This window comes from Phytopseudomonas daroniae (assembly GCF_004327275.1).
Lineage (GTDB): Bacteria > Pseudomonadota > Gammaproteobacteria > Pseudomonadales > Pseudomonadaceae > Aquipseudomonas > Aquipseudomonas daroniae.
The window spans coordinates 113,660-169,523 of sequence record NZ_QJUJ01000002.1; the positions used below are offsets into that span (position 1 = coordinate 113,660).

General features: G+C 62.9%; 51 protein-coding genes and 2 tRNA genes (2 of these 53 cut by a window edge). 22 read left to right on the plus strand and 31 right to left on the minus strand.

Annotated elements, in window-relative coordinates; all coding sequences use genetic code 11:
* From DNK10_RS05590 to DNK10_RS05615, 6 genes are all read right to left on the minus strand, one after another.
* Window positions 1-7 carry the 5' end (the start) of a hypothetical protein gene (locus tag DNK10_RS05590; RefSeq protein ID WP_131190870.1) on the minus strand. Its footprint begins 1,217 nt before the window's first position, so only the first 7 of its 1,224 coding nucleotides appear in the window; the start codon lies at window positions 5-7; its stop codon lies off the left edge, out of view.
* 19 nt (window positions 8-26) lie between these two features.
* Window positions 27-2,552 carry a CS1-pili formation C-terminal domain-containing protein gene (locus tag DNK10_RS05595; protein ID WP_244216207.1) on the minus strand — a complete coding sequence of 842 codons (2,526 nt, stop codon included), beginning with the start codon at window positions 2,550-2,552 and terminating at the stop codon, window positions 27-29.
* Between the two features lie 112 nt (window positions 2,553-2,664).
* On the minus strand, window positions 2,665-3,150 hold the full coding sequence (locus DNK10_RS05600) for a CS1 type fimbrial major subunit (protein ID WP_131190871.1): 486 nt from the start codon (window positions 3,148-3,150) through the stop codon (window positions 2,665-2,667).
* Window positions 3,151-3,194: 44 nt separating this feature from the next.
* A complete protein-coding gene (locus DNK10_RS05605) occupies window positions 3,195-3,932 on the minus strand; it encodes a molecular chaperone (protein ID WP_131190872.1) in 738 nt (245 codons plus the stop codon).
* Between the two features lie 206 nt (window positions 3,933-4,138).
* Window positions 4,139-4,426 (minus strand): hypothetical protein, encoded by a 288-nt coding sequence (locus DNK10_RS05610; protein WP_131190873.1) that lies wholly within the window; start codon window positions 4,424-4,426, stop codon window positions 4,139-4,141.
* Window positions 4,427-4,499: 73 nt separating this feature from the next.
* Window positions 4,500-5,696 (minus strand): EAL domain-containing response regulator, encoded by a 1,197-nt coding sequence (locus DNK10_RS05615; RefSeq protein ID WP_131190874.1) that lies wholly within the window; start codon window positions 5,694-5,696, stop codon window positions 4,500-4,502.
* 220 nt (window positions 5,697-5,916) lie between these two features.
* On the opposite strand from DNK10_RS05615, the gene DNK10_RS05620 reads away from it, so the two are divergent.
* Both DNK10_RS05620 and DNK10_RS05625 read left to right on the plus strand, forming a co-directional pair.
* Complete coding sequence (locus tag DNK10_RS05620) at window positions 5,917-6,543, plus strand: response regulator transcription factor (protein ID WP_131190875.1); 627 nt, start codon at window positions 5,917-5,919, stop codon at window positions 6,541-6,543.
* Entirely contained in the window at window positions 6,540-10,205 is a 3,666-nt protein-coding gene (locus DNK10_RS05625) for a transporter substrate-binding domain-containing protein (protein WP_131190876.1), read from the plus strand. Before DNK10_RS05620 ends, DNK10_RS05625 begins: the two co-directional genes overlap by 4 nt.
* Window positions 10,206-10,554: 349 nt before the next feature.
* Here DNK10_RS05625 and yghU read toward each other — a convergent pair whose 3' ends face one another.
* Entirely contained in the window at window positions 10,555-11,400 is an 846-nt protein-coding gene (yghU, locus tag DNK10_RS05630; RefSeq protein WP_131191171.1) for a glutathione-dependent disulfide-bond oxidoreductase, read from the minus strand.
* Window positions 11,401-11,818: 418 nt separating this feature from the next.
* On the opposite strand from yghU, the gene DNK10_RS05635 reads away from it, so the two are divergent.
* Window positions 11,819-12,214 carry a RidA family protein gene (locus DNK10_RS05635; RefSeq protein ID WP_131190877.1) on the plus strand — a complete coding sequence of 132 codons (396 nt, stop codon included), beginning with the start codon at window positions 11,819-11,821 and terminating at the stop codon, window positions 12,212-12,214.
* 330 nt (window positions 12,215-12,544) lie between these two features.
* Here the strand turns inward: DNK10_RS05635 and DNK10_RS05640 are convergent, their stop codons facing one another.
* Window positions 12,545-13,036, minus strand: a complete 492-nt coding sequence (locus DNK10_RS05640; protein WP_131191172.1) for a hypothetical protein — start codon at window positions 13,034-13,036, stop codon at window positions 12,545-12,547.
* A 306-nt stretch (window positions 13,037-13,342) separates the two neighbouring features.
* On the opposite strand from DNK10_RS05640, the gene DNK10_RS05645 reads away from it, so the two are divergent.
* The 4 genes from DNK10_RS05645 to DNK10_RS05660 all read left to right on the plus strand — a co-directional run bounded on the left by DNK10_RS05645 (window position 13,343) and on the right by DNK10_RS05660 (window position 16,550).
* Complete coding sequence (locus DNK10_RS05645; RefSeq protein WP_131190878.1) at window positions 13,343-13,606, plus strand: type II toxin-antitoxin system RelB/DinJ family antitoxin; 264 nt, start codon at window positions 13,343-13,345, stop codon at window positions 13,604-13,606.
* Entirely contained in the window at window positions 13,606-13,878 is a 273-nt protein-coding gene (locus DNK10_RS05650; RefSeq protein ID WP_131191173.1) for a type II toxin-antitoxin system YafQ family toxin, read from the plus strand. The genes DNK10_RS05645 and DNK10_RS05650 overlap by 1 nt, the downstream gene beginning before the upstream one ends.
* 246 nt (window positions 13,879-14,124) lie before the next feature.
* Window positions 14,125-14,676, plus strand: a complete 552-nt coding sequence (locus DNK10_RS05655) for a DUF4124 domain-containing protein (protein ID WP_131190879.1) — start codon at window positions 14,125-14,127, stop codon at window positions 14,674-14,676.
* Between the two features lie 251 nt (window positions 14,677-14,927).
* On the plus strand, window positions 14,928-16,550 hold the full coding sequence (locus tag DNK10_RS05660; protein ID WP_131190880.1) for a methyl-accepting chemotaxis protein: 1,623 nt from the start codon (window positions 14,928-14,930) through the stop codon (window positions 16,548-16,550).
* An 11-nt stretch (window positions 16,551-16,561) separates the two neighbouring features.
* Here the strand turns inward: DNK10_RS05660 and DNK10_RS05665 are convergent, their stop codons facing one another.
* Both DNK10_RS05665 and DNK10_RS05670 read right to left on the minus strand, forming a co-directional pair.
* Complete coding sequence (locus tag DNK10_RS05665) at window positions 16,562-17,188, minus strand: LysE family translocator (RefSeq protein WP_131190881.1); 627 nt, start codon at window positions 17,186-17,188, stop codon at window positions 16,562-16,564.
* A gap of 179 nt (window positions 17,189-17,367) precedes the next feature.
* A complete protein-coding gene (locus tag DNK10_RS05670) occupies window positions 17,368-18,570 on the minus strand; it encodes an NAD(P)/FAD-dependent oxidoreductase (protein WP_131190882.1) in 1,203 nt (400 codons plus the stop codon).
* A 163-nt stretch (window positions 18,571-18,733) separates the two neighbouring features.
* Between DNK10_RS05670 and pdxR the strand changes: the two genes are divergently transcribed.
* Window positions 18,734-20,236, plus strand: a complete 1,503-nt coding sequence (gene pdxR / locus DNK10_RS05675; RefSeq protein WP_131190883.1) for a MocR-like pyridoxine biosynthesis transcription factor PdxR — start codon at window positions 18,734-18,736, stop codon at window positions 20,234-20,236.
* Window positions 20,237-20,245: 9 nt separating this feature from the next.
* Here the strand turns inward: pdxR and DNK10_RS05680 are convergent, their stop codons facing one another.
* From DNK10_RS05680 to DNK10_RS05700, 5 genes are all read right to left on the minus strand, one after another.
* On the minus strand, window positions 20,246-22,288 hold the full coding sequence (locus tag DNK10_RS05680; protein WP_244216208.1) for a protein-disulfide reductase DsbD family protein: 2,043 nt from the start codon (window positions 22,286-22,288) through the stop codon (window positions 20,246-20,248).
* 24 nt (window positions 22,289-22,312) lie between these two features.
* Window positions 22,313-23,353 (minus strand): TlpA family protein disulfide reductase, encoded by a 1,041-nt coding sequence (locus DNK10_RS05685; protein ID WP_244216209.1) that lies wholly within the window; start codon window positions 23,351-23,353, stop codon window positions 22,313-22,315.
* Between the two features lie 588 nt (window positions 23,354-23,941).
* On the minus strand, window positions 23,942-24,286 hold the full coding sequence (locus DNK10_RS05690; protein WP_131190886.1) for a YdbL family probable chaperone protein: 345 nt from the start codon (window positions 24,284-24,286) through the stop codon (window positions 23,942-23,944).
* Between the two features lie 11 nt (window positions 24,287-24,297).
* Entirely contained in the window at window positions 24,298-24,489 is a 192-nt protein-coding gene (locus DNK10_RS05695) for a YnbE family lipoprotein (RefSeq protein ID WP_042553186.1), read from the minus strand.
* A 14-nt stretch (window positions 24,490-24,503) separates the two neighbouring features.
* Window positions 24,504-27,104 (minus strand): intermembrane phospholipid transport YdbH family protein, encoded by a 2,601-nt coding sequence (locus DNK10_RS05700; RefSeq protein ID WP_165495951.1) that lies wholly within the window; start codon window positions 27,102-27,104, stop codon window positions 24,504-24,506.
* Window positions 27,105-27,661: 557 nt separating this feature from the next.
* On the opposite strand from DNK10_RS05700, the gene DNK10_RS05705 reads away from it, so the two are divergent.
* Window positions 27,662-28,036 carry a tetratricopeptide repeat protein gene (locus DNK10_RS05705; protein ID WP_242674633.1) on the plus strand — a complete coding sequence of 125 codons (375 nt, stop codon included), beginning with the start codon at window positions 27,662-27,664 and terminating at the stop codon, window positions 28,034-28,036.
* Between the two features lie 57 nt (window positions 28,037-28,093).
* Window positions 28,094-29,581: a DNA recombination protein RmuC gene (locus tag DNK10_RS05710; protein ID WP_131190889.1), complete on the plus strand. Its 1,488-nt coding sequence runs from the start codon at window positions 28,094-28,096 to the stop codon at window positions 29,579-29,581.
* Between the two features lie 113 nt (window positions 29,582-29,694).
* On the opposite strand, the gene DNK10_RS05715 is transcribed toward DNK10_RS05710, so the two are convergent.
* Complete coding sequence (locus DNK10_RS05715; protein ID WP_131190890.1) at window positions 29,695-30,036, minus strand: FKBP-type peptidyl-prolyl cis-trans isomerase; 342 nt, start codon at window positions 30,034-30,036, stop codon at window positions 29,695-29,697.
* Window positions 30,037-30,108: 72 nt separating this feature from the next.
* On the minus strand, window positions 30,109-33,585 hold the full coding sequence (locus DNK10_RS05720) for a hybrid sensor histidine kinase/response regulator (protein ID WP_131190891.1): 3,477 nt from the start codon (window positions 33,583-33,585) through the stop codon (window positions 30,109-30,111).
* Window positions 33,586-33,829: 244 nt separating this feature from the next.
* Here DNK10_RS05720 and DNK10_RS05725 point away from each other — a divergent pair, with 244 nt between their 5' ends.
* The 5 genes from DNK10_RS05725 to DNK10_RS05745 all read left to right on the plus strand — a co-directional run bounded on the left by DNK10_RS05725 (window position 33,830) and on the right by DNK10_RS05745 (window position 38,380).
* The gene (locus DNK10_RS05725; RefSeq protein WP_131178586.1) at window positions 33,830-34,399 is read left to right on the plus strand and encodes a GNAT family N-acetyltransferase; all 570 of its coding nucleotides are present in this window, start codon (window positions 33,830-33,832) and stop codon (window positions 34,397-34,399) included.
* Between the two features lie 6 nt (window positions 34,400-34,405).
* A complete protein-coding gene (locus DNK10_RS05730; protein WP_131190892.1) occupies window positions 34,406-35,260 on the plus strand; it encodes a helix-turn-helix transcriptional regulator in 855 nt (284 codons plus the stop codon).
* 73 nt (window positions 35,261-35,333) lie between these two features.
* A complete protein-coding gene (locus DNK10_RS05735; protein WP_131190893.1) occupies window positions 35,334-36,044 on the plus strand; it encodes an AzlC family ABC transporter permease in 711 nt (236 codons plus the stop codon).
* A complete protein-coding gene (locus DNK10_RS05740) occupies window positions 36,044-36,367 on the plus strand; it encodes an AzlD domain-containing protein (RefSeq protein WP_131190894.1) in 324 nt (107 codons plus the stop codon). The genes DNK10_RS05735 and DNK10_RS05740 overlap by 1 nt, the downstream gene beginning before the upstream one ends.
* Before the next feature lie 138 nt (window positions 36,368-36,505).
* The gene (locus DNK10_RS05745; protein ID WP_131190895.1) at window positions 36,506-38,380 is read left to right on the plus strand and encodes an MFS transporter; all 1,875 of its coding nucleotides are present in this window, start codon (window positions 36,506-36,508) and stop codon (window positions 38,378-38,380) included.
* 82 nt (window positions 38,381-38,462) lie between these two features.
* Here the strand turns inward: DNK10_RS05745 and sugE are convergent, their stop codons facing one another.
* The 3 genes from sugE to rdgC form a co-directional block, all read right to left on the minus strand.
* The gene (gene sugE, locus DNK10_RS05750; protein ID WP_131190896.1) at window positions 38,463-38,780 is read right to left on the minus strand and encodes a quaternary ammonium compound efflux SMR transporter SugE; all 318 of its coding nucleotides are present in this window, start codon (window positions 38,778-38,780) and stop codon (window positions 38,463-38,465) included.
* Between the two features lie 296 nt (window positions 38,781-39,076).
* Window positions 39,077-40,018, minus strand: coding sequence for a bile acid:sodium symporter family protein (locus DNK10_RS05755; RefSeq protein WP_131178579.1), 942 nt, complete (start codon window positions 40,016-40,018; stop codon window positions 39,077-39,079).
* A gap of 142 nt (window positions 40,019-40,160) precedes the next feature.
* A complete protein-coding gene (rdgC, locus tag DNK10_RS05760) occupies window positions 40,161-41,081 on the minus strand; it encodes a recombination-associated protein RdgC (RefSeq protein WP_131178578.1) in 921 nt (306 codons plus the stop codon).
* 311 nt (window positions 41,082-41,392) lie between these two features.
* Here rdgC and DNK10_RS05765 point away from each other — a divergent pair.
* Together DNK10_RS05765 and DNK10_RS05770 are read left to right on the plus strand one after the other, a co-directional pair.
* Window positions 41,393-41,468: transfer RNA gene (locus DNK10_RS05765), tRNA-Val, on the plus strand.
* Window positions 41,469-41,481: 13 nt separating this feature from the next.
* A tRNA-Asp gene (locus tag DNK10_RS05770) sits at window positions 41,482-41,558 on the plus strand.
* Between the two features lie 137 nt (window positions 41,559-41,695).
* On the opposite strand, the gene DNK10_RS05775 is transcribed toward DNK10_RS05770, so the two are convergent.
* Genes DNK10_RS05775 through DNK10_RS05790 form a run of 4 tightly spaced genes read right to left on the minus strand, consistent with a single transcriptional unit; the run spans window position 41,696 to window position 43,626 of the window.
* On the minus strand, window positions 41,696-42,349 hold the full coding sequence (locus DNK10_RS05775; RefSeq protein ID WP_131190897.1) for a DUF3618 domain-containing protein: 654 nt from the start codon (window positions 42,347-42,349) through the stop codon (window positions 41,696-41,698).
* Window positions 42,346-42,750, minus strand: coding sequence for a phage holin family protein (locus DNK10_RS05780; protein ID WP_131190898.1), 405 nt, complete (start codon window positions 42,748-42,750; stop codon window positions 42,346-42,348). Before DNK10_RS05780 ends, DNK10_RS05775 begins: the two co-directional genes overlap by 4 nt.
* The gene (locus DNK10_RS05785; protein WP_131190899.1) at window positions 42,747-43,160 is read right to left on the minus strand and encodes a hypothetical protein; all 414 of its coding nucleotides are present in this window, start codon (window positions 43,158-43,160) and stop codon (window positions 42,747-42,749) included. Before DNK10_RS05785 ends, DNK10_RS05780 begins: the two co-directional genes overlap by 4 nt.
* A gap of 49 nt (window positions 43,161-43,209) precedes the next feature.
* Window positions 43,210-43,626: a YgaP-like transmembrane domain gene (locus DNK10_RS05790; RefSeq protein WP_165495952.1), complete on the minus strand. Its 417-nt coding sequence runs from the start codon at window positions 43,624-43,626 to the stop codon at window positions 43,210-43,212.
* 474 nt (window positions 43,627-44,100) lie between these two features.
* Between DNK10_RS05790 and DNK10_RS05795 the strand changes: the two genes are divergently transcribed.
* Entirely contained in the window at window positions 44,101-45,894 is a 1,794-nt protein-coding gene (locus DNK10_RS05795; RefSeq protein WP_131190901.1) for a thiamine pyrophosphate-requiring protein, read from the plus strand.
* A 356-nt stretch (window positions 45,895-46,250) separates the two neighbouring features.
* Here DNK10_RS05795 and DNK10_RS05800 read toward each other — a convergent pair whose 3' ends face one another.
* A complete protein-coding gene (locus DNK10_RS05800) occupies window positions 46,251-46,748 on the minus strand; it encodes a CinA family protein (RefSeq protein ID WP_131190902.1) in 498 nt (165 codons plus the stop codon).
* 156 nt (window positions 46,749-46,904) lie between these two features.
* Between DNK10_RS05800 and DNK10_RS05805 the strand changes: the two genes are divergently transcribed.
* Both DNK10_RS05805 and DNK10_RS05810 read left to right on the plus strand, forming a co-directional pair.
* The gene (locus DNK10_RS05805; RefSeq protein ID WP_131178571.1) at window positions 46,905-47,705 is read left to right on the plus strand and encodes a glucose 1-dehydrogenase; all 801 of its coding nucleotides are present in this window, start codon (window positions 46,905-46,907) and stop codon (window positions 47,703-47,705) included.
* Window positions 47,698-49,509, plus strand: coding sequence for a glycoside hydrolase family 15 protein (locus DNK10_RS05810; protein ID WP_131190903.1), 1,812 nt, complete (start codon window positions 47,698-47,700; stop codon window positions 49,507-49,509). The genes DNK10_RS05805 and DNK10_RS05810 overlap by 8 nt, the downstream gene beginning before the upstream one ends.
* A gap of 4 nt (window positions 49,510-49,513) precedes the next feature.
* Here DNK10_RS05810 and DNK10_RS05815 read toward each other — a convergent pair whose 3' ends face one another.
* A complete protein-coding gene (locus DNK10_RS05815) occupies window positions 49,514-49,858 on the minus strand; it encodes a hypothetical protein (RefSeq protein WP_131190904.1) in 345 nt (114 codons plus the stop codon).
* Between the two features lie 259 nt (window positions 49,859-50,117).
* Window positions 50,118-50,972, minus strand: a complete 855-nt coding sequence (locus DNK10_RS05820; protein WP_131190905.1) for a DMT family transporter — start codon at window positions 50,970-50,972, stop codon at window positions 50,118-50,120.
* A gap of 101 nt (window positions 50,973-51,073) precedes the next feature.
* Between DNK10_RS05820 and DNK10_RS05825 the strand changes: the two genes are divergently transcribed.
* Complete coding sequence (locus DNK10_RS05825) at window positions 51,074-51,940, plus strand: LysR family transcriptional regulator (protein ID WP_131190906.1); 867 nt, start codon at window positions 51,074-51,076, stop codon at window positions 51,938-51,940.
* 48 nt (window positions 51,941-51,988) lie between these two features.
* The gene (locus DNK10_RS05830; RefSeq protein ID WP_131190907.1) at window positions 51,989-53,044 is read left to right on the plus strand and encodes an NAD(P)H-dependent flavin oxidoreductase; all 1,056 of its coding nucleotides are present in this window, start codon (window positions 51,989-51,991) and stop codon (window positions 53,042-53,044) included.
* An 18-nt stretch (window positions 53,045-53,062) separates the two neighbouring features.
* Here DNK10_RS05830 and DNK10_RS05835 read toward each other — a convergent pair whose 3' ends face one another.
* The 4 genes from DNK10_RS05835 to DNK10_RS05850 form a co-directional block, all read right to left on the minus strand.
* Window positions 53,063-53,428, minus strand: a complete 366-nt coding sequence (locus DNK10_RS05835) for a VOC family protein (RefSeq protein ID WP_131190908.1) — start codon at window positions 53,426-53,428, stop codon at window positions 53,063-53,065.
* Between the two features lie 46 nt (window positions 53,429-53,474).
* Window positions 53,475-53,831, minus strand: coding sequence for a DUF5064 family protein (locus tag DNK10_RS05840; RefSeq protein WP_131190909.1), 357 nt, complete (start codon window positions 53,829-53,831; stop codon window positions 53,475-53,477).
* 36 nt (window positions 53,832-53,867) lie between these two features.
* Window positions 53,868-54,797 (minus strand): carbamate kinase, encoded by a 930-nt coding sequence (arcC, locus tag DNK10_RS05845; protein ID WP_131190910.1) that lies wholly within the window; start codon window positions 54,795-54,797, stop codon window positions 53,868-53,870.
* Window positions 54,798-54,997: 200 nt separating this feature from the next.
* On the minus strand, window positions 54,998-55,864 hold the 3' portion of the coding sequence (locus DNK10_RS05850; protein ID WP_131173960.1) for an ornithine carbamoyltransferase. The gene runs 144 nt beyond the window's last position; only the last 867 of its 1,011 coding nucleotides appear in the window; its start codon lies off the right edge, out of view — the gene reads right to left on this strand; its stop codon occupies window positions 54,998-55,000.

Consider the following 55,864-nt stretch of genomic DNA (forward strand, 5'->3'; position numbering starts at 1 on the left):
ATTTCATCTGTATATACGCCTTCCGGTTAACTGTCTGAATTCAGCAGGGCGGGTTTTCTGGCTGCCAGGTCGCTGCCGGCACATACCAGGTTGCCGACCAGCAGGCTGTCCTGCTCGCGGCGATAGTCGCCTTTCTCCAGACGGATCTGGCACAGCGCATTGCCTTGCCATTGCACGTTCAGGGTCGGGCTGGACTCGCTCATTTCCACGGCGAAGAAACCGTCTGCCTCGCTCACGCTGCGGCTGGCATGATTGCTGATCAACGCGCCCTTGAGCGGCTGGCCCTGAGCATCCAGCAGGCGGCCCATGACGGTGACGGTGTTCATCACGCGGATCTTCTGGTAACTCACTCCGCCCTGGTTGAGGTGGTAGCTCACCGCTTGCGGTTGAATGACCGCGGCGGGTGCGTCTCTACCGGCAAAGTCGAACTGCACCGTGCCGCTTTTGTAGGCGGTGAGCGGGATCACGTTGCGCCCTGGCTTGAGTACGGTGCTGTGGCCGTTGAGGTCGTCGGCGCGCAGGGCGATGGCGTCGTTGTCCGACTCGACATCGACGATCATCCCGGCGGCATACAACTGGCTGTCGCCGCTGGCCGCCAGAGTGCCGGCGCCAAGGGCAACGGTGCTGGTGAGGTTGAGGCCACCACTCAGGGCGTCGTCGTAGGACGAACGCTGCAGGTAGAGGTCGCCGCTGGCCAGGTCGCCCTGGTAGTAGGCGCTGCCGGACAGGCCGGTGCCGTAGCTGTCGGCGGTCACGGTGCCGGAGACGCTGCGCAGCGCACCGTCGGCGAAGCTCTGCTGGTAGGTCACGGCGGCGTTCTGGTCGCGCCCGCCGTCCCGCGAGGCGCGGCTGCCGAAGCTGCCGGTGAGGCGCTTGCCCGGCGCGCCCAGCGCCAGGCTGAGCGTCACATCGAAGCCGCGGTTGCGTTCGTTGCCGGAGCTGAGTGTGCCGGGGCGGTCGAATACCGAGAGCCGCCAGTTGGCATCGCTGCTCAATAGCGTGCCGTTGTACAGCCAGCCGAGGTCGACGCCGGTGCCCTGGCTGGCACCGCTACTATGGGCCAGGCGCAAGGTGGCGCTGCTCTTGTAGGTAACGCGGTGCTGCATGGACAAGGCGCTTTGCTGAACCTCGCCGGACGCGCTACGCGCAGTGCGTGAGCTATCGCCACGATCCATCGCGGTACGGCTGTGGCTGACAACCAGGCTGCCGCTGGCGTAGCTGTAGATGCCTTGCAGATCGAAGCCGTGGCCCTGGTTTCGGCTGTGGTACAGGTTGCCGTACAGGCTCAGGTTGTCCAGCACGCTCCAGTCCAGGGAGGTGCCAAACTGCGTGGTCTCGTCCACCCGCTGGGTCGAGAGGCCGAGCACGGCACGCGGGTGCAACAGGTAGTTGACGATGGCGCCGGCCGTCAGGGCGTCATTGTCGCGCGCCTCCCAGTTGCTCAGCAGGTTGCTCTGGCGGCCCAGGTAGAGGTTGTAACGCCAGGGTTGATCCGGGTCGTGCCAGTTGTTCGGTTTGTAGATGAATGCCGCCTCGCTGGAGGTGACCTGGCCATCCTCGACCAGGCGCACTTCCACCTCATAGATACCGCCTGGCAGGTTGCGTGTGTCGATGGCCTGCAGCCCCGGTTGCACCGGCTGGCTGTTGAGCAGCACGCCATTGCGATAGAGCTCGACCACTCCGGGGCGATTGGGTGTGACGTAGATCGGCGTGGCGCTGGGGCTACTGCTGTCGACGGCCAGGCTGTCGCTGCTGCCGTACATCAGACCGAGGGTGGTTTGCGGGCTGCTGCCGAGCGTCTGCGGTTGACGCATGACGCCGTGGGCGTCCGGGGTGAAGTAGCCCAGGCGCCAGAAGTTTCCGGCGTCTTGGCGTTCGGCATAGAGGTTTTGTGCGTAGTAGCGTAGCGGCTCCTCTCCGTTGCCGGTGGCGCTGCGATGCACCTGCGCGCCGGCGACGGTGGTCCAGTTGCCGAGGCTGCCTTGCGCTTCGAGGGCATAACGACCGGCGGTCTCCTGCTGCTGGCCGCCGGTGAGGTTCAGTTGATTGTAGAGCATCAAACCCTGGCTGCCACCCTCCGGCAACTGGTAGTAACGCGCCCGTTGCGGGTCGGCTTCGGCCTTTGCGGTGAGGATCGACAGTTGCGAGGTCGCCAGGCTGTAGTGCAGGGCCATCAGCTCCGAGGGGCAGCTCGAATGGCACGCGCCCAAGGGCCAGCCATCACCGAGCAGCTCGATCCACGGTTGCCGTTCGGCCGGGCTGAAGGGGCTGTCCGTGGTGTCGGTGAATTCGATCAGGCGCACGCTGTCGTCACGCCCGAGCATCACCATGGCTTCGCCGAGTGGGCGGCCATCGAGGTCGACGCGCACGGCCAGCGGTACGTCGAAGAAGTGTTCGGCGAAATCCGCCGGCAGTCCTTGGGCCTGGGTCAGGGTGCTTAGCTCTGCCGTTGGCACTGAGGTAGCCGCGATGGCTTTCGCTGGCAGCAACGTGATCACGCTGCTGCCTAGCGGCAGCAGGATGGATCGCATCAGGAAAGACATCGAAAACATGACTCACCCCAGGTTCGGAAAAGGCCGCCCCTCCCAGGCCAGTGCACGGGAATCGGGGCGGTAACGGAGCGGCGCGTGAGTACGCACCTAGCATTAGCCAGTTGGCGAGGCGTCAGGGGGCGGCAGTCTCGAAGATCATGCCGACCACGCCCTGGTAACGGCCCGGGGCATAGTCGCCGGAGGCCAGCGGCTTGGCGGAAATCTCCACATCCATGCGCGTGCCGGTGAGCGCCAGGGCCGCCGGTACCACTTCGGTGGTGGTGGTACTCAGGTCGATGCCGCGCAGCTTCACGTTCAGGTCGATGTTATTGGCACCGCTGGCCATCACCGCCGGTGCGCTCAGGTAGGCGTTTATCGGGCCAACTGTGCTCTTTGCTTCAAGCTGCTTGCGCACGCTGCTCAGGCCATTGTTCTGTGGGTTCCAGAACAGCTCCTGGGGGTCGTTCAGCCAGCTGTCGCCTGCTGGCGGTACGACATAGAAGTTTTCGGTTGGTACGGTGGCGACGACGGTGACCTGGTGCTGCACCGCGTCCTCGGCGAGTACTGCGGCACTTGCGCCGAGCAGGGCCAGGGGGGCGATCATCAGGGATTTCTTCATGGGGTTTAGCCTCGTGGTGTGGGTAGGTGAAAACCAGAGCGAGCTCAGGGTTTGAGTTCGATCTTCTGGGTCTTGTCGCCTTCGATCAGGTCGAAGTGATACAGGCGGCCAGGCTGGCGTTCGAACGCGCGAGCGCTATTGGGCAGGACGTGATACTTGCTCGGCACTTCGCACTGTTTTCCGTCGGCGGAGCAGTCGTTGAAGTTGTCCAGCACCACGCTGCTGTTGCCGTCGTTCCTGACCTGGAAGCGCCCGGGCTGGCTCTGGATCTGCGTGGCGTAGTGCGGTTTTTCCGGACGTACGAAAAGCAGGCCGCCATAACCGGCGAGGATGTTGACGCCGGCGGAAAGGCTCTCGCGGTATTGCTCGCTTTCTGCCAGGGAGAGGCCGAAGCCGTCGTCCTGCTGCGGCAGCACCGGCTCGAAACGCAGGCGGAAATAGCGTTCCTTGTTGCGCTCACCCATATAGAGGACGCGCAGTGCCTGCATGCCGCCGGCCGGGACGATCAGCCGCGCCGGGCTGGCGACCAGAGCGCGGGTTTCCACGCTGGAGCCGTTGGGTATGCTGACGGGAATTTCCCTGGCCTTGCCGGAGGCGTCGTAGACCAACTCGGCCACGCTCACCTTGACGAATGCGGTGGCATCGCCGCCGTTGCGCACGCGCTTGAGCAGGGTGCTCTTGTCGCCGTCCAGGTAGTCGTACATGGCACCGATGCTGATATCGGCACCGGCCTGGGCAAGCGGGGGCAGTGTGAGCAGCGCTGCGAGTAGAAGTCTTTTCATAGCCTGTGCCAGTGAATAAGGGGGGGAACCTGCCGTGTTGCCAGCGAGGCGCGGCGACAGGTTGCGAAGTGGGGCCATTATTCGGTTTGGCAGGTCATGCGAATGTCGGGCGCGGCCTGGCGGCCTGTAGGAAATTTCCTGCGTGGTCGGACTTGTGACGGGGCGGTTGGGCAAGCCTGGGGGGTGGCGGTATGTTCAGGGCGGGTCTAGAAAACCAGCCGCCCGGAGCTGGCGGTACGCGGCGTGAGCGGCCCATTGCCGATGATTTCGACAGGCTGGCGGTGTGTCGCTTCTGGCGCGGGCTGAGACCTGTGCATATCCTCCATGTGGGTGGTTTCGAATTCGTTATCCGCGGCGGGAAAACCGTCGATTCGTTCGGCGAAGCGGGTCTCCCGAACCGGTCGATCGATGGCGCTGGAGCTGGCCTGCTGCTCGCAGGCCATCAGTAGTAAACAGGCAGTCAGTGTGCAAAGACGTGGGTAGGGCTGACGCATAAACGCTCCTGCAGTTCCTGTTACGTGATTTGTCCTACGCGGGTTGGCTGCGTGCGGCCAGCCCGGCGTTCGATCAGGTGAGCAGGTGCCCGGAGATGCTCAGCCAGTGCTGAAAATCTGCGCCATCCATTGGGCCGGCGAACCAGTAGCCCTGGCCGATGCTGCAACCAAGATCGATCAGGTGGCGACGCTGCTCGGCCGTTTCCACTCCTTCGATCACCAGGTTCATACCCAGGCAGTCCGCCAACTCCTGGGTGCTGCCGATGATCGCGGCGCTATATGGATCCGTACCGAGGCCACCAATGAAGTGGCCGGGCAATTTGATCTGGTCGAACGGTAGGTCATGGAGCCGTTGCAGCGAGGAAAAACCGCTGCCGAAACCGTCGATGGTCAGGCCGCAGCCCATCAGCCTCAAACGCAATAGATTTTCCAGACTGCTGGCGGGGGACTTGATCAAACCATGTTCATTGATCTCGAAATGCACGCCGTTGGCGCTCGGGCCATAGCGGTTTACCGCTTGTTCGATCCGCTCGCACAGTCGCGGCGAGTCCAGTTGCGAGGGGTTCAGGTTGAAGGCCAGCGCCAAGGTCAGCTTCCGCTGCGCCAACTCTCGGCGCAGCCGCAGGCCTTGTTCGAACAGCTGGATGAACAGTTCGTCGAGCAGGCCACAGCCCTCGACCATGGGCAAAAAGCTGTCCGGCGTCAGCAAACCTCGTTCGGGATGGGCCCAACGTACCAGCACTTCGACACTCACCAGCATCCCGCTGTCGAGCATGAACATGGGCTGGTAATGGGCCCGGAACTCGCCGTTGCGCAGGCCGTGTTCAATCTCGCGCAGGCTCGGTAGCTCGCGTACTTCGGGCAGCCCAGGAGACGCTTGTGTCTGGCTGGCGCGGTAGCGTTCGAGCAAAGCCTGCAGGGTATCGATGGGCAGCGGCTTGCCCAGGTCGCCGAGCGCCTTGAGGCCGAGCAACTCGACCATCCGCAAGGTGGTGCGACGTACATGCTCCTCGCTTTCGCTATACAGCATGACCGCGTTGACCAGGCCCGTCTGGCTGGCATGGCGGAGGAAGGCCAGACCGTCCATACCGGGCATGCGCAAGTCGCACAACACGATATCGGCCGGGCCATGCTGGCTAAGCAGCTTCAGTCCTGCTCGGCCGTCGGCGGCCTCCAGTATGCGGCCGACGCCCAGCAGCGTCATGGCACTGACGGCGACTGCGCGCTGGAACGGGTGGTCTTCCAGAATGAGTACGCACAGGTCTCGCATCTGCCGATCTCCAGAGTTGATGAGGCGTGGCAGTCTGGCGCCAGGAACTCGTGTGAGCAGCGGGACAACGCTGGCCGATGTGTAGGACGTTTCCTTATCTCGTATGCTGCGCTCATCGGCCATTGTGCAAAGAGCAGCTATCTTTCAGCATGGGTCGACGGAATCGTTGTCACGTGAAGTAGGACGCTTCCCCAGGCCATAGCGGAAAATGAGAGGTCGCATGAAAACAGTGCTTATCGTCGACGACCACCCGGTGATCCGCCTGGCCGTACGCCTGCTGCTGGAGCGGGATGGTTTCCGCATCGTCGGCGAAACCGACAATGGTGTGGATGCGCTGCAGTTGGCCCGTGAATTCGCCCCTGATCTGGTGGTACTGGATATCGGCATTCCCAGGCTGGATGGCCTGGAGGTCATCGCCCGGCTCGATACGCTCGGCCTGCCGCTGCGCGTATTGGTGCTCAGCGCCCAGCCCGGCCACTTGTTCGCGCTGCGTTGCCTGCAGGCTGGCGCGGCGGGTTTCGTCTGCAAACAGGAAGACCTGGGCGAACTGCTCGGTGCTGCGAAGGCCGTGTTGGCCGGTTACAGCTACTTTCCCAGGGACACGCTGACGACGGTTCGCCGCGGTGATGCCCTGGTCAATGATCGAGAGCGGGTCAACGGCCTGTCGGATCGCGAGGTGATGGTGTTGCAGCAATTGGCCAACGGCCTGAGCAACAAGCAGATCGGCGACAGCATGCTACTGAGCAACAAAACCATCAGTACCTACAAGACACGCCTGATGCAGAAGCTGAACGCCACGTCGCTGGTGGAGCTCATCGAGTTCGCCAAGCGCAATGGGCTGACATGACGCGACGGGGGCCGCGTTTGTGCTTTGGTCGTGCACTGTGCGGCCTCTGCCTGTGGCTATTCGGCGTTCTGGCGATCGCTGCCGAGGTACAGCCCGAAGCTTTGCAATTGCTCGGGCGCTCCGAAGCCGAAGCACAGAACATCCAGCTCGACGAGGCCGACTGGCGATGGCTGCGGCTCAGACATGAGCTGCGCCTGGGCACCTCGGCACCGGACTACCCGCCCTTCGACATCAGCACCAGCGGTCGCGATTACGAAGGGCTGACGGCTGACTACGCGGACTTGATCGCGCAATTGCTGGACACCCGTATCAGCGTGCGGCGCTACCCTGATCGGGCCACCGCTCTGGACGCCCTGAGCAAGGGAGAGATCGATCTACTGGGCAGTTCCAACCAGTTCGAGATGGAAACCGCTGGTATCGTTCTCAGTAGCACCTATGCTGCCGACCAGTCGGTGCTGATCAGCCGAATTGGCGAGCCGCTGCCCACGGCGCAGACACTCAGCGGTCGCAAGCTGGCGGTGGGCTACGACTACATGCCGCTGGAACGGATCAAGGCGCGTTATCCGGGCGCTGTCATCGAGTCCTACACCGTCGAGGAGCATGCCATGGCCGCCGTGGCGTTCGGCCAGGCCGATGCCATGTTCAGCAATGCCAGCGTGGCGCAGTACCTGATCCAGCAGAACTACTCCAACAGCGTACGCATCGCCCACCTGGCGCAGCCGGAAGCCGTCGGCTATGGCTTCGCGCTACGTCGCGAGGACGCAGTACTCAGGCGGATCATCGATACCGCCCTGGCAGCCATCCCGCAGGAGCAGCGCCAGGGTATCCAGAAACGCTGGAGCGGCGGGCTGTCGCTGAACACCGGGAGTCTGCGGCTCAGCGCCGCCGAGCAGCGCTGGTTGGCACGCAACCCGGTGGTGCGGGTGGCGGTGAGCAGCGGGCTGGCACCACTGTCCTATGTCGATATCGATGGTCACTACCGGGGTAGCACCGCCGACCTGCTGGCCTTGATCGAGTTGCGTAGCGGGTTGAAATTCGATATCCAGCGCAAGAGCGGCATCGGCGAACTGCTGGAGGCGGTGCGCAGCGGCGAGGCGGATATGCTGGCGGACTCCGTGCCCGATACCGAACGCGAGGAGTACCTGCGTTTCAGCCGTCCCTACCTGGTCAATCCTTTCGTCTTGGTTACCCGTAAGCAGGCAGAGAGGCTCGACGGTCTGGCCGCGCTGAACGGCAGGACGTTGGCGATTCCGGCGGGGCATACCCTGCTCGGCGAGTTGCGCCGGGCCTACCCGCAGATCGAACTGCTGCAGACCGGCAGTGCGCTGGAGGGCTTCACCCTGGTTCGCGACGGCCTGGCGGATGCCACGGTGCATGCCATGAGTAGCGCGAACTACTACATCCGGCGCATGTACGACGAACAATTACGTATCGCCGCCACTATCGACCTGAAACCCTCCCAGGCAGCCTTCGGCGTGCGCAGGAGCGAAAGCGAGCTGCAAGGCATTCTCGACAAGGTGCTGATCGACATCCCGCCGGACGAGCTCAGTGCCCTCAACAACCGCTGGCGCACCAATGCCGTGATATCCACTCAGTCCTGGCGTGACTACCGCGAGCTGATCTATCAGATAGTCGCCGTCGCTGCGCTGTTGCTGCTGGTCTCGCTGGTGTGGAATTTCTACCTGCGCCGGCAAATCAAGCAGCGCCTGCTGGCCAAACAACGCCTGGCCGATCAGCTGCGCTTCATGGAGGTGCTGATCAACGGCACACCACATCCCATTTATGTGCGCGACCGCGCCGGACGCATGCTGATCTGCAATGACAGCTACCTGCAAGCCTTCGCCGTCGAGCGCGAGACGGTGATTGGCAAGACGCTCGCCGACAGCTTGCCGGCTGGTCTGGACACGGACAAGGCCGACACTTATCTGGATGATTACCGCTGGGTCATGGATAACGGGCAGGCGTTGATCCAGGATCGTGAGTTGCGCATCGGTGCACGCACGCTGACGATCTACCATTGGCTGTTGCCCTACCAGGACAGCCATGGCGAGGTGCAGGGCATCATCGGCGGCTGGCTGGATATCAGCGAGCGCCAGGCCCTGGTGGAAGAGCTGCAAAGCGCCAGGGAACGGGCCGATGAAGCCAGCCGGATCAAGAGCACGTTCCTCGCCACCATGAGCCACGAAATCCGCACGCCGATGAGTGCGGTGCTCGGCATGCTGGAGCTGGCACTCAAGCATGCCGAGCAGGGGCAGCTCGACCGCCAGGCCATCGAGGTCGCCTATGAGTCGGCGAAGGGCCTGCTGGCACTGATTGGCGATATCCTCGACATCGCCCGGATCGAGTCCGGACGCCTCGGCCTGGCCCCCGAACGGGCCAACCTGCGGGTGCTGGTGGAGTCGGTCGCTCGGGTGTTCGATGGCCTGGCGCGGCAAAAGAACCTCAGCCTGCTACTGGATATCGATGCCCGCGTGAGCCGCGAGGTGCTGATCGACCCGCTGCGCTTCAAGCAGGTGCTGTCCAACCTGATCAGCAATGCCATCAAGTTCACCGATGCCGGCCAGGTAAGCGTCCGCATCCAGAGCCAGGCGGTCGACGAGGAGCGCATCGCGGTGCAATTGCTGGTTGAAGACACGGGTATCGGTATTTCGGACGCCGATCAGGCCCGCCTGTTCCAGCCTTTCGCACAGGCCCGGCAGAATGGCCTGAGTAGCCGCAATGGAGCCGGCCTGGGCCTGGTCATCTGCCGCTCGCTGTGCGAGATGATGGGCGGCAGACTGACATTGAGCAGTGCGCTGGGCCAGGGCACCAGGGTTGAGGTCGAGTTGAGCCTGGCTATCCTGGAGCCAGCCACGCCGGATTCGCAACCTGGCCAGGAGGAGGTGCCGAGCACTACCAGCCACCTGCGGGTATTGGTGGTGGATGATCATGCGGCCAACCGCCTGCTGCTCTGCCAGCAATTGGCGTTCTACGGACACCAGGTCAGCGAGGCCTGTGATGGGACATCGGGGTTCGCGGCTTGGTGCAACGGGCATTTCGATCTGCTCATCAGCGACTGCAACATGCCGGTGATGAGCGGTTATGCGTTGGCCCGCGCCATCCGCCGCGAAGAGCAGGCACGAGGCCTGCCGCCCTGCAGCATTCTCGGTTACACCGCCAATGCCCAGCCGGACGAACGCCAGCGTTGCCTGGACAGTGGCATGGACGACTGCCTGTTCAAGCCGATCAGCCTGGCCGCACTGGGCGAGCGCCTAGCGGCCATCCGCGCTATCGACAACCTTGTCGACGCAGGGAAGGCATCCGCCGATGTCTTCGACCCGGCCACTCTGGATGCGCTGACTGGCGGCGACCCGGCGCTTGCTCGCCGCCTGCTCGATGAGTTGTTGTCGAGCACCGCCGAGGATCTGCAGACGCTACAGGCACTGGCAGCCTCCGAGGAGCGCAGCGCCCTGGCCGAGCTGGCGCACCGGATCAAGGGGGCTGCACGTATCGTCAAGGCCGAGCGCCTGGTGCAATGCTGCGAAACATTGGAAAGCGCTTGCCGACTGGAGCCTTCCGGAGTCCCTTTGGACGCTGCCATCCAGGCGCTGGCTTCCGAGATGCAGTCTCTGCATCGGGCGCTTGAGCGGCAGGGCTCGACGGGGATCAGCGGCACTGTGTGATTACCCTAAGGTTCCAGTCGCGAGCCGGATAGGCCCAGGCCACTGCTGGCCTGGGAATCCTAAGGGGCTGTTCACGATATTCTGAGCAGGCGTACGAGAAGACCAGATGGAAGAACTGCAAGCCGATGTTGAATTGACGCTCGCGGTTCTTCCATAGCCTCCTGCTTTATCCAGTCAGGCGAAGCTGCGTTCAACGACCCAGTGCTTGAGCGTGACCTTCAGTCTTGATTTGCAGCGGTTGCAAGGCCTTCTTTCGCTCTATCACTTCAGTTGTCGTGTGAATGGATCCCAGGCAGCAACGGCAGCCCACCGCTGTTGTGTTCCGGCCTTTGCCGAAAACTGTCCCGGCTCAGACCGTATCCAGATCGGAGGCCTGGTGCCGCTCGGGCACTTGCTCCGATGCGTCGCCCCAAGTGCGATTGACCCGCCGGCCACGCTTGACCGCTTCGCGATTGGCTATCTCATCGGCCCAGCGCAGTACGTGGGGGTATTCATGAACGGCGAGGAACTCCGCGGCCGAATACACGTTGCCCCTCACTAGTTCGCCATACCAGGGCCACACGGCGATATCAGCGATGGTGTAGGTGTCGCCTGCCAGGTAGCGATGCTCGGCGAGCCGCTGATTCAGCACATCCAGCTGACGCTTGGCTTCCATGGTGAACCGATTGATTGGGTATTCGAGCTTTTCCGGCGCATAGGCGTAGAAATGCCCGAAGCCGCCGCCCAGATAGGGCGCCGCTCCCATTTGCCAGAACAGCCAGTTGAGGGTTTCGGTACGGCCTGCCGGATCTGCAGGCAGGAACGCGCCGAATTTTTCCGCCAGATAAAGCAGGATCGATCCGGATTCGAACACGCGGATGGGCGTACCCGCACTCTGGTCGATCAGTGCCGGAATCTTCGAGTTCGGATTGACCCCGACGAAGCCGCTGGAGAATTGATCCCCCTCGGAAATCCGGATAAGCCAGGCATCGTATTCGGCATCGCCATGCCCCAGTGCGAGCAGTTCCTCCAGCAGGATGGTCACCTTCACGCCGTTGGGCGTGGCAAGCGAATAGAGCTGCAACGGATGCTTGCCGACCGGCAGTGCCTTCTCGTGGGTTGCGCCTGCGACAGGCCGGTTGATCTTGGAGAACTGGCCACCGGAAGTCTCAAGGTGTTGCCAAACCTTCGGCGGTACATAGGTAGATTGGGTCATCGATTCCTCGCTATCGGCTTCATGAGCAATGCATTCGAGAGCAAGGCTATCTGGATTTAGCCCGGGGTTCGAATGCGTATTGCGCATGCCTATCATCGATTCGGCTGATACTGCCAACTGCGATGCCTGGTTCATCCGTCTAGGCGAGCGTTTGTTTCGGCCGAAAACGGACATATCCATTTGGCAGCTCCTTGGCGACCCTTATTGATGGCTATACGGCAGTTCGTACGCGGGGCAGGGCGAGCACTACAAACCATTTCGAGTGCACGCGTGCAGGGTAGCGAGACGGCGCATAAGCACCTCCTGCACCATTTGATTGTTTGGGAATCGAGAACAGTGATGAGCAGACTCGCGAGTTTATCCGTCGCGGAGGTACCTCTACAGTCTCCTTTCCAAGTAAACAGATAAGGAGACGGCCATGGCCACGCGTGACGTTATTTTCCCAGCAGGGCGGCAGGCGATCTATGAGCGAGACCGCTACTCCCCTGCCATTCGTTCGAACGGCTTTCTCTTCGTGTCGGGTCAGGTGGGAAGCCGTGAAGACGGATCACCCGAGCCGAACCTGGAGAAGCAGGTCAGATTGGCGTTCGAAAACCTCAACGCAGTGCTGAAGGCAGCAGGCTGCACCTTCGATGACGTCGTCGATGCCACCGTGTTTCTGGTGAATCCCGAAGCGATATTCGAGACCGCCTGGAGCGTCGTGCCTGAATTCTGGGGCAATGCTCCGCATCCGACGCTGACGTGCATTGGCGTAACCTGGCTGAATGGTTTCCAGTTCGAGATCAAGGTCATCGCCAAGCTGCCGGATGCCTGAACTGCAATGCGCCGCGCTCGCCTGTTCTGACCCTCACTAAGCTGCCGTAGCCATTTACTGATGGTCACCGAGGCCAATAGGGGGGGGCAGATCTAAGAGCCTGTTCACGATCTTTGTGCACTTGGCAAACAGGAACCCGTATCCCTATAGATCGGCGGCAATGTGGCGATAGCGGCCTTTCGTAGGGTGGACGACGCTTCACCTACGCGGCCCGACCCGTCCACCGCTCTGCGATCGCAATGGTGGATGAAAAGAGCGTCATCCACCCTACGGAGTGAGCGTCCGCTCCCGCCTTTCTGCTGTCATTGCTCGAAAGATCGTGAACAGGTTCTAAGCGCGGGCACTGCCGCGGGCGTTCTTCTTCTGCAGGATCATCGACGCTTCGTTGTAGGCCTTCTGGAAGGCGTCGCTGCCGATCCAATGCACTGCCGCGTCTTCGTCTTCATCGTGGAAGATCCCGCGATAGGTGATCAGCAGGCCCATCATGAAGTCGGTCGCCGGGTCTTCCGCTTCCTCTGCGACCACCAGCTCCAGCACCGGGTATTGCAGGAACACCAGGCACATCGCCAGCAGGCTGATGCCTTCACCCACTTTCATGGCCTGGAACAGATCGTCGAAATGTGCCGGGTCGAAACCGTTCTCCTCGATGTCTTTGAAATCGAAGGTGCTCAGGTCGATTTCGACATCATCGAACGGTTCGTTGATCAGCGGATTGGCCAACACCGGATGTACGACATTGGCCTTGGGCTTGCCCATACGGTTCTGCTTGGCCTTGGCTTTGGCCCGCTGGGCGCGTTTTTGCTGTTTATCAGGGGAGGCCATGGAGGCGAGTTCCTTGTCCAGTGCAGCCATATTCATGGCTCGGGATATCTGGCGCACATTGTATTCAGTCTTGCCAGGTTCGTCGGCCAAACGGGACAGATTTATTTTTGCTGCTCTGAATTTCCGCATCCGGCCAGAAGCGGGGTGTTCAGAACGATGAAAATAAATCAGTTTCCTTTCCGCCTTAAGGGGAATGTTGAGCATAGGAACTGCAAGGTGCGGATCAACCTGGGTACGAGGAATCGATAGCGGCGCTGATGGTTTGTAGCTACACTTGTAGCTACATCACACAGGAGGGCCATGATCATGGCAACCACCGCCGATACCGTTGTCCGTGCGCGGATCGATACCGCCACCAAAGAAGCCGCAGCCCGGCGCTTGTCAGAATCCGGCATGAGCATTTCCGAGGCCATCCGGTTGATGATGACGCAGATCGCCGCTGGCCAGGAGCTACCCTATGACCGCACCCCGAACAAAGCCACCGCCAGCGCCATGGCTGAGTTGATCGCGGGCAAGGGCAAGAAAAAGGTCAAGACCGTTGATGCTCTATTCGATGAGCTGGGTGATTGATGCTGACGCTTGTACCGTCCAGCACCTTCAGGAAAGACTTCAAGCTAGCGCAGAAACGTGGCAAGGACATGGGCAAGCTGAAAGCGCTACTGAATCTGCTGGCGAACCGGCAGCCGTTGCCAAGCAGCTACCTTGATCACCCGTTGAAAAGCAACTGGAAGGGCTTTCGCGATGCCCACATCGAGCCGGACTGGTTACTGATTTACCGAGTCGAAGGCGACGAGCTGCAACTGGCCAGGACAGGGACGCACGCCGACATTTTTAACAAGTAGTGTCGAAAACACTGTGCCGCATAGCTTCGAATCGGCACGCTAAACTCCAGAAAAATCACACACTGGCATGCACTGCGACGTAACGAAACCGCTTAAAAACGGCTTTAAATCCCTATCGCCCGGCACACTCCAAAGGCCCGATCTTAAAACCTCGGGGCTTTTCTCATTCTGTGACTTGGCAAACCTACCGCCCAGCTCTAGATTGCCCGCTGCGTAGTCCGCGCTTCGTAAAGGGATTTATCAACCATGCTCGGTTGCAAGACGCTTCCATTGTTCGTCCTGTGCAGCATCCTCTCCACTCATGCGCAGAGCCAGGTGTACACCTGGGTGGACGAGAAGGGGCAGAAGCATTTCGGCAGCCAGCCGCCGCCCTCTCAGCAGCATGCCGAACCGGTGAGCATCAACCAGGGGTATGTGGGGGGTGGCCGAGTGTCTACCCCTTCATTGCCTACGCAGAACGCAGCCGCTGGCGCGACCTCAGGCAAGGTCTCGAAGCGAGAGATGTGCCAGAGCGCCATGCGCTGGACGGCCGTGGATATGAAGAACCTGAAGGCGGTGGCGGCGGAGCGTATGGAGGCCGGTCGAATCACGGCTGTCGAGTATGCGCAAGGGCAGAAGAACTTCGCGGGCATCGAGGAGCGGATCACTCTGCAGGGCTGCGTCACCAGTTCCGGCGAGGATCGGCAGCGCTACGAATGTCTCTCCCAGGGCTCTGGCGTGCTGGTCTGCTCCGGCCTGGCAGCCGCGGCGATGGAGGAGGCTGCGGAAGAGGCCAGGAAACGGGCGCAAAAGCGTTAACCCGGATCATTGTTGAGACAAATCGCGCGCCAGCATCCTTCGGTCGCTCCCTTGCCAAGGTGGTGCTCGGCGCAGTATCGAGCTTCGGTAGGGCGTCACCTTGGGGTCTGCATATACTGATGCCTCGGGCTTTCTGGCATCTTTCCCTTGGCGCGGCCCTGCATGCCAGACAGCCGGCTACTGCGTTGCAACATATCCGTAACACAGCTTTCATAAAATCATCGTACTTCTCCCTTCCGTTCGAGTTTTTCATGAGCTTTGGTCGTTCGCTGCGTGCCCAATTGGTGTTGCTGATTGGCGGTGCTCTGGTGTTGATGTTGCTGATTGCGCTGGCGGGTTTTGCGCTGCTGTCGCGGCAGTTGGATGGTTATCAGGCGTTGCTCGGCGATCCTCTCGAAGAGGCGCGGCAGGTGGATGCGACCAACCTGGCGTTCAAGATCCAGGTGCAGGAATGGAAGAACGTGTTGCTGCGCGGCGCCGACGAGACGCAGCGCAATCGTTACTGGCAGCAATTTCAGGAAGAAGAAGGGCGGGTGCAGACGCAGATTGGGCACTTGATCGAAACGGCGGGCAGTGCCGAGCTTCGCCAGCGCCTGAGCGAATTGCGCCGTGCACATGCCGAGATGGGCCAGGCCTATCGCCGTGGTTACGAGGCCTTTGTCGCGGCCGGGTTTTCCGCTCAGGCCGGCGATGCGGCGGTGAAGGGCATCGACCGGGCGACCACCGAGCAGTTGTCGGCACTGGTCAACGAGTTGCACGAACGCAGCCAAGCGAGTGCCATGCAACTGAGCGAAATCGCCCAGCGCAGCGTGCTGTTCGGTAGCCTGGCGATGCTCGGGCTTGGCGTACTGTTGGCGCTGTTCAGCGCCTGGCTGGTCAATCGGCGCATCACCACGCCACTGTTGCAGGCAACCGGCCAGCTCGATCTGCTCAGCCGCGGACAATTCGGTGAACGTCTGAGCGAAGGCCGCGAGGACGAAGTGGGCCGCCTGGCTCAGGCGGCCAATCGCCTGCGCGAGTTCATGCAGACGCTGTCGCAGCAACTGCGCCGTGGTACGGGCGAACTCGATGCCGCGACCAACGACCTGAGCAGCGTGGCCGGGCATATCGGCCACGGCATTCGCGAGCAGTTTTCCCGTACCGATCAGGTGGCCACGGCCATGCATGAGATGAGTGCGACGGCCGAGGAGGTCGCGCGGCATTCCGCTGCGGCGGCGCGAGCGGCGGATGAAGCCGATCAGGCGGCGCAGGAAGGCGAGGCGACCATGGCCCGTACCATCGCCACCATCGAGCAGATGCACGGCGAGATCACTCGCACCTCGGAAGTGATCACGCGCCTGGAAAGTGACAGCGAGCGCATCGGCAGCGTGCTGGAAGTGATCCGTGGCATAGCCGACCAGACCAACTTGCTGGCTCTCAACGCCGCTATCGAAGCGGCGCGGGCGGGCGATGCGGGCAGGGGCTTCGCGGTGGTCGCTGACGAGGTGCGCAATCTGTCGTTCCGTACCGCCAGTTCGATCAGCGAAATCCATCAGTTGATCGCCAATGTGCAGAGCGCTTCGAAGGAGGCGACTGCGGCCATCAACGCCGGCGCTCAACAGAGTGCTGCGGGCCGTGCCCAGGTCGGTGTGGCCGGCGAGCGCTTGCACAGCATCACCCTGGCGGTGGAAGCGATCCGCGACATGAACCGCCAGATCGCCACTGCGGCCGAGGAACAAACCTCGGTCGCCGAAGACATCGCCCGCAACCTGGTCGAGATCGTTTCCATCGCCCAGAGCAACGAGACCGACCTGCAGCGCAGCGAGTCGGCGAGCCGTGCCATGCAGGGGCTGTCCGGCGATCTGTCGACGCTGGCGGCGCGCTTGAAGGATTGATCGGAGTACCGTCAGCCCATCAGCAACATGCCCAGCATTCCCAATGCCAGGACGATCAGTACCAATCCCGAGAGCCGTTCCAGAGTTGGGAGAACTCTCTGAAAGCGCTGCAACAGGCGCCTGTTGCCGATTGCCAGCGCCACCAGCAGATCCCAACCGAGCACCACGGCAAACATCCATAGCCCGTAGAACAGCTTCCAGCCGGCACTGCTGTGCGAGCTGCCGAGCATGCTCGCCAGGCTGACGTAGAACAGCGCGTTCTTGGGGTTGAGGATGCCGGACAGAAAACCCATGCCGGTGGCCTGTAGCCAGGTGAGTTGCCTGGCTGGCACGACCCCGCCCGAGGCCTGCAGCACGCTGCTGCCGGCGTGGCGGATGAACAACGCTCCGAGGTAGAGCAGATACAGGCAGCCGATCAGTTGCAGGGCGATGAAGGGCACGCTGCCCGGCTGCAGGATCGACACGCCGGTAAACGCCGCGACGATGAACAGGCCATTGGCCAACGCGATACCCAGGCAGGCGCCGCTGGCGACTCGCCAGCCAACGGACAGCGAGGTGCGGGCGATCAGAAAGAAATCCGGGCCGGGGGAAAGCAGCGCCAGGAAGTGGGCGGCGGCAATGATCAGGAACTGCTGCATGACGGGCATCGCTTCTCGAGAAAAGATGCCCGGCAGTCTGTCGATGCGCGGTGGTGGCTGTATTGAAGAAAATCGTCGGCCGTGCATCCTGTTCGGATGACGGCCGAGGTGGTTTATCTCACCAGCGGAAGTTCACCGATGTCACCCGTTGGCGCTCGTCGCCATGGGCGTGACAGGGCTCAGGCCACCACCGGGATCAGCGGGTCGGCCGCGGCCAGTGCGGTTTCGCGGACGGCTGCCGGTGGGTAGATCCATTGCGTGTTGATCTGGGTCTTGAGCTGTTTGCCCTCGGCACCGGTCAGCAGCACCTTGCGCTCCCAGCCTTCAGTGAACAGCGCGCCCCATTCGCCGAGATCCAGGCAGGTGACGTACTTGGGCTGGCTGTAGGCGATGGGGTCGATACCGAGCAGGTCGGCCGCGGCGTTATTGCCTGCCGAGCGGCCCAGGGCGATGGCATGCTGGCAGGTCATCAGGGCGTGGTTGCCTTTGTCGTCGGTTGCCGCGAAAGCGGTATCACCGGCGGCATACAGGTTTTGCAGCCCTGTGATCCTCAGGTGTCGATCGACATGCAGGCGGCCTTGGGTATCACGCTTGGCGGGCAACTGTCCGGTCAGCGGCGAGGCTTGTACGCCGACCGTCCAGATGACCGTGAGGGCGTCGATGCGCTCGCCGCTCGCAAGGGTGATGCCGCCTGCGTCCACCGCGCTGACCGAGCTGCCCAGGCGCCAGGTGACGCCCTGCTGGGCGCAGGCTTCGGCGACTATCGGGGCGACCTGCTCTCCCAGGCTGGCACCGATCTGCGCGCCGCGGTCGACCACGATGACGCGAATATTGGCCTCGTTGCCGAGGATTGCCCGCAGGCGTGCCGGCAGCTCGGTCGCGGTTTCGATCCCGGTGAAACCACCGCCCGCGATCACCACTGTATTGCGTGCCGGGCTGTCTGGCAGGTCACGCAAACCGTGGAGGTGACGTTCCAGAGTCACGGCCTGCTCCAGGCTGTCGACATCGAAGGCGTGTTCGACGCCACTCAAGGCCGGACGGATCACCTGGCTGCCGCTAGCCAGGATCAGACGGCTGTAGCTCAGCTCGCTTTCGGTTTGCCGTTCATCTCGATAGGTCAGGGTTTGCGCGGAGCTGTCGATCCCGGTGACCCAGCCCTGTACGAAGCGGATTCCGACCACGGCGAACAGCTCATCCAGCGTAGTGCTCATCCGCGCCACATCCGCCTCGTAGAAGCGAGGGCGTACGTGCAACTGTGCCTTGGGAGCAATCACGCAGACTTCGATATCGTCACGTGCCTGCAGGTCGAGCAGGCGCGCCGCGCTCAGGGCGCTCCACAGACCGGCGAAGCCGGTGCCGACGACCAGAATTCGTTGTTTCATCAGTGGTTCCTCGAAAACGGTGACCTGGCCGCGAACTGCGGCGCAGGAGGGGCGATACGCCATGGGGCGTGATCGGTAGCGGTTGACGAGGTGATTCTCTGCTTGAATTGGATCAGCGTATTGATCCATAAAGCAGCAAGTGAATTGATCCAAGTGAGGGTGTATGGCTGGCAAGAATCAGGGGCCGTTGGTGGTATCTCTCCCGCTCGGTGCACCGCAGCCGGGCGAGAGCCTGCAGCGCTGGCTGTATGCATCGCTGCGTGAGGCGATTCTCAGCAACCGCCTGCCATCGGGCAGCCTGCTGCCCAGTACGCGTTCGCTGGCCGAGCGCTACGGCTTGGCCCGCGGCACGGTGCAGGCGGCTTACCAGCAACTGCAGTCCGAGGGCTATCTGGATACCGACAGCGGCTATGGCACGCGGGTCTGCGCCGTGCTGCCGGATGCCACCCTGAACGCCGGCTATGTAAGGCGGCGCATCACCCCGCCGGCAGAGCAGCAGCGCGAGGCACCGGATACCCTATGGGTGAAGCGTCTGGCGGCTGAGAAACCGATCTTCATGACGGGTGGTGTACAGCCTGGCTTGCGGCCGTTCTTTCCCCATCGTGGCGACGTGCTGGCGTTCCCCATCGACCTGTGGCGCAAACTGCATGCCGGACACCTGCGCTCGTCCCGGCTACTCGACATGCTGGATGCCGACCCGGCGGGCTTGCCGGCGCTGCGTAGCGCCATCTCCCAGTATCTGTCGATTGCCCGCGGCGTGCAGGTCGGCGCCGAGCGCATCGTCATTCTCGGCAGCGTTCAGCAGGCGCTGGATCTGACCCTTCGGCTGGTGGTCGCGCCCGGCGAGAAGGTATGGATGGAAGATCCAGGCTATCCCGGCGCGCGGCAGTTGATGAAGGCCAGCGGCGTGGAGCTGGTCGATGTACCGGTCGACCGCGAAGGCATGCAGGTCGAGCAGGCCGTGCGCCTGGCGCCGAATGCACGCATGGCGTATGTCACCCCATCGCATCAGGCGCCACTCGGCGGTGAATTGTCACCGGCGCGGCGTCTGGCGTTGCTGCGCTGGGCCAGCGAGAACGGCAGCTACATCTTCGAAGACGATTACGACAGCGAGTACCGCTTCGTCGCCAAACCCATCCCGGCGCTGCGCAGCATGGCCAATACCGAGGCTCAGGTGATTCTCGCCGGCACCTTCAGCAAGCTGCTGTTTCCGTCGCTGCGCATCGCGTACGTGGTGCTGCCGCCGCAGTTGCTGGAAAGCTTCACCCGACTGGTCTCGTTGACTGCGCGGCACGCCAACAGCCTGGCCCAGGCGGTGTTGGCCGACTTTATCGCCGAGGGGCATTTCGACCGTCACCTGCGGCGTATGCGCAAGCTTTACGCCGCCCGTGCCGAGGCCTTCGCCCATGCGGCCGAGCGGCACTGGCAAGGGCTGCTCGAGGTGCCGCCGATACGCGCCGGGCTGGATGTGGTATGTCGTCTGCAAGCGTGCGATGAGCTCGATGCCCTGGCGCGTCTGGCCACGCAGGGCATCGATGTGATGCCCTTGCAGCGCTACTGCGTGAGGCCTCAGGCGCCCGGCCTGATAATGGGCTTCGCACCTTATGACGAAGACTCCATCGAGCGCGGCGCCAGGGATGTGGCGCGGATCCTGAAAGGCGGTTGAGCCGTTGCCTCAGGAGCCCGCCAGCTCGACCAGCAGCCCCGGGCTGAGCAACTGTGGCAAGATCTCCGGTTCGGCAACGCCGGGGCGATACCAGAGGTAGAGAGGGACACCGGAGCGGCCGTGTTTCTCCAGGAAGGCGGTGATATGCGGATCGCCTCGTGTCCAGTCTCCGATCATCACGATTGCCCCCACGTCGGCGAAGGCCTGGCGGGTTTCCTCGCGATCGATGGCCGCTTTTTCATTGAGCTTGCAGGTCACGCACCAATCAGCGGTGAAGTACACGAACAGTGGGTCTGGCCCATTGCGCAAAGTCTCCAGGCGCTGTTCGTCGAAGGCTTCGGTTGCCACGCTGCTTTCGCCTCTCGATGTTTGCCGCTCTGGTGCTTCGGCCAGGCTGAGGCAGCCTGCCAGAGCGAGTGCCGCGGCCAGGCCGGCCGGCAGCCAGGGCGCCTTGCCGGCGCGGCGCTGGCGCAGGCCGGTCATCCACAGGCCAAGGGCCAGGAGCATGGCGGCGGCAATGCCGAGTACCAGGCTGTTGGCTGAAACCTGCTGCGCCAGCACCCAGAGCAACGCCAGTACCGTCAGGAACATAGGCACCGCCAATACCCTGCGTACCGTCTCCATCCAGGGGCCAGGTTTGGGCAGACACCGACGCAGGCGTGCGGAGAATCCGAGCAGCAGGAAGGGCAGGGCGATGCCCAGCCCCAGCCCGGTGAGAATCAGCAAGGCCGATAGCGTTGGCAGTATCAGCGCAGCGCCCAGCGCCGTGGCCATGAAAGGCCCGCTGCAGGGCGTGGCGACGAAGGCTGCCAGTGCGCCTGTCCAGAAGGCGCCGCGGCGACCGCCACTGGATGCCAGCCGATCTCCCACGCTTACCGAGCCCAGTTCGAACAGGCCGGCGAGGTTGAAGGCGATGGCGGTGGTGAGCAGCAGGAGCAGGGCTATCACCCTGGGATCCTGCAACTGGAAGGCCCAGCCTATCTGAGTGCCTGCTGCACGTAGCAGCAGGATCAACGCTCCGAGCGCCAGGCACACCAGTATGACCCCGGCGGTGTAGGCCAGGGCCTCGCTACGGGCGTCTTCAGCCCGGCCGTTGGCGCGGGTGATGCTGAGCACCTTGAGGCTCAGAATCGGAAAAACGCAGGGCATGATGTTGAGCAGCAGGCCGCCGAGAATGGCACCAGCCACCGCGAGCAGTGTGGTCGTCAGCGCCGTGCGGCTATTGGGAGCTGACGCCTGCGGCTGGATGGCGGCGGATCCGGACTGGATCTCCAGCCCGCTACCGTCGCCCAGGGCCAGGACGCCGCGAAAGGTGGCGGGTGCCTCGTCGCCTGCCGCGGTCTCGATGATCAGCAGATCGCCGTCCCGGCTGAATTGTTGTGGCGCTGCGTTTTTCAGCGCTCCGGGGCTGGCCGAGAACAGGTGCGCCTCGCCGATGTCCAGATCGGCAGGCACTGGTACCTGCAGACGAAGGCGACCGTTCTCTATCTGCAAACTGGCGAGCGAGCCCAATGGGCGCGGCAGCGCTCTGCGCCAGTCGGCAAAGCGTGTGGTCAGCGCAGCATCCGGGCGACCATCACCAACCATGAGGTCTATGGACAAGGTGGCGCGTTCTGGTACGCAGGCATCGTAACGGCAGGCCAGGTATTGCATCTGCAGGCCGATCTTCAGCAGCGTGCCGGGTGCCATATCTGCAGGCACCTCAAGGGGAACCAGCACGGCATAGGGCTGTTCGTAGACATGATTCATCAGGCCATCGAGCAGCAGGGTCTCGGGTACCGGGTAGGCGGCTTCTCCCACCGTAACACCAGCAGGCAGCTGCCAGTCGAGGGTCGGTGCCAAGCCGACATCGCCGGGTTGTTTCCAGTAGCCGTGCCAGTCGCCCTGGGGCTCCATCAGCACGGCCAGGGTGGTGCGTTTTCCGGGGGCCGGGTTGGGGCTTTCGGCCATCAGCGAAGAGGCGATCAGCACCTCGTCGTAATCGGGCATCTGTTGTGCGGCCGCCTGCAGGCAGGCGGCCAGGGTCAGCAGCAGGACGATAATCCTGATCATGGGCAGGTCTCTGTCGCGGGGCGGTCAGCGCGCGCTCAGTTCGTGTAACGCTTCTTTCAGTTGCGTGTCCTGCGGGCCGAGGATGCGCTTCACGCGGCCCTGGCGGTCGAGCAGTACCACGCTGGGGATGTCGCGAATGGCGAAGGCCCGGAACAGCGCATCGCTCTCATCGAGCGCCAGCGGCAGGTTCGGTTTGGAGGTGTCGGCGTATTCCTGCAAATCCTCGCGTGAGACCCACAGGCCGGAGGAAACGCCCAGCCATTCGGCGTCGCTGCTGGCGGTCAGCTCGTCGACCGTTTCGCGTACCCGCTTGCACGCCTGCGACGTTTGTGGACGGCTCTGTTCCAGATAAGACTCGCACCAGGGGGCGAAGAACACCAGGGCGCGCGGTTTGCCTGCCGGTTCGTCGAGGTTGATCAGGTGTTGATCCAGGGTGGTGGCCTGGAGGCCTTGCACCTTATCGCCGACCTTGAACGTGGGTATCGCTTCAGCGCTGCCAGTATCGGCGGTTTTTTCGGCCGCCTCGTTTTTCAACAGCTCTGCCAGCGCGGCATGCAGAGGAGCATCGTCGAGGTGGCCGATATAGGCGATGCGCCCGTCGCGGCCGATCAGCACATGCATCGGCGTGACCCGCAGATTGAGGGCGGCAGCCAGGCTGCCATCGTCGACCACCACCGGCATGCTGAGGCCCAGCTCCTTGCGGTAGGCGCGTATGGACTCGGCGTCATCGCTGAAACCGGTGTTGACCGCAATCACCTCAATCTGCTCGCCAAGGCTCTGCTCGATGGCTTCGAACCCGGGCATCTGCTGACGGCAGGGTACGCACCAGGTCGCCCAGAATTTAAGGTACACCGGCTTCTTGCCGTACAACTGAGCCAGATCGATGCGTTCGCCGTCGATGCTGGTCAGTACGGCGTTGGGGGCGGGTTTGCCGACCAGCGCGGCGCCGGCACTCCGGGCACGACGCTCACCTTCGTCGATCACTTGCTGGTCGGCATATGAGCATTGAGCGACCGCCGTCAGCAGGAGCGCTGACAGCAGGGTAATGAGTGGGGATCGTTGCACCTGTATCTCCTTGTATTCCATGTGCCTGGTGGGATATCGAGCGCCTGAGTGCGGCTCGACCCGCTAAAAAGGGGCTTCATCCTTGTGCAAAGGAACGGTGCTGGAAAGATCCAAGAATGACTTTTTTCACTGTGCCATTCGCTTCGGGCGGATCGTTTCGTCGCGAGAGAGGGGGAGACGAACCTGAGCGTTGCACCGTACAGCATGACCCATGCAACTCGTAAACCGTAGGGCGTATTAGCCGTAGGCGTAATCCGCCGCAAGAAAGCGGCATCACCGCGCTCAAACGGCAGAGCGCTCCGCACGAAGGTGAGGCGTTCTGGCCTATCGCGGATACAGGCGGTTTGCGGTAAACGACGGATTACGCTTCGCTAATCCATCCTGCTACTGGAGCCGTAGGATGGGTGGCAACCCATCGAAGTGATGATAGGTTGTCACCCACCCACGAACTGCCACGCTTTTGTAGGAACCGCGCCCCCACGGCGATTGTCGGTCACGCCGCAGATTCTGGCTGCGTCGGTCGGCGGGCCTTTCATACGTTCTCCAGAAACCACCCGCAGCACTCGGCAGCGGGTGGTTTGGCGGTCATCACTTGCGACGCCATTGCCCTTGCTGCTGGATGTACTGGCCGCTCGGGGTCTTGTCGATGGCTTTCTGCCCGGCGATGGTTTCCACGTCGCTGAGCTGGATACCGTTCTGCTGGGCGAGCTTCTGATACTCGGCGCGGCGGGCCGCGTTGATCAGCCTGGCGATCTCGTCGGCCTGGCCGCCGGATTTGACCACGCCGAGGTAGCCGCTGGGCATCTCGCCGAGCTGGCCGCTGGCCTTGGCATCACCCAGGGCGGACATCGCCTCGTTGAGGCTGAGGGCATGGGCTGGCAGGCTCAGGCTGAGTAGCAGCAACAGACCGGCGAAGGGTTTGATCAGACTCATGTAGGTTTTCCTCAGAACAGTCCGCTGGATTCACTGAACATGCTGTCCAGCGCCTTATCCACCTTGATATAGATCTCGTGCTCGATCTTCACATTCAGATTGATGTTGATCGGCTCGTTAGGCATCGCCAGTTGTACCGTCGGGGTACAGGCTACGCTCAGTAGCCCCAGCAGCAGGGCGGTGATGCAACTACGCAAGCGCATGGCGCTTCTCCTCGTCAAGGCTCCTTGGGTGCGGTGTTGCGTTGCAACATTCGCTGTTGCACGCGCCGCGTGATGATCTCGTTGACCCGATCCGTCAGTTGCAGGCTGGCGAGCAGATTGGGGATGTCCTCCTCCAGGTTGATGTTGAAGTGAATCGGCCGGCCATTCTCGATGGCCGGGTTCTGACCTTCCAGGCGCATGACCAGACGCAGTTTACCGTGCTGATCATAGTCGACAGAGCTGTTCAGGGTGGTGAAGTTGAAGTCTTCCAGGGACTGTGTAACCAGTTGCATCGCCGGGTTGCTGCGGCCCAGGGCCTTGATCTTCTCCGAACTGAACTGCAGGCGCCCGCCGGGTTTGCGTGCGGCGATATGGCCTTGCTCCACCTCGATACCGTTCTGGCCACGGCGCACGGGCAGATCCCCATCCAGGGTGCCACTACCGGCCAGGCCTTCAGCCGGGTAGAGGGTGAAAAGCTGCTGGAGTTCCAGGCCGCGAATCTGGATTGGAAACAACTGATTGCTGGCGGCGAGATCCCATTGCCCTGGCGTGAGGATGACGCGCCCACCCATGAGATCGGTCTGTGCCAGGTTCAACTGCAACTGGCCCTTGTCCGCGGTGGCCAGCGTCGCGCTGTAGCGGCCGCGCACTTGTACGGGGCCGATGGGCAGGCCGGGGTTGGCCTGCTGCAGATGCAGTTCCTCTATGCTCAGGTCGAAGCGCTGGCGCGCCAGCTTGAACTGCAGGCGGGTGTCCAGGCCGCTCAGTTCGGAGCGGTCATAAATACCGCCGAGGCCCTTGCCGGTGAGGGTCAGGTCAACGTTTGGGGCGCTGCTGTCAGCGGCCAGCGCCAGGCTTGCAGTAGCGTTCAGGCGCCCGTTATTGAGGTCGAGCAATTCCGGCCATTGCACCAGGGTTTTTGCCAGTGGGTTGCCGGAGCGCATGAACAGTTCACCGAGGGTCGCCTTGAGCTGCAGGTTGTGCGCGGCATCGAGGCGGGCGTCGAGGTCGAGTTGCAGGTCGCTGTCGTTGCCCAGCTTGCCGCGCAAGGTGCCGGCCAGATCCGCTGCCGCTACCTGGCTCTGCAAGCGCCAGCCCTGAGGCTTGAGATTGGCCTGCTCCAGGCGCGTGGTGCTCAGGTTCAGCGGGCCCTTGAACTGCCAGTGTTGCAGAGCGCCGTCCTGCAATTGCAGGTTCAGGGCGCTGCCGCCGAGACTGATCTGCAGCTTTTGTGCGCTCAGGTCGGCGCTTTTCAGCGTTGCCGCTTGAACCTGCGAGCCCTGGCCAATGTTCAACTCGACCCCATTGCCATCGGCATGGCCGGCCAGCTTGAGGTCGCTGGTCAGTTCGCCGGCTTGCCAGCCAGCCTGGTTCGCCTTGGCGGTGCGCGTGGTGAGGCGCGTGTCGGCGAACTGCACGGCCCAGGGGGCTGAGCTTGCCAGCGCCAGGCGGCCCTGCAAGTCCAGGCGGGTAGCGCCACGCAGTGCCAGCGTCAGCTTCAGTGGCAGGCTGCGCTCGGCCAGTTCGGCGCGCAGGCCGCCGAGCACCGTATCGGCCTGCACCTGTACGCGCAGGGATTCGCCGTGTAATTCCGCTGGCAGAGCGTTCAGCCAGTCAGCGCTCGGTTCTGTCAGTTGCAGGTCAGCCTCGACGCGCCTGGCGATCCATTGCTGCCCGTCATTGTGCGCTGCCAGTGCCAACTGGCCCTGCAACTGTCCGAGGCCGGGAAATGGCCAGGGCTGCGGCAGGTTGCCTTGCACATCGAACTGGCCGCTGGCGGCCAGCAGGTTGTCCACATCGATTGCGCGGCGTGGCAGGTTCAACTGCCATGAGCCCTCCAGGCCAACCTCTCCTGGGGCCTGAGGCCACTGCGTGCCGTCTGGCACCGTCCAGGCGCTCAGCCAGTTCTGCAGGGCCGCCGCTTGAGTCAGTTGCGTCGCGTCGAGCTGACCACTCCAGGCCAGGCCATCGCCAACTTGTGCGAGGCTGCTTTTCACGGTCAGTTGCGGCTGCTGATCGACGGCCAGGGTCAGTTGCAGGTCGAGTTCGTCGCTCTGCGACTGTAGAGCGAGCGAGCCACTCAAGACCTGTGCCTGGTGATCGACATTCAACTGCAGCGTGATGTGGTCATCCTCACCGCGCAGCAGGCTCAGGTCACCTGTGGCGGTGCATTGCCCGCGGGCGCAGGGCAGGGTGGCGTCGAAGTCGCGAACCTTCAGGCTGCGTGGCAGCAAGGCGAGCGGCGCAGCCAATTGCTGCAGGTCGAGATCGGCCGATGGAGTGGGCGGTGCTACGTCATTGTCTGTCGGTAGCCAGGTAATCGTCAGACGGTCGATATCCAGGTGCTGCCAGAACGGCAGGCTCAAGTCGAAGTCGCGCCAGGCCAGTTGCAGATCCTGGCTGTGCATATCCAGGGTGCCAGCGCTGCTGCGCTGTCGCAGCTCCAGGTTCTTGACCAGCAGGCCAGCGCTGGAGAGCGAAACGCCATGCCAATCGAGTTTTTCGACGCCATTGCGCTGCAGCAGGTAGCGGCCACCGAGATAAAGGACAGCGATGGACACCACGAGCAGCGTGAAAACAACAAACAGTCGCAGCCTGGTGCGGCGGCTGAGCATGGGCGTCATCCATCGGCGGGTGGATTGGCGACGGTAACCCGAAGCAGCACGACCTGCCAAACCTGGTTTCGCGGGTGGCTCGCTCAGAGTTTTATGTCAGCAAGGTGACATGGGCTTTATTGGTGCAGGGGCCAAACCTCCGTCTGTCAGGGCGCAGAGCCGATAACGCCTGGCTGGTGCCCTGCAAAAGGGCGTTGCAGCGGGTCTGCCGGCGGACTTGTGCACAATCGCGATGTAGCTTGTCAAGCAGCTTATTGGCGCTTGCACAAATCCTCCGATTATCGTAGGGGTGTTTTTAAGTGCATGAAAAATATGGATTTTTTTGATGTGGCCAAAAAATAACCAGTTTGACTCAGGAGCCCACACCATCGGCGTTGGGGAGCATTTCTCCCACGATACACACAAAGTTATCCACAGCTTCTGTGGATTGTCACAAGCAGGCCAGCAGGGAGTAGGGCGGGGTTTACCTGTGAATAAAAAAGAGTAGAGTGGCGCGCCTGTTCCGTAGCCCCGCTTTACTCCATATGCCCCGCGCTCTGCCCCATCCCAAACTTCATATGCTTCCCGTGCGTGCCCAGGTACCTGTTCGCGTTGCCGCCTGGTTGTTGGACAGCCCGCGTCTGGGGCATGCACCCAGCGTAAAACGCATTGCCGGTCGCCTGCTCAAGCAACCTGCGCGTCAGGGGGTGGTTCAGGCGCAGAGCCGTCTCGGCCAGATGCTCTGCCGCGACTGTGGCAATACCCGTGATCGCCGTATCGGCGTGGAGCTGCTGCGCCAGGCCGCACGAGCCGGTGACGGCGCCGCTCAGTTGGAGCTGGGCCGTCTCTATTGCCAGCCGCGCACCCTCGAGCCGCAGCTAGCCAGGCACTGGCTCGAGCTGGCGGCGTTGCAGGGCGTCGAGGAGGCCAGAGACTTGCTGCGTCGTCTGTAGCCTTCGTAGGCGCGTCCGCGCGGGTATACTGCCTGGCAGTCTCGCCTGGATGTTCGTATGCCCTTCGATCTCGCTTCGCTGCTGCCGGCCTTTCTGATCGGCGCTCTGCTCTCTGCCATTCCTTTATTGCTGCGAACCGTCGCCTTGTCGCGGCAGGCCGAGGAGATGCGTCTGCAATCCGGTCTGGCACAGGAGCGGATGAATGCGGCGCAACTGGCCCAGGCGGGCTTGAGTGCGCAACTGGACAATTGCCGCGACGAACTGGCCGAGATCATCGAGATCAAGGCTGACCAGCAGGCCGAGCTGGCCGCGCTGCGCCGGGAAACCCATCTGCTGCAAAACGACCTGCAACTGGCCCGCGAGCAGATCAAGGGCGGGCAGGCGTTGCGTGATCAGCAGGAAGCCGAGCTGCGTCGTCTGGACACCGAGCGAGCCGGGCTGGCCGCCGAACTGCATGAGCAGCAGGAGCACCATCAGCAGCGCCTCGACGATCTGCAAGGCGCCCGCGATGCCTTGCGGGCGCAGTTCGCCGAGCTGGCAGGCAAGATCTTCGACGAGCGCGAGCAGCGTTTCTCGGAAACCAGTCAGCAGCGCCTCGGCCAGTTGCTCGATCCGCTCAAGGAGCGCATTCAATCCTTCGAGAAGCGCGTCGAGGAAAGCTATCAGCAGGAAGCGCGCGAGCGCTTTTCCCTGGGTAAGGAGCTGGAACGCCTGCAGGGGCTCAATCAGCGCCTGAGCGAGGAGGCGATGAATCTGACCCAGGCGCTCAAAGGCCAGAAAACCCAGGGTAACTGGGGCGAGCTGGTGCTCGAACGGGTGCTGGAGCACGCCGGCCTGCAAAAGGGCCGCGAGTACCACACCCAGGTCAGCCTCAAGAGTGCCGACGGTGAACGCTTCCAGCCGGATGTGCTGATCCAGTTGCCGGGCGAGAAGCAGGTGGTGGTCGACGCCAAGGTCAGCCTCACTGCCTATCAGCAGTGCGTGGCCGCCACCGATGATGCGACGCGGCAACTCGCCCTGAAGCAGCACGTGCTGTCCTTGCGCAGCCATCTCAAGGGGCTGTCACTCAAGGATTACCAGCATCTCGACGGGTTGCACAGCCTGGACTTCGTGCTGCTTTTCGTGCCCATCGAGGCCGCGTTCGCAGCCGCTTTGCAGGCCGATCCGGGCCTGTTCCAGGAGGCTTTCGACCAGCACATCGTGATCGTCAGCCCGACCACGTTGCTGGCTACGTTGCGGGTGATCGACAGCCTCTGGCGTCAGGAGCGGCAAAGCCAGAATGCCCGGGAGATCGCCGAGCGGGCGGGCGCGCTGTACGACAAGTTCGTGGCCTTCATCCAGGATCTGGACGAGGTGGGCATGCGCCTGCAGCAACTCGACAAAGCATACTCCGGCGCCCGCAACAAGCTGGTCGACGGTCGCGGCAACCTGATAAGCCGCGCCGAAAACCTCAAGCTGCTCGGCGCCCGAGCCAGCAAGAGCCTGCCTCCCGAGCTGCTCGAACGAGCCGCTGGCCTGCCGCTGGATGACCCTGAGGACGACTGAGTCTCTCACTGCCAGGGCGATTTCGTTTCCTGGATCTCTGAGGCATCAAGGGCAGCGAAGGGCTGAGCTTCGAGCGGCTCGAGCCACGCCCAGGACGAGATCACAGAGGCTGCTCAGTCGTCCCGCGTCAGCACTTCCAGCAGTTCGATTTCAAACGTCAGGTTCGAGTTGGGTGTGATGTGCGCACCCATCGACCGCTCTCCGTAGGCCAGGTGCGCAGGAACGAAAAGGCGACGCTTGCCGCCGACCTTCATGCCCATCAGCCCCTGATCCCAGCCCTTGATGACCCGACCTGTACCGATCACGCACTGGAAGGGTTTGCCGCGCGAGTAGGACGAGTCGAACTCGCTGCCGTCTTCCAGCCAGCCGCGATATTGAGTGGTGATCAAGGCGCCTTTGACCGCTTCCTTGCCATCCCCCACCTGCAGGTCTTCTACACGCAGCTCATCACTCATATCGCTTGTCCGTTCATTTTCGAGGGCCTGCGTTTTCGCAAGAAACGGGGCGCCTGGCAAGACCCTCTTCGTTCACTGCAGCGGCAGGTGGCGGCTGATCAGCGCGCGCAAGGCGGCTGGCTTCACCGGTTTGGGCAGGAAATCCAGGCCCGCGGCATGCACCTGGGCGATCAGCTCGGGGCGGCCGTCGGCGCTGATCACCACACCGGGTACCGGTTCACCCAGGCGTGTGCGCAACCAGGCCATCAGTTCGGTGCCGGTGTCGCCTTCGTTGAGGTGATAGTCGACCAGCGCCAGGTGCGGGCGTACTTCGTCGTTGAGCAGTTGCTCGCACTCGGCGCGGTTGCGCGCAGACCAGACCTGGCAGCCCCAGCGCGACAGCAGGCTGTGCATGCCGGTGAGGATGCTTTCTTCGTTGTCGATGCACAACACCTGGGTGCCGGTCAGCAATTGGCCGTTGCCTTCGGGCCGTGGGCGCTGAACCGTGGGCACCTGGCTGCGGGCGATCGGCACGGTGACGCTGAACACACTGCCTTTGCCCGGCCAGGAACGCACCTCCAGGCTGTGATCGAGTACCCGGCACAGCCCGTCGGCGATCGCCAGACCCAGACCCAGACCTTTTTCGGCGCGGGTCTGGTGGCTGTCCAGGCGTTTGAATTCCTCGAAGATGGTCTTGCGCTTGTCCTCGGGAATACCCGGCCCGCGATCCCACACTTCTAGGCGCAGGTGCCCGCCCTGGCGGCGTACGCCCAGCAGCACGCGGCCCTTGGCGTAGCGAAAAGCGTTGGTCAAAAAGTTCTGCAGCACACGGCGCAGCAGCTTGATGTCGCTGTCCACCCGCAGCTTGCTGCCACGCAGATGCAGGTCAACGCCATGCTCTGCTGCCAGCACCTTGAATTCGGCACCCAGGGTATCGAACAGGCTGTTGAGGGCGAAGGCATTGCGATCCGGGGTGATGCGGCCATTTTCCAGGCGCGAGATGTCGAGCAGATCGCTGATCAGGTCTTCCGCGGAGCGCAGTGAGCTGTCCAGGTGGCGCACCAGCTCCTGGGCTTCGCGCGGCAGCGCTTCTTCCTGGTGGGAGAGGGCGGCGGAGAACAGGCGGGCGGCATTCAGCGGCTGCATCAGGTCGTGGCTGACTGCGGCGAGAAAGCGGGTTTTGGAAGCGTTGGCCGTTTCGGCGACGCCGGTGGCCACGGTCAGTGCCTGGTTCAGTTGCGACAGTTCATGGGTACGCTCGGCAACGCGTTGTTCGAGGCCCTCATTGGCCGCCTTGAGGGCGCGTTCGGCCTCGCGGAATTCGGTGATGTCGGTAAAGCTCATGACGAAGCCACCGCCCGGCATTGGGTTGCCGATCAGCTCGATGACCCGGCCGTTGGGGAACACCCGCTCGTAACTGTGGGCGGTGCCCTGGCGCATCCAGTACAGGCGTTTGGCCACGCTTTCCTCGACATCGGTGTCGCCGAGCATGCCGCGCTCGGCGTTGAAGCGGATGATCTCGGCAATCGGCCGACCGACGCAGATCAGGCCTTCCGGGTACTGGAAAATTTCCAGGTAGCGATGGTTCCAGGCCACCAGGCTCAGGGACTGGTCGACCACGCTGATGCCCTGGCTGATGTTCTCGATGGCGCCTTGCAGCAGGGCTCGGTTGAACTGCAGCACTTCGCTGGCTTCGCCGACGATGCGCACCACGTCCTCGACCTGCATGTCGCGGCCTTCGATGGCTGCCTTGACTACCGCACGGGTCGAAGAAGCACCGAGTACGCCGGCCAGCAGGCGTTCGGTGTGGGCGATCCATTCGCTGTTGGCCGGCTGCGCCGAGTTGAAGGCCTTGCCCTGGCGCGCGGCGAAACGGCTGAAGCTGTGCTGCGCGCGTTCCTCACCGACGAAGCGCCCGGCCAGCAACAGCAGGTCGTTGATCTGCACCGCAAGTGCGGTACGGCCGCCCTGTTTGCTGCCAAAGTCGTGGTTGACGAAGCGCCCGGCCTGCCAGTGCTCGGAAACCCGGGTGCGTGAGAAGAACGACACCCAGGCGAACAGCGTCAGGTTGCCGGCCAGCGACAGCACCACGCCCCGGGTCAGGGCATCCACCTCGAAACCCAGTGGGGCGTATAGCAGCGTGCGCAGGCCGGGGAAAATATCCAGCGGCCAGCCGAGGCCGCGGGCCAGCACGGGCAGCACCAGGGTGTAGAACCACAGGGCGGCGCCGGTGATCAGGCCGGCGAACACGCCGCGCCGGTTGGCCTGTTTCCACACCAGGGCGCCGAACATGGCAGGCGCCAGTTGGCCGATGGCGGCGAAGGAAATCTGCCCGATGGTCGCCAGGCTGGCGTTGGTGCCGAGCAGGCGATAGCAGACGTAGGCCAGCAGCAGGATCAGCACGATGCTGACCCGGCGCGCGGTGAGCATCCAGTGGCGGAACGCCTCGAAGGGGCGCTCGGTGCTCTTGCGGTGCAGTAGCCAGGGCAGCAGCATGTCGTTGGAAATCATGGTCGACAGCGCCACCGAGGCGACGATCACCATGCCGGTCGCCGCCGAGGCGCCGCCGATGAAGGCCAGCAGGGCCAGGGCCGGGTGAGCTTCGGCCAGCGGCAGGCTGATCACGAACGAGTCCGGGCTGACGCCTGCGGGCAGCAGCATCTGCCCGGCCAGGGCGATGGGGATGACGAACAGCGCGGCGAGCAGCAGGTACAGCGGGAACACCCAGCGCGCCAGGCGCAGATCCCGCGGTTCGGTGTTCTCCACCACGGTAACGTGAAACTGACGGGGCAGGCAGACGATGGCGATCATCGCCATGCCGGTCTGCACCAGCATCGCCGGCCAGTTCACCGCCACGGCCCAGTACTCCTCCAACTCCGTGTTGCGTTGCGCCTGGGCGAACAGATCGCCGAAGCCGTTGTACAGGCCGTAGGTGACGAAGGCGCCCACGGCGAAGAAGGCCAGCAGCTTGACCAGCGACTCGAAAGCAATGGCCAGCACCATGCCACGGTGGTGCTCGGTGACGTCGAGGTTGCGGGTGCCGAACAGGATGGTGAACAGCGCCAGGATCACCGAGACGATCAGCGCGGTGTCCTGGGCACGGGTGCCGTCGGCATCGGTTTCCGAGCCGATCAGCAGGTTGACACCGAGCACGATGCCCTTGAGTTGCAGGGCGATGTAGGGCAGTACGCCGACCAGGCAGATCAGCGCGACGACGATGGCCAGCGACTGTGACTTGCCATAGCGGGCAGCGATGAAGTCGGCGATCGAGGTGATGTTTTCCTGCTTGCTGATCAGCACCATCTTCTCGATCACCCAGGGAGCGAACAGCAGAAGCAGCATCGGCCCGAGGTAGATCGGCAGGAACGACCACAACTGCTCGGCGGCCTGGCCGACGGCGCCGAAGAAGGTCCAACTGGTGCAGTACACCGCCAGCGACAGGCTGTAGACCCAGGCACGCACCCTGGGCGGCAGCGGTTTGCGCCGACGGTCACCGTAGAAGGCGATGGCAAACAGAACGGCCATATAGATCAGGGCGACCGCAGCGATAAGCCAGCTGGACAGCGACATGCGTACTCCGGGAAAACCAAGGGGCGAGCGCATCATCGCATGCGCGCCTTTACGTGCTTGTATCGAGACGTAGAAGATAGCGCAGTAGTGTCGCAGCAAAGCACCGCAGCGTCAGGCGCGACCAAGGTCGCACATGTACATCGGGAGTCGTTGCGGCACCCTGTTGCAACCTGTTTTAAGGCAGACAGGCCCTGCGTTCGATGCGAGACTGATGGGCCTTCGCCGCTGTTCGTGGAGAGAATCAATGTTCAAGCCGCAGTTGATCACGCTACAACGTGGCGCCCTGCGCATCGAGCCGCTGCTCGATGGAGATATTCCTGCTCTGGTGACCCTGGCCGAAGCCAACCGGCAGGAACTGGTCTACATGAGCGGCACCCAGCGCCTGGACTGGTATCGCCAGGCTCTGCACGAGCAGCGCGAGGATCGGGCGTTGCCGTTCGTGATTCGCCTGGGCGATCAGTTGGTCGGTACCACCCGTTTCGCCGACTTCGTGCCGACCCTGCCTACCGTGGAAATCGGCTGGACCTGGTTGGACGCCAGCCAGCACGGCACCGGTCTCAACAGCATGATCAAGTACCTGATGCTGCGCCATGCCTTCGAAAGCTGGCAGATGGTGCGCGTACAACTGAAAACCGCTGGCAGCAATCTGCGCTCTCAGCGTGCCATCGAAAAGCTCGGTGCCGTCCGCGAAGGGCTGCTGCGCAATCATCGCCGCCTGGCCGACGGGCGTCTCGACGATACCGTGATGTACAGCATCACCGATCAGGAGTGGCCGGTGGTCAAGGCAGGTCTGGAGGCGCGCTTCGGCGTCTGATCAAGCATGGATTCCGGTGAACGCACCCGCTTCTGGGAAAGTTCGGCGTTGGTCGGCGTGGAGCTGCTGCAGGCACGCTATATCAAGCAGCGCTTCACCCCTCACGTGCATGAGGGGTTCGTGTTTACCGTGATCGAGCACGGTGCGCAGCGTTTTCGTCACCGTGGGGCCGACCACCTGGCACCCGTCGGCAGCATGGTGCTGATCAATCCGGATGAAGTGCACACGGGCTCGGCAGCCCACGAGCAGGGCTGGCTCTACCGTGCTTTCTATCCAGCTCCTGCACAGGTCGATGGGGTTCTCGAAGAGCTGGGGCTGGCACATCGCGGCATGCCTTCTTTCGCCGCCAGCGTTCTGCAGGATGCGCAGCTACACCAGGCATTCGGCGAGTTGCATCGCTTGCTCGATAGCGACGCGAGCGTATTGCAACAGCAGACGGTATGGCGCGAAACGCTGTTGTTGCTGTTCCAGCGTCACGCCGGTGTCACCCAGGCGACTGTACCTGGTCTGGAGCCCCGTGCCGTGATGCAGGCCAAGGAGCTGCTTGCTTCACGCCTGGGCGAGCCGCCGTCACTGGAGGAACTGGCCGCTGCCGTGAATCTGTCTCCGTTCCATTTCGCTCGGGTATTCCGGCGCTCCACCGGCCTGCCGCCCCATGCCTGGCTGCAGCAACGGCGGCTCGAGCAGGCGCGAGCCCTGCTGCGCGATGGCTGCGCACCCCTGAATGTGGCCCTGCAACTGGGCTTCTCCGACCAGAGCCACCTTGGGCGGCAGTTCAAGCAGGCTTATGGGGTGGCGCCCGGTGAATATCGCAACGCTTGCGCAAGATCGTTCAAGACGACCGCAGTGCCGATCACATAGCCTTTGTGGCGAGCGCTTTTGCAGCCTCGATCGCCCGCAAGCGGGCTCCCATATGGCCAATGGTTCGGATCTCATGTCCCGTCAACACGAATTTCTGCAGGGGCTGCGCGACATGCTGCCGATGCTGCTCGGTGCCATGCCGTTCGGCATCATCTACGGCAGCCTGGCCGGCGCCGCCGGGCTCAGTGCCTGGCAAGCCGTCGGCATGTCGGTGCTGGTGTTTGCCGGCTCCGCGCAGTTCATCGCCATCAGCCTGCTCGGCGGTGGCGCGACGCTGGCGGTGCTGTGGCTGACCACTCTGGTGGTCAACCTGCGCCACGCCCTGTACAGCGCGACCCTGCAGCCTTTCGTTCGCCACCTGCCCAAGCGCTGGCGCGTGCCACTGGCATTCTGGCTGACCGACGAAACCTTTGCCGTGGTGCAGCAGCGTTACGCCGAAACGGATGCGTCGCCGCACAAGCACTGGTATTTCCTCGGCGCCGGGCTGGCCATGTACGTCAACTGGGTGAGCTGCACCCTGATCGGCCTGGTGTTCGGTCAGGCGGTGCCGAACATCGCGGCCTGGGGGCTGGATTTCGCCATGATTGCCACCTTTATCGGTGTCGTCGTACCGATGCTGCGCAACCGCCCGCAGGTAGCGGCGGCGCTGGTGGCCGCGGTGGTCGCATTGGTGTGTCATGAGTTGCCGTACAAGCTAGGCCTGATGGCTGCTGCCTTTGCCGGCATTCTGGTCGGCGTGCTGCTGGAGCGTTATCAGCGCCCACTGCAGGAGGAGCCTTGCTGATGGAAAACTGGATGCTGATTTTCGGCATGCTGGCGATCACTTTCGCCACGCGCTACAGCCTGTTCGCCTTTCCCGATCTGCGCTTTCCCCAGGCAGTGCGCCAGGCCCTGCATTACGTGCCGACCGCCGTGCTCACGGCCATCGTGGTGCCCGGCATGTTGCTGCCGGACGGCGAGCACTGGGCTCTGCGCTGGGACAACGCCTATCTCCTGGCAGGGCTGACGACCATTGCCATCGCGGTGGTAACCCGGCATCTGCTGGCGACCATTGGCGGCGGTCTGCTGATCTTCTTCCTGCTGCGCTGGGCGATGGGGCAGATTTGAGCAGCGCCAAGTCACAAGCCACGAGCGACAGCTAAGGGCCATCCGCAGGCTCTTGGCTTTTTCTTGCAGCTTGAGGCTTGCGGCTTGCAGCTCTCGTCGAGTCCAATGCTCAGCGAATCACCAATAGGGAAGGTATCGATGAGCCAGCATTCGCAATTCGCCCTGCTGAAGAGCAGGCGCTTCCTGCCGTTCTTCATCACGCAGCTGCTCGGTGCATTCAACGACAACATCTTCAAGCAGTCGTTGATCCTCGCGATTCTGTTCAAGCTCAGCCTCGACACGGATCGTGATCTGCTGGTTAACCTGGCCGCCATGCTGTTCATTCTGCCGTTCTTCCTGTTCTCCGCACTCGGTGGGCAGTTCGGTGAAAAGTTCGCCAAGGACTGGCTGATCCGCCGGCTCAAGTTCTTCGAGATTTTCATCATGCTGGTCGGCGCGGTCGGCGTGCTGCTCGGCAACCTGACGCTGATGCTCGCGGTGCTGTTCGCCATGGGGCTGCAGTCGGCGCTGTTCGGCCCGGTGAAGTACTCGATCCTGCCCCAGGCGCTGAAGCCCGAGGAGCTGGTCGGCGGCAACGCCCTGGTGGAAATGGGTACCTTTCTGGCGATCCTGGCCGGCACCATCGGTGCTGGGCTGATGCTCACCAGCGCGCATTACGGGGTGATCGTCGCCTCTTCGGTGGTGCTGGTGTCAGTGCTGGGCTACCTGTCCAGCCGCGGTATTCCGCGCGCGGATGCCGCGTTGCCTGACCTGACCCTGGATTGGAACATCCTGCGCCAGACCTGGCTGACCTTGCGCATGGGCCTCACGCAGCCCAAGGTCGTATCACGTTCGCTGGTCGGCAACTCCTGGTTCTGGTTTCTCGGCGCGGTGTACCTGACGCAGATTCCGGCCTATTCGAAGGAATGGCTGCACGGGGACGAGAGTGTGGTCACGCTGATCCTTACCGTATTTTCGGTAGGCATCGCGCTCGGTTCGATGCTCTGCGAGCGGATGAGCGGGCACAAGGTGGAGATCGGCCTGGTACCGTTCGGCTCCATTGGCCTGTCGCTGTTCGGCATTCTGCTGTGGTGGGGCTCGGGCGGCGTGCCCGAGGCGGCGCAACCGCACAACTGGCTGGCGCTGCTCGGTTATGGCCATGCCTGGTGGGTGCTGGGCTCTATTCTCGGCATTGGCGTGTTCGGCGGTTTCTACATCGTGCCGCTGTACGCCCTGATCCAGTCGCGAACCGCCGAGAACGAGCGGGCCCGGGTGATTGCCGCGAACAACATTCTCAACGCGCTGTTCATGGTGGTATCGGCACTGGTGTCGATCCTCTTTCTCAGCGTTGCCGGCTTGTCGATCCCGCAGCTGTTCCTGGTCATTTCGCTGATGAACGTGGCGGTCAACAGCTACATCTTCAAGATCGTCCCCGAGTTCACCATGCGCTTCCTCATCTGGCTGCTCGGGCACTCGATGTACCGGGTGTCGCACAAGGGCCTGGACGCCATTCCGGACGATGGGCCGGCGGTACTGGTGTGCAACCACGTGTCGTTCGTCGATGCGCTGCTGATCGGTGGCGCGGTGCGTCGGCCGATACGCTTCGTCATGTACTACAAGATCTACAACCTGCCGCTGCTCAACTTCATCTTCCGTACCGCCGGCACCGTGCCAATCGCCGGACGCAGCGAGGATCTGCTGGTGTTCGACGCGGCGTTCAAGCGTATTGGCGAATATTTGCGTAACGGCGAGGTGGTGTGCATTTTTCCCGAAGGCAAGCTGACCGCCGACGGCGAGATCAGCGAATTCAAGGCAGGTGTCGAACGCATTCTGCAGGACAACCCGGTGCCCGTGATTCCCATGGCCCTGGGCGGCCTGTGGGGCAGTATCTTCAGTCGCGATCCGCAGAAACGGTTGTTCCGCCGCTTCTGGTCGCGCGTCGACCTGATCGCCGGGATGCCGATCGAGGCGGCTGCGGCCACGCGCCAGGTGCTGCAAGCCGAGGTCTCTGCATTGCGTGGAGACAAGCGCTGATTCGATTGTGGAGGTACCAGCTGCGATTCCTTCGTCGTAGTGCATAAACGAAAGAGCCCGCCAATTGGCGGGCTCTTTCGTTTCAGCCGTGGCTCAGCTTCAGCCCGATCAGGCCGCAGATGATCAGTGCCACGCTGGCCAGGCGCAGCAGTGCCATGGACTCGCCGAACAGGATGATGCCGGCGATCACCGTGCCCACCGCGCCGACGCCTGTCCAGATAGCGTAGGCGGTGCCCAGGGGCAGTTCCTTCATGGCCAGGCCGAGCAGCGTCAGGCTGACCACCATGGCGGCAACCGTAAGCAGGGTCGGAAGGGGGCGGCTGAAACCGTCGGTGTACTTCAGGCCGATGGCCCAGCCGACCTCGAACAGGCCGGCGAAGAACAGAATGATCCAGGACATGGAACGACTCCACTGTGTGGGGTCGTCCCCGGCAGTCAAGCACTGAAATCCAGGGTCGTCCCCGGCGTGCGCCACTCACTATTGTGCATGAAGTGCCTGGCAGGGCAAATCGGCTGCAGGGGTTGCCATGACGCCAGAACCGACCTAGATAAAGCGAAAGAAGCCATAAGCTACAAGGCGGATGGCCGCCCCCTTCAAGCGACACGTTAAAAGCGGCTCGGAGCGCTCTATTGTTCTTGCTTCTATCTTGAAGCTTGAAGCTTGCGGCTTGCAGCTCAATGGCCGCTATCGCCTGGTCAGCTTTCCTGCTTGTCGTCCTTCAGGCGTCGTAGAACGGTCGCCAGCAGCGCACCAGAGAGGTTGTGCCACACGCTGAACAGCGCGCTGGGCACCGCCGCCAGCGGTGAGAAGTGAGCACTGGCCAGGGCGGCGCCAAGCCCGGAGTTCTGCATGCCGACTTCGATGGACAGCGTTTTGCGCTGGGCCAGCGGCATACCGGTGAGCACTCCGGCCAGGTAGCCGAGGCCGAGCCCGAGGCTGTTGTGCAGGATCACCACGGCCATGATCAGCAGGCCGGATTCGGCGATCTTCGCCTGGCTGGCGGCAACCACTGCTGCCACGATTGCGACGATAGAAACCACCGAGATCAGTGGCAATACATCGATTGCCAGCTTCACGCGTTCGCCCAGCAGTCGTTGTGCGACCAGGCCAAGGACGATCGGCAGCAGCACCATCTGAAGAATCGAACTGAACATGGCCCAGAAGGAAACCGGCAGCCATTCGGAAGCCAGCAGCCAAATCAGCGCGGGAGTGACGATCGGTGCCATCAGGGTAGTCACTGCAGTGATACCAACGGACAGCGCTACGTCACCCTTGGCGAACCAGGTGATGACGTTGGAAGCGGTGCCGCCCGGGCAGCAGCCGACCAGAATCACGCCCACAGCGATTTCCGCCGGCAAGGCGAACAACTTGCAGAGTAGCCAGGCCAGACACGGCATGATGATGAATTGTGCGAGCACGCCGATCAGCACCCGCAGTGGATGCCGGGCCACTTCGCGGAAATCCGCGGCCTTGAGGGTCAGGCCCATGCCGAACATGATCAGGCCGAGCAGCGGCACTATCCACGACGTCAGCGGCAAGAAGGCGCTGGGCAGCAGAAAGGCCAGAACGGCGAACAGCAGTACCCACAGGGCGAAGGTGTTGCCGACGAAGCGGCTCAGGGCGATCAAGGCAGACATGGTTATGTTTCCGTAGCGACAGAAGGCTGGCTCCGCAGCGGGCAGGCAGAGCCGGTTATTGTTAGAGGAGCAGCGGCAAGCCAAAAGCCAGAGCCTCGTGCAGACCTGCTTTCACTTGCGGCTTGAGGCTTGCCGCTGCCTTTTATATTCCCTGCGGGGTGTCTTCGCCGCCCAGTGCTTCGAAAAGCGATGGCAGGAATTCCACCAGGGTCAGCATCATCAGGGTGAAGCTGGCATCCAGCTGGCCGAGGTTGTCGTCGCCGCCATCCTGTTCGGCCTGCTCTTGCAGCAGGTCTTCGAAGCGCAGGCGTTTGACCACCAGCTTGTCGTCGAGCACGAAGGATAGCTTGTCCTGCCAGGCCAGGGACAGTTGCACGACCTGCTTGCCGGAGGTCATGTGCAGCTGGATTTCGTCCCCGGTCAGATCCTGGCGCTTGCAGCGCACCACGCCACCATCTTCGTGGGTGTCGCGCAGCTCGCATTCGTCCAGAACGTAGAAGCCTTCCGCGGACTTCTGCGTCTTCACCCAGTCGGTCATGGTCGCGCTCGGGGCGATCTTCACGGTCAGCGGGCGAACTGGCAGCGAGCCGATGGCTTCGCGCAGGGTGGACAGCAGGTCTTCGGCACGTTTCGGGCTGGAGGCGTCGACCAGGATCAAGCCCTGGGCCGGGGCGATGGCCGCGAAGGTGGCGGACTTGCGGATGAAGGCACGCGGCAGGAAGGCCTGGACGATCTCGTCCTTGATCTGGTCGCGCTCCTTCTTGTAGACCTTGCGCATCTGCTCGTTTTCGATCTCGTCGACCTTTTCCTTCACGGCGTCCTTGACCACGCTGCCGGGCAGGATGCGTTCTTCCTTGCGTGCGGCGAGCAGCAGGAAGCCCTGGCTTTCATGTACCAGTGGCGCGTCGGCACCTTTACCGAACGGTGCGATGAAACCGTAGGTGGCCAGTTCCTGGCTGGCGCAGGGCCGTGCAGGTTTGGCGGCCAGCGCTGCTTCGAGCGTTTCGGTATCGAAGGGAACGTCTTGGGTGAGGCGATAGACCAGCAGGTTGCGAAACCACATGAGCGGGGTGTCTCCAGTTAGCGGGCGCGCGCTTGGCGCGCAAAAAATCATGAGTCCGAGCGCAGGGCTTCTGCATAGGTGCAGAGCGTGGGCAGTCTGGCGGCAGATGGCGAAACATGCCGCGCGACGATCAGACCAGCGCGAGGGCGCATTATTCCTTCCGGCGGCTGATTAGGCCAACCCTGTATCGAGGGGTGTGGAGGTTTCCGCTCTGAATTCCTAAGCCTTTGGAACTCCGATAAATTTTTTTCAGAAAGGGGGTTGCCAAGGTGCGGGTCGCTCTCTAGAATGCGCCCCACTTCGAGAGTGAAGGGTGATTAGCTCAGCTGGGAGAGCATCTGCCTTACAAGCAGAGGGTCGGCGGTTCGATCCCGTCATCACCCACCAACTCGTAGTATGCGCAGCGGTAGTTCAGTCGGTTAGAATACCGGCCTGTCACGCCGGGGGTCGCGGGTTCGAGTCCCGTCCGCTGCGCCATATATAGCTTCCAGGGCCCACTGAACACCCGGAAGCAACGCAAAAAAGCGCCCTAGGGCGCTTTTTTCGTTTCTGCGTGAAAAGCATTGGTCTTGCGACATGACCGGTGCCTTCCAGTCGCAAGAATCCTCGATGATCTAAATTGCGCCGGGGCGGAAGGGCGGTTCGTCGTCCAGATCGTCCAGATCGTCGAAACCGTCGTCCAGATCCGGAACTTCATAGCTCTCGGTCTCGACTTCATCCTTGCGGGCCGTGCCCAGAATGCCGATCACCGCGCCCAGCGCCAGGCCCGCTGCGGCGAATGCCCAGGGGCGGCGATGCAGTGCCAGATTCAGCTTGTCGGCTCCCTGTTTCACCTGGTTCTTGACCGTTTCCGCACTGTCGGCAAGATCATGCAGCTTCTGTCTGGCCGCGAAGGTGCCTTGGTGCAGCGACTGTTTCGCTTCGTGCAGCGCATCGGCCAGGGATTCATGATCTTCGGGATGCTCGAAATCGGTTGCCGGTTGCGCGCGTGTGCGCGTCTGTTCCACGGCCAACCAGGCCAGGCCGATGGCGGTCATGGCCACGGGAACCGGGTTGGATTTCAGGGTTTGCCCCAGGCGCTCGGCTATTTCCAGGCCGCCGCTTTCACGCCCGTAGGCCAGAGCCTGATCGATCAGGTATTGAGGGGTCAGGCGCGCTTCCACGTCATCGATCAGGGCGTCGATGCGGTTGCGTTGCTGGTCGATTTCCTGCTCGAGGATTTCCGGCGGTTTGCGCGATTCGGCTGCAATGCTGCTATTGGTACTCATGACATTTGCCTCTGCACGGCTTCCTTGTCCTTCTGCAAGGAGTCCAGGGTGCGTTCGGGGGTGAGTTGAGAAGGTGTGAATTTCTGCTGACCGATCTTCAGCATGATCAGGCCGATCACGATGACCACTACGCCCACGATCAGGGCGGCCAGCCAGGGCGCTACCACGGTGCTCAGCCCGTACACGGCGGAAAGCAGCAGCATCAGCACACCGCACAGCAGCACGATGGCCCCGATGGCTACCGCGGCGATGCCGGTCTTGGTGGCCTGCAGGGAGGCGTTGAGCTCGACCTTGGCCAGTGCCAACTCTTTGGTGAAGAGCGTTTGCACTTCGCGAGTCAGCTGGCGCAGCAGGCCGAGCAGGGAAGGATCTACCGGGGGTTGCCGCGGATCTTCAGTCATTGCAGGGCTCCTTTTCGCGTGTGACTTTCGAGAGAGCGCTCACGCTTGCACAACACCTGGCCGAGCGCGAAGCCAAGGACGATACCGCCTGCCGCCAGCCAGAACGGATGGGTGTGGGCGAAGCGATCCACCTTGTAAACCGCATCGCCGCGGGCATTGTTCAAGGCATCGCGCAGCGCGGCAAGCTGGCGGGCAGCTTCGCGCAGGCGATCCGGCGACTGCGGGGCATCCGGATTTTCCAGATCGGCGATGGTCGAACGGGCCATCTGCGCCAGGGCCTCCAGTTCGTCGGTATGCGACTGATCGGCCTGGATGCGTGCGCGCAGTTGTTCCTGAGCGTCCTGTCGCCAGTGCCCGGAGATGATCTTGGTGGGGCGCTTGTGCGGCCGTTCTTTGCTGTCGTTATCCATGTGGCTACACCTGTTCATGCTTGAAAGGGCTGTCCGTCAATTACCGGACTCAGCGGCTTTGCTCGCGGCTGGCGAATTCATCCGCGATCGGCACGTTGATATCCATGGGTGCCGGGGCTGCTGGAGCGGGGGGCACAGGAGGCGTCGCCGCGGTGCGGGTGCGATCCGCCAGTTCTTCGGCCATCAGCAGCAGTTCCTGGGCGCGCTGGATGCGAGCACGCAGGTAACGGATTTCTTCCAGTGGATCGTCCACTGCGCTTTTCACGCTGCAATGCCCGCTCAGGCCGCGCAACAGCAGCAGGCTGCCGGCGCTCAATTGACGATTGCCCAACTGGCCTTGTTTGCTTGCACCCAGTGCGGCCAGCAGCAGGCCGCCGCCGATGGACAGCAAGCGCTCCCAGCCTCTTACGTTCTGACGTGCCGGGCACTGTCGAGTGGGTTGCGATTGCGGTTCGAAGGCGACCATGGATTCACTCCTGCCTGATTGTTGATGGGAGCCGGATACACGCCCTGTCATACGGGGTCTGGCTGCGGTTTTTCCGGTAAGACATCGTTGTCCGGTTCATGGGGGTGACCGAGAGGGGCCGGTTCGCCCGGCGTGTCCGGTGTGCCGGGTGCCTGGGTAGGATCCTCTGGTATTCGCTGGCTCATGACACTTCCCTCCGGTCTGTGCTCTACGTGGTTTGAGGGTAGCGCGCGCTGCATGTTCGATCTTTTTGCCAAGCGATATCCGCATGCCGTTCCTCTGGGCCCAGGCCCGGTTCGGCACAGGCGCAGCTGCTTTCGGCAGAAACCTTAAACCTCTGCGGATTGGCTCCGGTCAATATTTGTGAATCCCCTGCAGTGACGCTGCTCGGGCAATCGGTCGCGCACGCTGACGTCGCGTGGCAACTCCATCCATGTGGGCCTGCTTCGGGCCTGAACTTCGAGCGAGTTTTCCATGAGCATGACAGTCGCAGATTTCATCGTCGAACGCCTCTATCAATGGGGCGTTCGACGTATTTATGGCTACCCGGGCGATGGCATCAACGGAGTTTTCGGTGCCCTGGCCAAGGCCGATGGCAAGATTCGTTTCATCCAGGCTAGACACGAGGAGATGGCCGCCTTCATGGCATCTGCCGACGCCAAGTTCTCTGGCGATCTGGGTGTATGCATCGCCACTTCCGGCCCGGGCGCCACGCACCTGCTCACGGGCCTCTATGACGCGCGCATGGATCACATGCCGGTGTTGGCCATCGTCGGCCAGCAAGCCCGCAATGCCCTGGGCGGGCATTACCAGCAGGAAGTGGATCTGCTGTCGATGTTCAAGGACGTGGCGGGTGCCTTCGTGCAGCAGGCCAGCTCGCCAGCTCAGGTTCGTCATCTGGTCGACCGCAGCATTCGCACGGCACTGGGCGACCGCCGGGTGACCGCGATCATCCTGCCCAATGACCTGCAAACCCTGCCTTACGAAGAACCGGCTCACGAGCACGGAGCCCTGCATTCCGGCGTCGGCTACAGCCGACCGCGGGTGGTGCCCTACGAGGCTGACCTGGAGCGCGCCGCCGAGGTGCTGAACGCCGGCAAGAAAGTGGCGATTCTGGTTGGTGCCGGTGCGCTGGGGGCGAGCCAGGAGGTCGCGCAGATCGCCGATGTGCTGGGTGCGGGTGTCGCCAAGGCGCTGCTGGGCAAGGCCGTGCTGCCGGACGGTCTGCCCTGGGTGACCGGCTCCATCGGTTTGCTCGGCACCAAACCGAGCTATCAGATGATGAATGAGTGCGACACCTTGCTGATGATCGGCTCCGGCTTCCCCTATGCCGAGTTTCTGCCCAAGGAAGGCCAGGCGCGCGGTGTGCAGATCGATATCCAGGCGGACATGCTTGGTTTGCGTTATCCCATGGAAGTCAACCTGCAGGGCGACTCCGCGGACACTCTGCGGGCATTATTGCCGCTGCTCGAGCGCAAGAAACTGCGCACCTGGCGCAAACGCATCGAGCGTTGGACGGCGCAATGGGAAACCACCTTGCGGCGCCGCGCCATGGCCTCGGCATCGCCGATCAACCCGCAGCGCGTGGCTTACGAGCTGTCGCCGCGCTTGCCGGATCGCGCCGTGGTCACCTGCGACTCCGGCTCCTGTGCCAACTGGTTCGCCCGCGATGTGAAGATTCGCGAAGACATGCTCTGTTCGCTGTCCGGTGGCCTGGCCTCCATGGGGGCGGCAGTGCCCTATGCCATCGCCGCCAAGTTCGCCCATCCGGATCGCCCGGTGGTGGCTCTGGTCGGCGATGGTGCGATGCAGATGAACAACATGGCCGAGCTGATCACCGTCGCCAAATACTGGCAGCAATGGCAGGACAAACGCTGGATCTGCGCGGTGTTCAATAACGAGGATCTCAACCAGGTGACCTGGGAGCAGCGGGCCATGGAGGGCGATCCGAAGTTCCCGGCGTCCCAGGACATTCCCAATGTCGCCTACCACCAATTCGCCGAGTCCATCGGCTTGAGGGGCATTTACGTCGATCGTGAAGAGGATGTCGCCCAGGCCTGGGAGCAGGCCTGGGCATCGGATCGACCGGTGCTGATCGAGTTCAAGACCGATCCCGATGTGCCGCCGTTACCGCCGCATATCACCCTGGCGCAGGCCAAGGCGTTCGCTTCGGCGCTGTGGCAGGGCGACCCGGATCAGGGTGGCATCATCCGCCAGGCGACCAAGCAGGTACTCGGCTCGATTCTGCCGGGTAAAGGTCGGCGTTAGGGTCTGTTGCCGTTTCAACGCGAGCCGCGTTGCCGCGAGAAATCTCGCAAGGCCGGGCGGCGATCCGCTAGGCGGAGGACGCCGGTAATGGACTAGCCGTCCGCGTTTTCCCTTGCCAAGTCCTCCAACAACGCATGGCGAGATTTCCCGCGCAACCTAGGCGGCCCCACCCGAAGGGCCGGGCCCGTTTTACCGCGATGCTGCGTTTCTCGCCGGCTCATTTAGCCAGCTAAACTTCGCGGCTGTGTGACCCACATGGATGTGGGAAATGCCGCAAGCCCGCTGGGAGCGGGCGCGGCCCTTGCCTCGCGGCAAAACGGGCTCCGGCGCGGCCGTGCGTGAAACGGCAACAGACCCTAGATTTCAGCCAATAGCTGCGCGTGCCAGTGCGGCAGGCGCAGCAGGGCGAATCTGGCTGCGTCATCGAGAACCTGCGAGCGATCGCCGGTGAAGTGCTCGGTGCTGGAGAACAGGCGAACGGCGCCAGCCTGGGTGCGGAACGCCCAGGCGAAGCACAGCGTGCCTGGCGCAATCTCACCTTGTGCGTCCGGCCCGGCCACGCCAGTGGTGGCGACCGCTACGTTGGCCGGGCTGCCGTTCAGCGCGCCGCTGGCCATTTCCCGAGTGACTTCTTCACTGGTGAGGTTGAAGTTGTCCAGGGTCTCCTGGCTGACCTCGAGCAGACGCTTTTTGGCCGCGGGCGAGTAGACCACCAGGCCGCTGTCCAGGCATTCGCCGCTGCCAGGATGCTTGGCGAGCAGCGCCACGATCATGCCGGCCGTGCAGGATTCCGCCGTGGTCAGGTACAGCTTGTGCTGTTTCAGATAGTCGAGCAGCGTTTCGATGTCGTGCATGGTGGTTTCCTGTGATTCACCTATCCTGAATATGGATTTGTGCCTGGGCGGGTAGGTGCTGTCATTCGGATCGACGGTGCTGGGTCTTTTTCCTGAACTCTGCCGCTTGCCGGTCAGTCAGGTGTTACAGGTAAACAGCCCCTAGAGGGGAAACCCGTGCTTATTTCTCTGCATGAACAGGTCGCATTGGTCACCGGTGCCAGTTCGGGGATCGGTGCGGCGTCGGCGAAGGCGCTGGCTCAAGCCGGGGCTGCAGTGGTGCTGAATTATCGATCCGGGCGCGAGGCGGCCGAACAGCTGGCAGAGGAGATTCGCCGCGGTGGCGGGCAGGCAGTTGCCGTTGCTGCCGATGTGGCCAGCGAGGAGGAGGTCGAGGCGCTGTTCGCCGAGACGGTCGCCGCTTTCGGGCGGCTGGACATCCTGCTGGCCAATTCGGGCGTGCAGCGAGATGCGCCGACGGTGGACATGAGCCTGGAACAATGGAACCAGGTGCTGCAGGTCAATCTCACTGGCCAGTTTCTCTGCGTGCGCGCCGCGCTGCGTCAGTTTCGCCAACAGGAAATTCGCGAGAACGTGTCGCGAGCAGTCGGCAAGATCATCCAGATGAGCTCGGTGCACCAGTTGATCCCCTGGGCCGGGCGCGCCAACTATGCTGCGTCCAAGGGCGGCCTCGATCTGTTGATGCGCAGCGTGGCTCAGGAGGTTGGCGAGCAGCGCATCCGCGTCAATGCCATCGCGCCGGGGGCGATCCGTACTGCGATCAACCGCGAGGCTACCGAAGGCGAGGCCGCCCGGTCGCTGCTCGAACTGATTCCCTATGGCCGCCTTGGTGATGTCGAAGACGTCGCCAATGCGGTGGTCTGGCTGGCCTCCGATGCCGCCGATTACGTCCATGGCACGACCCTGTTCATCGACGGCGGTATGAGCCTCTATCCGGAGTTTCGTGACAATGGCTGAGATTCAGGGGAAGCAGATGCCCATCGAAGCGCACGGCATCATCGGCGATATGCGCAGTGCGGCTCTGGTCGCCGACAGTGGCTGCGTGGACTTTTTCTGCTGGCCCGATTTCGACAGCCCATCGATCTTTACCGCCTTGCTCGACAGCCCCGCAGCCGGGGTTTTCCAGCTAGCGCCGGATCTGCCAGGGGCGCGCCGTCGACAACTCTACCTACCGGATACCAACGTGCTGCAGACACGCTGGCTGGACGAGAACGCGGTAGTGGAGAGCACCGATCTGATGCCGATCAATGCCGACGTGGATGACCATCCGCGTTTGATCCGTCGCATCCAGGTGGTCTCCGGCAGTGCGCGAATCCGCATGCGTTGCCGTGTTCGCCATGATTACAGTCGCGCCGACACCGTGGCGCAGATGGATGGCCGCGATGTGGTGTTTCATGCGCCTGGCCAGCCGAGCCTGCGCTTGTCCTCCAGCCAGCCGCTGACGGTCGATCAGCACTGCGGTGTCGCCGAGTTCGAGCTGCAGGAAGGCGAGCACGCCGAATTCGTGCTCGGTGCCCTGGACGATCCGCTGGTCGCCGCAGGTACCTGCGAACACTGTCTGCAGCAAACCCTGATCTACTGGCGGCGCTGGATCAAACAGTCCAACTACCGGGGGCGCTGGCGCGAGATGGTGCATCGTTCGGCGCTGGCGCTCAAGCTGCTGACCTCGCGCAAGCATGGCGGCATTCTCGCGGCCGCGACCTACGGCCTGCCGGAAGCGGCAGGGGGTGAACGCAACTGGGATTACCGTTACACCTGGATTCGCGACGCCTCGTTTACCGTCTACGCGTTCATGCGCCTGGGATTCACCGAGGAGGCCAATGCCTTCATGCGCTGGGTTCGCGAACGGGTCGACGATTGCTCGGAAACGCCTGCCCATCTGCGCATTCTCTACAGCCTTCGCGGCCAGCATGAATTGCCGGAAAAATCTCTGGATCATCTCGCCGGCCACGGCGGCGCGCGGCCGGTACGGATTGGCAACGAGGCCCATGAGCAGATCCAATTGGATATCTTTGGCGAGTTGCTGGATGCGGTCTATCTCGCCAACAAATACGGCGAGGCGATTTCCCACGACGGCTGGCGGCATGTGGTGGGCATCGTCGATCGGGTCTGCGTCAGTTGGCAGCAGAAGGATGTCGGTATCTGGGAAATTCGTGGCGAGGAACAGCATTTCCTGCATTCACGACTGATGTGCTGGGTTGCGCTGGATCGAGCCATTCGCCTGGCCCAGAAACGTTCGCTACCGGCACCCTTCGCCCGTTGGAACGAACAGCGCCAGGCGATCCATGACGACATCTGGAGTAATTTCTGGGATGAGGACTGCGGCCATTTCATCCAGCGCATCGGTTGTCAGGACGTCGACGGCTCGATGTTGCTGATGCCATTGATGCGTTTTGTCGCCGCCACCGACCCGCGCTGGCTGGCCACGCTCGAAGCCATCGAGCATCAACTGGTACGCGACGGCATGGTCTACCGCTACCACACCGATGATGGCCTGAAAGGCGAGGAGGGTTCCTTCGTCGCCTGTTCGTTCTGGTACGTGGAATGCCTGGCGCGTGCCGGGCGAACCGAGCAGGCACTCCTGGAGTTCGAGCAGTTGTTGCGCTATGCCAACCCGGTAGGGCTGTATGCCGAGGAGCTCGACCGGCGTGCCCATCACATGGGCAATACACCCCAGGCATTGAGTCATCTGGCGCTGATCAGTGCTGCCAGTTTTCTCGATCATAAACTCAGCGGCGAACGCACCACATGGCAGCCCTGATGAATCACCGCTGCTCGGGCGGGGCGGTCATACCCGCTCCTTGCTTGACGCAAGATTTGCGCACGGGCAGTACATCGATGATCTCGATGCCGAGTTGCTGGATCAGTTGCCTGACTGAGCCGGTGGCGTCGAGACCTTCCTGATGGCCTGCAGACAGTTCTGCGTTGAGAACGGTGAATTCCACCGCCTTCATATTGGGGATGAAGCGGGTAGTAAGGGTCTGGAATCGCTTTTCGCCATCACGCGAATAGATGATCAAACAGTCCATGGTCGCAATGCCCTGAAGTCCATTAGTGATGCAGTGCTGGCTATGTGGTTGCGCCCAGAGAGCAGGGCGGGCACCGCTCATGGCCGGCGTCTCGATGATTCTGCACTCAGGCTGGGTACCATTTCGCTGCGCGTGGCAGGGAATGTTTTTCCGCGCGGAGGATACGACGCGGTACGGGTCTTGTGCCCGATGCCTGAGCATAGGCGATAAAGCCGCTTGGCGAAAGCTACCGCAGCAATTACGACAACTGCGTGAATCCCGCCTCGGAAGCGATCAAAGGTATGGCTGCTGGCCTTGCTGTGACTGGGTTTTCTGCCTCTGCGTGTACGTGTGTGGGGGGTCAGCTTTTGCTCTTCAGCCCGGCCCAGGCGACCGCCCCGAGAATGAGCAGGCCACCGAGCAGCATGCCGGCAGTCGGCACCGAGCCGAAGATCAGCCAGGCCCCGGCGATGGCGTAGATCGGTTCCATCGCGATTACCACCGCGGCGGTGTGGGTGCGCACATGGCGCAACGAGGCGATGAACAGGCTGTAGGCCAGCGCTGTGCAGAGCACGCCCAGCGCAGCCAGTTGCCACCAGTCGCGGGCGCTGACCGTGGGAAGCTCCGGCAGGCACCAGGGCAGCAGCACCAGACTGATGGCCAGGCATTGCCACCAGCACGACGGCAGCCCATCGACCTTGCTGGCAAAGTGTTTGTTGGCGACGGCTATCGCTGCATAGCTGGCCCCGGACAGAACGCCCCAGAGCAGGCCTTCCGTAGCGCCGTCACGCAAGTCGAAGGAGGGCGTAACCAGAATCAGCCCGACTGAGACCAGTAACAGAATCAAACTGTCAGTACGACCCAGGTGCTGGCCGAATACCAGTCGCTCGATCAGCGCAGTGAAAGCGGGAAACGAGGCGAAGCCCAGGGTGGCTACGGCCACGCCGCCGGTCTGTACCGCCAGGAAAAACACAATCCAGTGCCCGCCCAGCGCCACGCCGGTAGTCAGCAGCTTGGCCACGGTGCCACCGCTAACGCCGCGCCAGGGGCGCATATTCAGACACACGCAGATCACACTCAAGGCCAGCAGGGCGAATGCCGCCCGGCCGAGTACGATCATGCTCGCACTGACGTTCAGCGACTGGCCGAACAGGGCGGAGACGCCGACCAGCAGGGCGGCTGAATGCAACTGAAAATGGGCGGTGCGACGGCTCATGGGGGATCTGCCTGACGAGATGCGCACAGGGTGCCAAGTACAGGTGATCCCGTAAAACGGATTATAGTGCGGGCTGTTATTCGAAAATCGAATGGTGAGTCATGGCCAGGCAGGATTTGCAGATCGATTGGTTACAGGCATTCGTCGCGGTAGTCGACAGTGGTTCCCTGACCGCGGCGGCCGTGGGGCTGGCGCGCTCGCAATCGGCGGTGAGCATGCAGATCAAGAAGCTCGAGGCCGCGGTGGATCGCCCGTTGCTGCTGCGCGGGCCGCGGCACCTGAGTCTGACGCCGGCAGGCGAGGAGCTGTTGGGATATGCCCGCAAGCTGCTCAGGGTGCACAGCGAAGCGCTGCTGGCGCTGGGCGGCGTGCGGCTGGAGGGCAAGGTTTCCCTGGGTATTCCGGATGACTACGCCCTGGGTTATCTGACGCCCCTGCTCAACGATTTTGCCAGCGGGCAGCCGGCGGTAGAGGTGAGCCTGGTGTGCGAGCCATCCACGCAACTGATCCCCAAGGTGGAAAGCGGCGAGCTGGATGTCGCCATCGTCACCCGTGACAAGCCGCTGCGTGGCGAGCTGCTGTTTCGCGAGGAACTGGTGTGGGTTGGCAATGCCCGCCAGGAAACCTGGCGGCAGACACCGTTGCCGATTGCCGTATACGAACTGGGCAGCCAGGCGCGCAGCCGCGTTCTCAAAAGTCTGGAGGCACTGGGCCGCGATTACCGGGTGGTCTACAACAGCCCCAGTGTCGCCGGGCAACTGGCGGTGGCCGAAAGCGGCGCAGCGCTCGGCGTACTGACTCGCTGTTGCGTGCCGGCCAGCTTGCAGATTCTGGGTGCGTCCCAGGGGCTGCCGGGCCTGCCGATGCTCGATGTGGTGGTGATCCGCACTCGTGCGCCTGCGCTACCGGCGCTGGTCGACGCTCTGCATGACCAGGTGCTGCAGACCCTGCGTCGGGATTTCGAGTGAAGTGGGCTATAGTCCGAACCCCTTAATGCGGACATCATCGAGGATCGTATGAACTGTACAGCCCTGGGTATCGACTATCCGATCATTCAAGCGCCGATGGCCGGTACGGCCACACCGGCCCTGGCTGCGGCAGTCAGCAATGCCGGCGGTCTGGGCTCGATCTCGATTGCCGCAGTGAAGGCCGAGGTCGGGCGGCAGATGATCGTCGAGACCCGCGCAGGCACGGACAAGCCCTTCAATATCAATGTGTTCTGCCATCGCCCCAGCGTTGCCGATCGTACAGCGGAGCAGGCGTGGCTGGATCACCTGCAGCCTTACTTCGCCGAGTTCGAGGTGCCGGCTCCACAGGTCATCGGCGATATCTACAGCAGCTTCCAGAATGACGACGGTCAGCTCGAGGTGCTGCTCGAGGAGCGCCCGCCGATCGTCAGCTTTCACCTGGGGCTGCCCTCCCAGGATCGTATCGATGCATTGAAAAAAGCAGGCATCACCCTGCTGGCTTCGGCGACCACGCTGGAAGAGGGGCAGTTGCTGGAAGAGGCTGGCATCGACCTGATCGTCGCCCAGGGCATCGAGGCCGGTGGCCATCGCGGTGTATTCGAGCCTCAGCGTGGCGATCAGGGCATTGGCACCCTGGCGCTGGTGCGCGTGCTGGTGCGTCATCTGTCTCGGCCGGTGATCGCTGCCGGCGGCATCATGGACGGCGCTGGTATCGCTGCCGCCATGACCTTGGGCGCTTGTGCTGCGCAATTGGGTACGGCGTTCATTCTCTGTCCCGAATCCGCGGCCAACGAGGCCTATCGACGCATGTTGAGCAGTGAGCGGGCGCGGGTCACTCAGGTGACTACGGTGATCTCGGGGCGTCCGGCACGCGGCATTCTCAACCGCTTCATGGCCGAGGTCGGTGCGCCGGGGCATCCAGTCGTGCCGGGTTTCGGTATCGCCTACGATGCCGGCAAGCAACTCATCGCCGCGGCCGCGAAGGCCGACAACCACGAATTCGCCGCCCACTGGGCAGGGCAGGGCGCGGCGCTGGCGCGTTCGCTGCCGGCCGCCGAGCTGCTGGCGCTGCTGCATCGGGAATACCTGGCGGCAGTGGGCTGACGGGGTCTGGCAGGGTATTCAGTCCGCCGGACGGAAGGCCCGGCTGGAAATGCTGATGCCATTACCGTCCGGATCCTTGGCGTTGGCGAAGGCGTAACCCCGTGCCTGGTGCGTGGGGCCGAATTCCAGGCCCTGGGTCAGTGCCCGCGCCTTGAAGGCATCCAGCTGTTCGACATCGAACACCAGCTTGACCCGCGCCTGGCTGGTGCGCAGGGACTTGGCGGCACGGTGCACGAGCAGCACCAGCCCGCCGCATGGATGGCGCAGTTCGACCAGGCCATCTTCCTCCGCTGCGGCGACGAAGCCGAAATGGCGGCTGTAGAAGGTGCAGGTTCTGCTCACGTCGTTGGCGTACAGCATGACGCGGTTGATCGGTGCGCTCATCTACGGCTCTCTCGGCATTTGCGCGGCAGCGCAGCTTGGGCTGAACCTAGCACAGATGCTCCGGCTTGACCGGTTCGCCTGGCCGGGCATGCAGCTGCTGGCGGATGTCCTCGAACATCAGGTCGTACTGGCGATGCGCGTGCAGCGGATGCACGGCGGCAGTCGGCAGGCCATGGCGCACGGCGATGCGGGTGGCATTGCTGGCGAAGTTGAAGGCGGTGTCGCGGGGCAGTTCGAAGCTGTCTGCGAAGGCCTTGCCGTTTATTTCCCCGGACATGTCGAAATGCACGACCGTCTCGTTGGCGGCGTTCTGGCGCACTTCGTAGCGCAGGCTGATCTCGAAGCCGACCTCACCTGGGAGCAGGGGCGTGTAGTGGATATGCAACTGGCCGGGTTTGAACATGCTGGCGGTTTCCTGTGAGTGTTTCTGGCGCGTCAGTCAGCGATAACTTATGCCGGTCGCCGAGAGGCTGACCCGCGTTCCGGCCTGTCCCGTGACGATCGCTTCGATATCGGCCAGGGCACCGATCACCGCATCCTTGGCGGTATGGCGAGCGAACTCGCAGGCGGCCTGTACCTTCGGGCCCATGGAGCCGGCGGCGAAATCGAGCTGTTGCAGTGCATCGGGGTGGGCGCTGGCAATGGCCCGTTGCGTCGGTTGTTTCCAGTCGACGTAGGCCGCGGCGACATCGGTGGCGATCACCAGCAGGTCGGCCTGGAGTTGTTCGGCCAGCAGGGCCGAGCACAGATCCTTGTCGATCACCGCTTCCACGCCTTCGAGCCTGCCGTTTTCGGCGTAGCGCGTCGGAATACCGCCGCCGCCGGCACAGATCACCACGCTGCCCTTTTCCAGCAGCCACTGCACCGGGCGGATTTCGAAGATCCGCTTCGGCCGGGGGCTGGCCACCACGCGGCGGAAGCCGTCGCCGTCGGCGGCGATGCTCCAGCCCTTCTCGGCGGCCAGGCGCTCGGCCTCGGTCTTGTCATACATCGGGCCGATGGGCTTGCTCGGGTGCCGGAAGGCAGGGTCGTCGATGTCCACTTCCACCTGGGTGAGCAGGGTGGCCAGCGGGGTCTCGAACGGCATCAGGTTGCCCAGCTCCTGTTCGATCAGGTAGCCGATCATGCCTTCGGTCTGGGCGCCGAGCACGTCCAGCGGGTAGGGGCTGACCGGGGTGTAGGCGGCCGCCTGCAGCGACAGCAGGCCGACCTGCGGGCCATTGCCATGGGCCACCACCAGTTCGTTGCCGGGCGCGATGCGGGCGATCTGCCGGCAGGCGAGCTGGATATTGGCGCGCTGGTTTTCCGCGCTCATGGGTTCGCCGCGGCGCAACAGGGCGTTGCCGCCCAGGGCGATGACGATACGCATGGGGATCTCCTGGTTGACTGAGAGGGTGTTTACAAATTACTGCGCTCGGCCATGCTGCGTTGAAATCAGCCTCAAAATGCTCATGTACAGCTCGTACACTGCGCTTTTTCGGCTGATTTCGCCTTGCCTGGCCATCGCTCGCTACTTTTCTAAACACCCTCTGAAGGGCCCTCGCGGCTGAGCCGCGAGGGCAGGGATGGTTACAGGTCGGCCAGGGTCGAGACGAGGATCGCCTTGATGCTGTGCATGCGGTTTTCCGCCTGTTCGAAGGCGATGTTGCAGGGCGACTCGAACACCTCTTCGGTCACCTCGATGCCACCGGCCAGGTGCGGGTATTGCGCGGCGATCTGCTGGCCGACCTTGGTTTCGCAGTTGTGGAACGCCGGCAGGCAGTGCATGAATTTCGCCCGCGGGTTGCCGGTGGCTTTCATCAGTTCGCTGTTGACCTGGTAGGGCAGCAGCTGGGCGATACGTTCGCCCCAGGCCTCTACCGGCTCGCCCATGGACACCCACACGTCGGTGTGCACGAAGTCCACGCCCCGCACCGCTTCCCTCGGCTCTTCGCTGAGGGTGATACGCGCGCCGCTCTGCTCGGCGAAGGCGTGGCAGGCGTCGAGATGCTCCTGGTGCGGCCAGAGGGCCTTGGGCGCGGCGATGCGCACGTCCATGCCGAGCTTGGCGCCGACCAGCAGCAGCGAGTTGCCCATGTTGTTGCGGGCATCGCCCAGGTAGGCGTAGCTGATGTCGTGCAGCGGCTTGTCGCTGTGCTCGAGCATGGTCAGCACGTCGGCGATCATCTGCGTAGGGTGGTACTCATCGGTCAGGCCGTTGAACACCGGCACGCCGGCGTATTTCGCCAGTTCCTCGACGATGTCCTGCCTGAAGCCGCGGTACTCGATGGCGTGGTACATGCGCCCGAGCACCCGGGCGGTGTCCTTCATGCTTTCCTTGTGGCCGATCTGCGAGGAGTTGGGGTCGATGTAGGTGACGTTGGCGCCCTGGTCGTAGGCGGCCACCTCGAAGGCGCAGCGGGTGCGGGTCGAGGTCTTCTCGAAGATCAGCGCGAT

Bases quoted from the DNA above. Each gene is read 5' to 3' on its own strand.
- DNK10_RS05690 (WP_131190886.1), bottom strand. From the start codon at position 24,286: ATGAGTCTGATCAAACCCTTCGCCGGTCTGTTGCTGCTACTCAGCCTG.
- DNK10_RS05640 (WP_131191172.1), bottom strand. From the start codon at position 13,036: ATGGCCTCCCCTGATAAACAGCAAAAACGCGCCCAGCGGGCCAAAGCC.
- DNK10_RS05625 (WP_131190876.1), top strand. From the start codon at position 6,540: ATGACGCGACGGGGGCCGCGTTTGTGCTTTGGTCGTGCACTGTGCGGC.
- DNK10_RS05820 (WP_131190905.1), bottom strand. From the start codon at position 50,972: ATGAGCCGTCGCACCGCCCATTTTCAGTTGCATTCAGCCGCCCTGCTG.
- DNK10_RS05660 (WP_131190880.1), top strand. From the start codon at position 14,928: ATGAGCTTTGGTCGTTCGCTGCGTGCCCAATTGGTGTTGCTGATTGGC.
- DNK10_RS05655 (WP_131190879.1), top strand. From the start codon at position 14,125: ATGCTCGGTTGCAAGACGCTTCCATTGTTCGTCCTGTGCAGCATCCTC.
- DNK10_RS05700 (WP_165495951.1), bottom strand. From the start codon at position 27,104: ATGCTCAGCCGCCGCACCAGGCTGCGACTGTTTGTTGTTTTCACGCTG.
- DNK10_RS05680 (WP_244216208.1), bottom strand. From the start codon at position 22,288: ATGATCAGGATTATCGTCCTGCTGCTGACCCTGGCCGCCTGCCTGCAG.
- DNK10_RS05705 (WP_242674633.1), top strand. From the start codon at position 27,662: ATGCTTCCCGTGCGTGCCCAGGTACCTGTTCGCGTTGCCGCCTGGTTG.
- DNK10_RS05830 (WP_131190907.1), top strand. From the start codon at position 51,989: ATGAACTGTACAGCCCTGGGTATCGACTATCCGATCATTCAAGCGCCG.
- DNK10_RS05610 (WP_131190873.1), bottom strand. From the start codon at position 4,426: ATGCGTCAGCCCTACCCACGTCTTTGCACACTGACTGCCTGTTTACTA.
- DNK10_RS05695 (WP_042553186.1), bottom strand. From the start codon at position 24,489: ATGCGCTTGCGTAGTTGCATCACCGCCCTGCTGCTGGGGCTACTGAGC.
- DNK10_RS05740 (WP_131190894.1), top strand. From the start codon at position 36,044: ATGGAAAACTGGATGCTGATTTTCGGCATGCTGGCGATCACTTTCGCC.
- DNK10_RS05825 (WP_131190906.1), top strand. From the start codon at position 51,074: ATGGCCAGGCAGGATTTGCAGATCGATTGGTTACAGGCATTCGTCGCG.
- DNK10_RS05780 (WP_131190898.1), bottom strand. From the start codon at position 42,750: ATGACTGAAGATCCGCGGCAACCCCCGGTAGATCCTTCCCTGCTCGGC.
- DNK10_RS05615 (WP_131190874.1), bottom strand. From the start codon at position 5,696: ATGCGAGACCTGTGCGTACTCATTCTGGAAGACCACCCGTTCCAGCGC.
- DNK10_RS05730 (WP_131190892.1), top strand. From the start codon at position 34,406: ATGGATTCCGGTGAACGCACCCGCTTCTGGGAAAGTTCGGCGTTGGTC.
- DNK10_RS05840 (WP_131190909.1), bottom strand. From the start codon at position 53,831: ATGTTCAAACCCGGCCAGTTGCATATCCACTACACGCCCCTGCTCCCA.
- DNK10_RS05725 (WP_131178586.1), top strand. From the start codon at position 33,830: ATGTTCAAGCCGCAGTTGATCACGCTACAACGTGGCGCCCTGCGCATC.
- DNK10_RS05650 (WP_131191173.1), top strand. From the start codon at position 13,606: ATGCTGACGCTTGTACCGTCCAGCACCTTCAGGAAAGACTTCAAGCTA.
- DNK10_RS05790 (WP_165495952.1), bottom strand. From the start codon at position 43,626: ATGGTCGCCTTCGAACCGCAATCGCAACCCACTCGACAGTGCCCGGCA.
- DNK10_RS05715 (WP_131190890.1), bottom strand. From the start codon at position 30,036: ATGAGTGATGAGCTGCGTGTAGAAGACCTGCAGGTGGGGGATGGCAAG.
- yghU (WP_131191171.1), bottom strand. From the start codon at position 11,400: ATGACCCAATCTACCTATGTACCGCCGAAGGTTTGGCAACACCTTGAG.
- arcC (WP_131190910.1), bottom strand. From the start codon at position 54,797: ATGCGTATCGTCATCGCCCTGGGCGGCAACGCCCTGTTGCGCCGCGGC.
- DNK10_RS05710 (WP_131190889.1), top strand. From the start codon at position 28,094: ATGCCCTTCGATCTCGCTTCGCTGCTGCCGGCCTTTCTGATCGGCGCT.
- DNK10_RS05670 (WP_131190882.1), bottom strand. From the start codon at position 18,570: ATGAAACAACGAATTCTGGTCGTCGGCACCGGCTTCGCCGGTCTGTGG.
- DNK10_RS05745 (WP_131190895.1), top strand. From the start codon at position 36,506: ATGAGCCAGCATTCGCAATTCGCCCTGCTGAAGAGCAGGCGCTTCCTG.
- DNK10_RS05595 (WP_244216207.1), bottom strand. From the start codon at position 2,552: ATGTTTTCGATGTCTTTCCTGATGCGATCCATCCTGCTGCCGCTAGGC.
- DNK10_RS05800 (WP_131190902.1), bottom strand. From the start codon at position 46,748: ATGCACGACATCGAAACGCTGCTCGACTATCTGAAACAGCACAAGCTG.
- DNK10_RS05785 (WP_131190899.1), bottom strand. From the start codon at position 43,160: ATGGATAACGACAGCAAAGAACGGCCGCACAAGCGCCCCACCAAGATC.
- DNK10_RS05795 (WP_131190901.1), top strand. From the start codon at position 44,101: ATGAGCATGACAGTCGCAGATTTCATCGTCGAACGCCTCTATCAATGG.
- DNK10_RS05835 (WP_131190908.1), bottom strand. From the start codon at position 53,428: ATGAGCGCACCGATCAACCGCGTCATGCTGTACGCCAACGACGTGAGC.
- DNK10_RS05600 (WP_131190871.1), bottom strand. From the start codon at position 3,150: ATGAAGAAATCCCTGATGATCGCCCCCCTGGCCCTGCTCGGCGCAAGT.
- DNK10_RS05815 (WP_131190904.1), bottom strand. From the start codon at position 49,858: ATGAGCGGTGCCCGCCCTGCTCTCTGGGCGCAACCACATAGCCAGCAC.
- DNK10_RS05755 (WP_131178579.1), bottom strand. From the start codon at position 40,018: ATGTCTGCCTTGATCGCCCTGAGCCGCTTCGTCGGCAACACCTTCGCC.
- DNK10_RS05720 (WP_131190891.1), bottom strand. From the start codon at position 33,585: ATGTCGCTGTCCAGCTGGCTTATCGCTGCGGTCGCCCTGATCTATATG.
- DNK10_RS05665 (WP_131190881.1), bottom strand. From the start codon at position 17,188: ATGCAGCAGTTCCTGATCATTGCCGCCGCCCACTTCCTGGCGCTGCTT.
- DNK10_RS05775 (WP_131190897.1), bottom strand. From the start codon at position 42,349: ATGAGTACCAATAGCAGCATTGCAGCCGAATCGCGCAAACCGCCGGAA.
- DNK10_RS05735 (WP_131190893.1), top strand. From the start codon at position 35,334: ATGTCCCGTCAACACGAATTTCTGCAGGGGCTGCGCGACATGCTGCCG.
- DNK10_RS05620 (WP_131190875.1), top strand. From the start codon at position 5,917: ATGAAAACAGTGCTTATCGTCGACGACCACCCGGTGATCCGCCTGGCC.
- sugE (WP_131190896.1), bottom strand. From the start codon at position 38,780: ATGTCCTGGATCATTCTGTTCTTCGCCGGCCTGTTCGAGGTCGGCTGG.
- DNK10_RS05635 (WP_131190877.1), top strand. From the start codon at position 11,819: ATGGCCACGCGTGACGTTATTTTCCCAGCAGGGCGGCAGGCGATCTAT.
- pdxR (WP_131190883.1), top strand. From the start codon at position 18,734: ATGGCTGGCAAGAATCAGGGGCCGTTGGTGGTATCTCTCCCGCTCGGT.
- DNK10_RS05605 (WP_131190872.1), bottom strand. From the start codon at position 3,932: ATGAAAAGACTTCTACTCGCAGCGCTGCTCACACTGCCCCCGCTTGCC.
- rdgC (WP_131178578.1), bottom strand. From the start codon at position 41,081: ATGTGGTTTCGCAACCTGCTGGTCTATCGCCTCACCCAAGACGTTCCC.
- DNK10_RS05645 (WP_131190878.1), top strand. From the start codon at position 13,343: ATGGCAACCACCGCCGATACCGTTGTCCGTGCGCGGATCGATACCGCC.
- DNK10_RS05810 (WP_131190903.1), top strand. From the start codon at position 47,698: ATGGCTGAGATTCAGGGGAAGCAGATGCCCATCGAAGCGCACGGCATC.